Source organism: Pelomonas sp. Root405, from assembly GCF_001425165.1.
Classification (GTDB): domain Bacteria; phylum Pseudomonadota; class Gammaproteobacteria; order Burkholderiales; family Burkholderiaceae_C; genus Pelomonas.
This window is the reverse complement of the sequence record NZ_LMDU01000012.1, coordinates 56780-112762: the sequence shown is the minus strand read 5'-3', so window position 1 is coordinate 112762 and position 55983 is coordinate 56780. Positions and strand designations below refer to the sequence as shown.

The following is a 55983-nucleotide window of genomic DNA, read 5'->3' as shown; positions in this document are numbered from 1 at the left end:
TCGCGCCATTGAGCAATACGCGACGGCGTTGCAGTGTAGGCCGCAAAGATGACGGTGATGCTGGCGGCAGTCGCGGCAGTCGCGTCAGTCCAGCGGCCAGGGCATGGCCTTCGGCAGCTTCGCCAAGTCTTCCGGCTCGGCCGGCTTGCTGCGCCTGTGCGCGGGCGAGTCGGTCTGGCGCCACCATGGCGCCGCGGCCTCGCCGCGGGCCGGCTCCACCGTCTCGCCCAGACGCGGCATCAGCAACTGGGCGCCCTGCTTCGGCGCCAGCTCCAGCAGCGTCTCTGCCGGCTGGTCCCAATCATGCAAGGCGAGCGCGAAGGTGCCCCAGTGCACCGGCAGGAAGGCGCCGCCGCCAAGCAGCTGCAGCGCCTTCAGCGCGTTCTCAGGCCCGAGGTGTATATCGCCCCAGGAAGGGTGGAAGGCGCCCACCTCAAGCATGACGAGATCGAACGGCCCGAGGCGCTCGCGGATGGTGGCGTACTCGGTCGTCAGGCCGGTGTCGCCGCTGAAGAAGGCACGGTGCTTCGGTGTCTCGATGACGATGGACGACCACAACGTGGCGTTGCGGTCCGACAGCGAGCGGCCCGAGAAATGCTGCGACGGCACCGCGTGGATGCGCAGCTCGGCGTGCGGCGCCTGCCAGTGCTCCCACCAGTCGAGCTCGACGATGCGCTCGGCCGGCACGCCCCACCCCTGCAGATGCGCGCCGACGCCCAGCGACGTGATGAAGGGCACGCCCTGCAACTTGACCAGCTCCCGGATGGTCGGGTAGTCCAGGTGGTCGTAGTGGTCGTGCGAGATGACGACGGCATCCAGCTTGGGCAGGGCCTTCAGGGCCAGCGGCACGGGCTGGAAGCGCTTCGGGCCGGCCAGCTGCGACGGCGACGCCCGCTTGCCCCAGACCGGGTCGGTCAGCACCCGCAGACCGTCGATCTCGACCATCACTGTGGAATGGCCCAGCCAGGTCGCGCGCAGGCCGGTGTCGGCGGGTTTGGACCAGGCATCCAGCGGGTTGACCGATGACAGCGGGGCGGCCGGCTTGCGGCGTCCCTCGGCGCAGAGGAAATCGCCCAGCGCCGGCCGCTCCGTGCTGTCGCGCAGGCCCGGCTGGATGGGATGGACGTTGCGAAAGCCTTCGCCGGTGTCGGTCACCCGGTAGCGCGGCGAGGCCCGCATGCGTTCGAGGCGGAGGCCGGTGGCGCGTTTGCCGAGTGATTTCATCACCGTCAGATGGGCGCGTGCTGCCGGCTTTCAAGCCGGCTGGGGGTTACCGGCGATTGTGGCGAGGCAGGGTTTTGCAGCCTGTCACAGCTTGACTCTTGAAAGGCGCCGAGTGGCCGGCATGTGGGATGTCGAAGGACCACCATCATGTCCCAAGTCATCCGCCTCAACGTCCCGACCGAACTGTTGCCCCTCGTCCGCCTGTCGCAGCTGCTGCAGGCCCTCGATGGCGAAGGCGGTGCGGCCGACCCGCACCAATACCGGCTGCTGGTGCAGAAGATCAGTGCCGAGCTGCAGGCGCACCAAGGCCATCAGGCGCTGCCCGCCCTGCTCGACCACCTGCCCGCCAGCGCCGAGATCTACGAGAACCTGCAGTACGCCCACGCCGGCCTTTGCCGGGCGCCGCTGGAGCTGTCGCTGGGCTCGGAGCTTGCCGCGCGGCACTTGCTTGATCGGATGAAGCGCCCCTAACCCCGGCGCAGGCCGATCTCGAATATCACGCCGTCCTCGACATTGCGTGCTGCGATGCTGCCGCCCATCTTGGCCAGATAGGTCTTGGCGACAAACAGGCCCTGGCCGCGACGCTGGCCGTCCTCGGGTTCGGCGTCGCTGACGCCGTAGTCGAAGATGCGGGCCAGCAGCTCGTCGGCGATGCTGGGCCCCTGGTTGTGGATGGTGATGGTCGCCAGCTCATTCGCCGCCGCCAGCGCCAACGTGATGGGCGTGCCGGCCAGACGGTAACGGTCGGCGTTGGTCAGCACATGCGTGATGGCGTCTTCCAGCGGGTACTCGTCAGCCTGCACCCAGACCGGCTCGGCCGCGGGCGTGTAGCTCACGTCAGCAATGCCGGCATAGGCCGCGTTCCCGGCCACCTGGCGCAGGAAGGCGTCCAGGTCCAGCCGGCCCGGGGCCAGCGTCGCCGCTGCGAGCGCCTCGCTCGGTGAGGCCTGGCCGTAGAGCACCTTCACGGCCTGCTGCATGCGTTGCACATAGCGCCGGCTCGGATCGGTGTCCGCCGCGTGCAGCAGCATCAGCGACTGCAGCGGCGACATGATCTCGTGGCCCACCGCATGCCACTGGTCGTGCTCGCGCTCGGCGCGCAGCTGCTCGCGGCGCAGGCTGTCGCGGGCGTGCTGCAACAGGTCCGATAGGCTGCCGGCCAGGATGCCCAGCTCGTCGCGGCCGCGCAGGTCGGCCACGTCCAGCGTGCCCAGCTCGAAGCGCTCGGGCGCCAGCAGCCGGTGCGACAGCGCGGCGGCGCGCTTCGTCAACACGGCCACCCGGCGGATCAGTCCGACCTCAATGATCAGCCAGGCCAGAGCGATGGCGCCCAGCATGGCGCCGACCGGCCAGGCCAGCCGCGCGGCGCTGGCGCTGAGGGAGCGGTCCAGGCCCTGCAGGTCGCCGGTCAGCGTGATGTCGAAGCGGCCAGCCGGCGTCGTCACGCTGTCTTGCGCCGTCAGCTGGCGCGGCGTGGCCGGCGCGGGCAGGTGCTGGATCAGCGCCATCAGCCAGGGCGACGGCGGTGCGCCGGCCTCTTCGGCGCCCTGCAGCAGCGCAACGACGTTCGCGCCGCGCGTGATCCGCAGCGTCTCGCCCGGCGCCAGCGTGCCGGCCAGGCGCGGCAGTGTGAGCGGCGGCTGGGCACGCTGGCTGGCGCTGTCGAACAGCATGATGCCGCCGGGCCCGAGCAACGCCAGCCGCAGGCCCGTGCGCGCCAGGTCTGCGGGCGGCCACTGAGGCCCGCCGGGGCGGAACAGCGCCTCGCGAAAGGCCTCCACCGGCAGGCGGATGGAGACGGTCGTGCGGCGCACGCAAGGCTCGCTGCCCGTCAGGCAGGGCCCCTCGCGCCAGACCCAGCCACGGAAGTCGCGCTGCGGGCGGGCCTTGCGGGGCAGCGTTGCCGTGTCGGCCCCGTCGACGGTGAAGCCCGGCAGCTGACCGCGCCGCGTGTCCAGCGCCTCGACGGGCGCCAGCCAATGCTGCTCGGCGCCGCCCTGACGAAAGCTGATGCGCACGCGGTGCACGTCGGCCAGGTCCGTCGCACCACGCTCGCGGCCCACCAAGGGCGGCGCGTCCATGCTGGCGACAAGGTAGACGAAGCCGCCCGCATAGGCATTGCTGCCTACCGCCGCGCACAGGCTGGCGTCGCCGGGGTACTGCAGCGCGCAGCCGGCCATCTCGACGGCGCGCTGGGCCTTGGTCGCGTCGTCGAAATCAATGGCGGCGAAGGGCAGCACCAGCGGCGCCACCCAGCCCGGCTCGACCTGCGCAGGCTCGGGGTTCATCAACGCAAGCTGGCCCGACGGGTGGCGCAACTGGGCCACCACCTCGGCCAGCGACTTGGCGAAGGTCTGCTGGTAGCGCTGGGCATTGCGCTGGCGCTCCTCGTTGAGCAGCGCGACGGCCAGCGCCAGCGTCGCCAATGCAAGCGCGACGAAGACGAGGTGGAAGACGATGCGGTTGCGAAAGGCCGCGAGGCCCAGTCGCGGCATGTCGGGCAGCGGGACGTCGATGCGCCCGAGCTTCATCCGCCGGCCCAGCGGAAGCCCCGCATCGGGATGTTCTCAATGCCGTCGAACGCCGGGTCCACGTCCCGGAAGGCATCGCGGATGGTCGCCACGTGCTTGCGCACGTTGTCGCGGTTGCGGCCGCTCTTCACCACGTCGAACAGGTCTTCATAACTGACCACCTCGCCGGTGCGGGCATGCAGCGTGGCCAGGATGCGCTGGGCCGTCAGTGGCAGGTTGATGCGCTGGCCGCGCCACATCGGCGTGCGCTGCCACAGCGGGTCGAGCTGCAGGCTGTCATCGGTCGGCTTCGCTGCAGCCTTGCCGACCGGCTCGCGCAGCCGCGCGGTGCGCAGGATGTCCAGAAAAGTCTCGACGAACTCGGCCTCGTCGAAGGTGGTCTTCTGCAGGTAGTCCCAGGCGTCCAGCGCCTTCATGATGCTGCGATAGATGGCTGCCGGCATGGCCGACACCACCAGCACCGGCGTGCCCAGGCCCTGCTTGTTGATCTCGTTGATCAGCGCCACGCCGGCATTGCGCTCGCGGCCCAGTTCGATGTCCAGCACGACGAGGTCATAGCGTTCGCGCAGCAGCGCGGCTTCGGCCGCGTCGCGGTCGAACCATTGGTCGACCGCCAGCTCGGGACGGGCGGCGCGTATCCAGCCGGCGAGCTGCGCGCTGGTCGTGGGGTCGTCTTCGATGACGGCGATGCGGGGCATGGTGGGGTCAGACGTGGGTGATCCACTGGCGCAGCAGGGCTTGCAGCGCGGGCAGCTTGGCAGACAGGTCAGCGGCCGAGCCGAACTCGGCCTGCGCGCGGTCCTTGGCCAGCCATTTCAGCAGGCTGGCCGGGTCAGCGATCTGCAGCCGGCCATCCGGCAGCTCACGGGCCTTGGCGCCCAGGTGCAGGATCAGCCCGAGGCCGGCCTTGCTGCGCAGATGCGTGGTGGCGAAGTAGTCGGTGGTGCGCCAGCTCGGTGCATTCCACTTGATGCCCTCGGCGATGGACCGGTCCACCGCCAGGATGGCCCGGCGCAGCGCCTGGATCTCGGCCTTGAAGGGATGGTCGAGCGACGCCATGAACTGGTCCACGGCAGCGGTGGTGTCGGCGGCGGTCAGTTTCGGCATGGCCGGATTCTGGCGACAAAGCGGGTGCTTCCTTCGGCGCCGGAAGAAAGCTTCCGCCTGCCTGGCGCCTGTGCGAGGTCCGGCCTATGCTCGGGCCCCGGCCCGTTGACCGGCACGAGCGAAAGGACTGCATATGCTGAACAGCGCTCTCGTCACGACGATGCTGCCCGTCAGCGACATGGCCCGGGCGCGGGCCTTCTATGAGGGCTGCCTCGGGCTGGTGCCCGGTGGCTTGAAGCCGGACGGCAAGTTCGTCTACAGCGTCGGCGGCAGCACGCTGGCCTTGTTCCCCAAGCCGGGCGGCACCAAGGCGGATCACACGGCCATCAGCTTCCAGGTGGCCAACATCGCGGCGAGTATTGCCGAGTTGAAGCGGGCCGGGGTCGTCTTCGAGGACTACGACTTTCCCGACTTCAAGACGGTCGATCACGTCTGCGTGCTGGGCTCTGAAAAAGCGGCGTGGTTCAAGGACACCGAGGGCAACTACCTCTGCATCCACGAGGACCTCGTCCAGAGCCCCTGAGGACGACGGACGCTGGCCGCAAGATCAGCTCCCAATGACGCCGCAAGCCACCCGCGCACCGCCGCCGCCCAGCGGCATCGGGTGGTCTGAATGGTTGTCGCCGCCTGCGTGAACCATCAGCGCCCGGTTCTTCACGTCGGCCAGCTTGAGCCGTGGACCGAGCACGGGCGAGATTGCGCTGCCGTCTGCCGCCACGTGCAACGGCGGCAGGTCGCCCAAGTGCCCGTCTCCCCAGGGCTCGCCGTGCTTCTTGCTGCCCTTGGGGTCGAGGTGGCCACCGGCGGCCTCGGCCGGCGTCATCGCGCCATCCTTCATCGCCGGAGCGCATGAGGGCTTCTCGTGGACGTGGAAGCCGTGCAGGCCCGGTGGCAGGCCCTTGAGCGCGGGGTAGAACGCCAGGCCGTGCTGCGTTTCGACGATGCGGACGGTACCCAGCGCCGTGCCGGCGCCCTGCTTCTCCGCCAGGTTCAGCGTGACGTTGATCTCGGCGGAAATCGCCCAGGGGGTGGCCGCCAGGCAGGCGGCGGCAACGAGCAGTCGTTTCATCGGGAGTCCTTTGCGGTTGTGCAGTGATCACCGCCCATGCACGACGGGCGGTCAGCACCACCGGCAATCGACGCGCCCGTCGGCCGCGGAAGATTCCTTCCACCCACCCGGAAGACAACCACCCCACGCTCCCCTCGTCCCTTCCCGGAGCAATGGGAACCATGGCTGCCATGCATCAAGTCGATGCAGGCCTGCCCAGGAACACCATGCTGACCCGCCTCAAGACGCTCGCCGCCTCCGTTCGCAACGCCTTCAGCCGCAGTGCGAGCCGCGGTCTTGATGCCGCGCCCAACGCCGCCCGGTCGCTGCGCCGCGCACTGCCGCCGCTGCTGGCCGTCACCGCCGTCACCGCGGCCGGCTATGCCATCGTCACCCACCCGCCCTTGCAGGCCGTGCCCCACGGCCAGGCGGCGCTGCGCACCAACCAGTTCAGCGGCGGCGCGGCCGAGTTCCGCGCCGGCAGCCTGCTGCGCATCCCCGGCCTGCATGAGGTGCGGCTGTTTCCGCTGCGCGACCAGAGCTATCGCCCTGTCGCGATCGCCAAGGCCACGGGCCCGTCCCCGCTGCAGTCGGTCGAGGGCCTGTCGCTGGGCCTGGACATGACGGTGCGCTGGACGGTCGACGCGACCCGCCTGCCCGAGCTGTCGCGCCAACTGCCGGACGACATCGAGGCTGATGTCATCGCGCCGGCGGTGCAGGCCGTCGTCTACAAGCAGATCGCCAAGCGCACGGTGCGCGAGATCTTCTCCAGCCAGCGCGCCGAGATCGCCGCGGCGCTGGAGGCCGAGCTGCGCGCGCGGCTGGCCGGCGACGGCATCGTGCTCAAGGGCGTGCAGATCGGCTCGGTGGACCTGCCGCCCGACTACCGCCAGGGCATGGACCGCCTGCTGGCCGACAGTCTGGCCAGCGAGCGCATGCGCTACACGCTGGAGATCGCAGACAAGCGCGTCAAGGAGACCGAGCTGCAGGCGGCGGCCGACAAGGTACGCCGCGAGACCGCCGCCGAGGCCGCCGGGCGCGAGCAGATCATCGCGGCCAAGGCGCAGGAGGAGGCCATGAAGCATGTGCTGCCCTTCAAGCAGAAACTGATCGAGCAGCGCGCGCTGGAAGCGCAGGCCGACAGCGCTGCGCGCGTGAAGCAGGCCGAGGGCCAGGCGCAGGCCCGCCGCATCGAGATCGACGCCGAAGCGGCCGCGCGCCAGAAGCTGGCCGATGCCGAGGCCTACCGGATCATGCAGACCGGCAAGGCCAACGCGGGCCAGATGGCCACCGAGGGCGCGCTGCTGACCCGCCACCCGCTGCTGGTGCAGAAGGCCATGGCCGACAAGCTCTCGGACAAGGTGCAGGTCATCATTGCGCCGCCGGGCTCGGGCGGCTTCATCGGCAGCGCGCTGCTGGCTGGCGTGGCGCCAGCGCCCAAAGCCGCTGATGCGGAGCAGGAGTAAGCCACCATGCGTCGCATTGCCCTGATCGTCGTTGCGTCCGCGCTAGCGGCCGTGGTCATCACCCGGGCGGAAGCTGGCCCCGCCACTGAGCTGCCCGCCTTCCCGCGCGCTGGCCTGGTGTCGCAGGACTCGCCGCTGCGCGGCTCGCCCCGCGACAGTGCGTCGCTGCAGGCGCAGATGGCCCGCGGCGAGGCGCTGGAGATCCGCGGCGAGCGCGGTGACCATTGGCAGGTGTGGGACTACCGCCGCGAGCGCGGTGGCTGGATGCGCAAGGGCCAAGTCTTGCTGGTGCCGCGTGGCGAAGGGGCCAGCGCCGAACTCCTTGCTCAGCTTCGGCTGTCGCGCCAGCAGTTTGGTACCGAAGGTCTGGGGCTGGGCCTGGCTGCGGCCTATGTGCAGACCGCCACGCCGGCAGAGATGGCCGGTACCGGCGGCGCCGAGGCGCTGGACGCGATGGGCACGTTTGCCGAGCGCATCGCCGAGCGGGCCTCGCAGCGCGACGCCAAGCCCACCGAGGGACAGCTGGCCGCGCAGATGGACGTGGCGGCGCGCTACGCGCTGAAGTTCGAGCAGCACGAAGCGGAGGACGGCCGCGTGCAGGTCTGCTACGACGGCCAGGCGTTCCGCAGCCTGCTCGTGACCGCGGCCACGCCTGAGCAACGCGTGCGCGCGGCACTGGCCTTGACGCGGCCCGACTGCGTGAATCCGCGCGCCACCCCGCGCGAGCAGGAGGCGCGCGATGCCTGGCGCCAGCAAGTGCTGGCCCAGGTCGATGCGGCTGCGCTGTCTCCGCACTGGAGGAACCGCCTGCTGATGCGCCGTGCGGCCGTGGCCGCCAGCCTTGCCTTTGCGCAGGCGCGGCGCGGTACCGCGAGCGAGGCGTTGCCGGCCTTGAACGACTTCGCCGCCATCGCGCCGGCCGAGTTGACCGAGGACGACCAAGCCGCCTACAACGACGCCGCGATGCGCGTGAATGCGGCGCGCTGGCTGGGCACCAGCGCGGCGGCGCGGGACTTTGGCAGCCTCACGCTGGCCTTGCAGCCAGGCGTGGACGGCGAGCGCTGCGTGGAGCTGAGGGAAGGCGGCAAGCTGGCCGCGCGCCGCTGCAGCTTCGGCCAGGTCGCACTCGCATCGGCGTCGTTGAACCGCGACGGCCGCGCGCTGGCCCTGGCCGTGCAGCCGCTGGATGGCTGGCGCGAGTTGTGGGTTTTCCAGAAGGGACCGGGCCGGGAGGGCGGCTGGCGCGTCGACGTCATGCCGCCGGCACCGGCTCAGCCAGGCCTGGGCGTGGCCGAGTTTGCCGGCTGGGTGCCGGGCGGCTTGCAGATGCTGGTGGCGCGCGAGTTCCGCGCCGAGGGCAAGTACAGGCGCAGCTTCGAGGTCGTCACGCTTGCCAGCCTGGCCACCGAGCGCCAGTCGCCCGAGCCGGCCCTGCTGGGCGCCTTCCAGCGCTGGTCCGACCCGGCCTGGCGCGGCGCCTCGCCGATCCGCCGTTGATCCGGCCGCGCTCAGAGGCGGGTCAGGCTCTGCAACTCGTGGTTCTCGTCGGCGGCAATGCGGCCGCGTGCATAGACCACCGTCTCCTGCTTCAGCGGCACGGCGATGCCGGGGGCGAACCAGAACTTCTGCTTGAGCATGTCAGCCTCGCAGCCGTTGCGCACGCGGCCGTCGGCCTCGATGCGCAACGCGCGGAAGCTGCCAGCCGGCGTGCTGATGTCTTCCCAGGTGGCCGCCACCAGCGTGCGCCAGGCCAGGCCGGGCTTCACGACCGGGCGCTCCAGGCTGGCGGGGCCGGCCGCTAGCGCGGCTGTCAATGCCAGCAACAGGGCGTTGGCAAGGGCGGTATGCGTCAGGACCTTCATGGCAGTCTCCCGGGGGCAGGCTGCAGCGTAGGCGGGCAACGGCGTGCCGGCATCCGCAGTCTTGTCTACGCCGCCAGCTGTAGCGCTGGGTCGTGCTGCAGTGGCAGCGCCACGCGCACCACCGTGCCCTCGCCCGGCTGGCTGTCCAGCTTCAGGCTGCCTCCCAGCATGCCGCTGACGAAGCTGTGCGCCACGAACAGCCCCAGGCCGCAGCCACCCTGGCCGAACGCCGTCGTGAAGAAGGGCTCGAAAGCGCGCGCGACATCGGTCTGGGGCATGCCCACGCCGTTGTCGCGCAGCTCGAGCGTCAGCCGCTCACCGCCGGCATCGCCCGTGCGACGCGCAGTAACGCGAATCTGGCCGTCGCGGCCATTGGGGAAGGCATGCAGGCAGGCGTTCTCCAGCAGCTGCTCCAGCACCTGCTGCAGCACGTCGGGGTAGCCGTCGAGCGCGAAGTCGTCCGGCAGGTCGCAGCGGAGCTGCACGCGCTCGATGCCCAGCCGGCTCTGCACCCGCGCCCAGGCCTGCAGCACCGCTTGGCGCAGGTCGAAGCGCGAGCGCAACGCGCGGCCGCTGCCTTCGGTCAGCTGCTTGAAGCGGCTGATGAGGCGCAGCGCGCGCTCCACGTTCTGCTCGACCAGCTCGGTGCCCTCGCGCGCCTGCGCCACCCAGTTGGCCAGCTCCTGGCGCCGCAGCGGTGTGCCGGCAGCCATGCGCTCGGCAAAGCTGGCGCTGCCGGCGTGCAGCGCGCTGGCGCTGAGCAGGGCGTTGCCCAACGGGGTGTTCATCTCGTGGGCGATGCCTGCCAGCAGTTGGCCCAGCGCCGCCAGCTTGCGGCTGTTGACCAGTTCGTCCTGCGTGGCCAGCAGCTCCGCCGTGCGTTGCTGCACCTGCTCTTCCAGCCATTGGGCGGCGCGGCGGCGTTCCTCGTCGCGGCGCGCCTGGTCGATGGCGATGCCGGCCAGGTGGCTGGCCGCGCTCATCGCGCTGAGTTCCTCGGGGCGGGGGCGCCGCACCTCGCGGTAGTACATCGCGAAACTGCCGATGACGCCGCCGTTGGCCGCATGGATGGGCGCCGACCAGCAGGCCTTGAAGCCATAGGGCAGGACCAGGTTCTTGTAGGCGGCCCACAGCGGGTGCGTCGCGATGTCGTCCACCACGACGAGGCGGTTGTCGAACATGGCCGTGCCGCAGGAGCCGGCGGTGGGCCCGATCTCGGCGCCGTCCAGCGCTTGCATGTAGTCGGCGGGCATGCGCGGGCCGGCGCCCACGCGCACATGGCGGCCGTCCAGGTCCAGCAGCAGCACGGTGCAGTACAGGCCGTCGAACTGCGACTCGATGACGGCCGTCAGCCGGTTCAGCACCGGCGTCAGCGGCTGGCCTGTGGCCACCATCTCAAGCAGCTCGTTCTTGGCCTGGTTGAGCACCTCGGCGAATTGCAGGCGGCTGACGTCGACCATGCAGACGGCCACCTGCGGCTCGCCCTCGCGCTCGGTCAGCGTGAGGTGCAGCTCGTGGGGTCGGGTCTCGCCAGCGCGGGTCTGGAAGCGCCAGGGCAGGCTCAGGGAGCCGGCGTGCTGCAGCTGGTCCAGCACGCCGTCCAGCGCCGCTGCGGAGGCCTGGCCGTCGGGCTGGCGCACGGGGCACAGCAGGGACAAGGGCATGCCCTGCAGGGCCTGGGCGTCGTAGCCCAGCACCTTGGCCCGGCCAGACGCCGCACCGACGATGGGCAGGCCCGGCTCGGCCTTCACCAGCAATATCGCGACATGGCTCATGTCCTCCATCCCGGCCTCCGCTGAGTTGCGACCTTAGATGTGATTGATCGCTAAGTGCCCAACTGTGCCGCATCTCGGCGCCGGACCCAACTGCCATCTTCAGGAAGTCAGTGGCGCCAGAATGCCGCCTTGTTGCCACCGACCGCGGACCCGCCATGCCCCAGTTGCTGCTCATCATCGAACCGACCGGCCAGCGGGCCGAACGTGGCCGGCCAGCCGGCGAGCTCGTCTACCAGCGCATGCTGGACTTCGCCGCCGAGCTGCAGGCCGAAGGCTTGCTGCTGGGCGTCAACTCACTGGGCTCCGCCGCCAAGCGCCTGGCCAAGCGCGATGGCAACGCCCAGGTCTGGGATGGCCCCTTTGCCGAGGCCAAGGAGATGGTGGGCGGGTATTTCCTGCTCGACACCGACGACGCCGACGTCGCCATGGCGTGGGCCGAGCGCTGCCCCGCCGCGGAGTGGGCGACGGTGGAGGTGCGGGGGGTGGGGCCTTGCTATTTGTGAGGCCCCTCGTCCGGTCTCACCGCGCTAGACGCGGGTGAGCCCAGCCGGTCCCCAGAGGGGACGGCGATGCTCGCGGCATCGAGCCGCGAGCACATCGCCTGACGGGCCGGCTTGGGAGCGGCCCGGCGCTCGGCCCGGAGACCCCCTACGTTTCGCGAACTGAGTACTTTCCCGGACGCTGTCGAAACCGGGTCGCATGGATCGTCGAGGGTTTGAAGGCAGGGCATGAGCGCTGCCGCCAACCCACTGGAGACCCCGATGCGATTCATGATCCAAGTCCGAGCCAACGCGGTCAGCGAGCGTGGCGACCCGCCCGGGCCGGAGTACGCCAAGCTGTTCGAAGAGATGGGCGCTTTCCACGGCGAGATGGCGCGCGCCGGCGTGCTGCTGGACGGCGCCGGCCTGCGCCCTAGCCGCGACGGCTGGCGCCAGCGCTATCACGCCGACGGGCGCATCGAGCGCATCGACGGCCCCTTTGCCGAGAGCAAGGAGCTGATCGCCGGCTACACGCTGATCCAGGTCCGTTCGGCAGAAGAGGCCCAGGCCTGGGCCGCCCGCTTCCCGATGCCCTTCGTCGGCATCAGCTGCGAGATCGAGGTGCGCCGCCTGTACGAAGAGGCGGACTTCGCGCCCGGTGGCGACATGGCCATCCGCACCGAGTGAGGACGGCGACATGAGCACCCTGTCCTACATCCTCGTCGCGCTCGCCGCGGCCGTGCTCGCGCTGCTGGTCTACGCATCCACGCGACCTGACGAGTTCCGGGTCGAACGGCGTGCGCGCATCGCCGCGCCGGCCGACAAGGTCTGGCCACTGGTCAGCGAGCTGCGCGCCTTCAATCGCTGGAATCCGTATGAGCGCAAAGACCCGTTGCTGAAGAGCCAGTACGCTGGTGCGGCCAGCGGCGTGGGCTCACGTTACGCGTGGGAGAGCGACAAGGTCGGCACCGGCAGCCTCGAGATCACCGGCCAGCAGCCCGGCCGAGTCGTCCAGATGAAGCTGGACTTCGTCAAGCCCTTCGAGGCGCACAACGCCGCCGAGCTGGCCCTGCAGCCCACCGCCGACGGTGCCACCGAGGTGCGCTGGACCATGAGCGGCCCGGCCAACTTCCTGTCCAAGCTGATGGGCGTCTTCATCGACATGGACAAGATGGTTGGCAGCGACTTCGAGGACGGCCTGCACAACCTGCGGCAACTGGCGGAGGCCCGGACATGAAAGACTTGAGCTTCGACATCGACATTGCCGCGCCTGTCGCGCGCGTGTGGGATTGCATGCTCGACCCCATCGCCTACCGCGACTGGACCCGCGCCTTCTGCGAAGGGTCCTACTACGAAGGCTCGTGGGCCGAGGGGTCGCGGATGCGCTTTCGCGACCCGGACGGCAACGGCATGGATGCCATCGTCGAGCAGAACCGCCTGCACGAGCGCCTGTCGCTGCGGCTGGTGGACGACCTCAGCCAAGGCCGGCCCAACCCCGACAGCCCGCTGACCCGTTCGCCCGCGCACGAGATCTACGAGTTCAGCGCCACGGCCGGCGGCGGCACCCGCCTGGCCGTCCACCTCAAGGGCTGGGACGACGGCTTCGCCGACATGATGGCGGGCTTGTGGCCCAGTGCGCTGCAGCGCCTGAAGGCGCTTGCCGAATCGATCCACTGAAGGAGACACAGCATGCAGATCAAAGTCACTAGCGTCATGGTCGACGACCAGGACAAGGCCCTGGCCTTCTACACGGAGAAGCTGGGCTTCAAGAAGATGGCCGACATCCAGATGGGGCCGACCTACCGTTGGCTGACGGTGGTGTCGCCCGAAGGCATCGAAGGCGTCGAGCTGTCGCTGGACCCGATGAACATGGAGGCCTCCAAGGTTTACCAGAAGGCCCTCTACGACGCCGGCGTGCCCATCAACGCCTTCGTCACGACCGACGTCGAAGCCGAGGCGCAACAGCTGCGCGACCGTGGCGTCACCGTGCGCGGCGAGCCGGTCGACATGGGGCCCATCAAGGCCGTCATGTTTGAAGACGGCTGTGGCAACCTCATCCACCTCGTTCAACCGCTCTAAGGACCCCCATGCACAAGCAGATCTTCGTCAACCTGCCCTGCAAGAACCTGGCCGCCAGCAAGGCCTTCTTCGAGGCGCTCGGCTACAGCTTCAACCCCCAGTTCACCAACGACCAGGGCGCCAGCCTCGTGCTGGGCGACAACCTCTACGCCATGCTGCTGGCCGAGGACTTCGCCAAGGGCTTCACCAGCAAGCCGCTGGTGGATGCCAAGGCCGCGACCGAGGTGCTGGTGTGCCTGAGCTGCGAGAGCCGCGAGGAGGTCGACCAGCTCGTCGCCAAGGCCCGCGCCGCCGGCGGCAGCGTGCCGCGCGAGCCGCAGGACCATGGCTTCATGTACGGCCACGGCTTCGAGGACCTGGACGGCCACATCTGGGAGCTGGTCTATATGACCGGTACACCCCCGCAGGGTTGAGCACTGACCATGCACATCCAACAAAAGCTCACGCCCTTCATCTGGTACCAGCGCGGCGCCGAGGATGCGGTGGCGCACTACCTGAAGGTGCTCGGCAAGGGCCTGGTCTTGCACACGCAGCGCTGGGGCGAGAACGCGCCGGGCGAGGCCGGGACGGTCATGGTCGTGCAGTTCGAACTGCTGGGCCTGGAGATGACCGCCTTCAACGGCGGCCCGCACTTCAAGCTCAACGAGGCCTTCTCGCTGACCGTCGCCTGCGAGGACCAGGCCGAGATCGACCACCTGTGGGAGCAGCTGCCTGCAGGTGGCGGCAAGCTCAAGTCCTGCGGATGGGTGGAAGATGCCTGGGGCCTGTCCTGGCAGCTCATCCCCCGGGCATGGTTCGAGATGATCCGCGACCCCGATGCGTCCCGCGTGCAGCGCGTGTTCCAGGCCGTCTGGGGCATGGAGAAGATCGACATTGCGGCGCTGCGCCGTGCTTACGACGGCCACTGAAGCCGTGAGCCATGCCGACATCGCCGCTGGCGTTTGGCTCATCGAGCGCAGCCGCCTCGTGGGCGCTGCGGCCAAGCTGCTGCGCGACCTGGACGAGGCCGAGGACTGTGCCCAGGACGCCCTCATCAGCGCCATCGAGAGCTGGCCGCGCGACGGCCAGCCCACCAATCCGGCAGCCTGGCTGATGACCGCCACCCGCAACAAGGCCCTGGACCGGCTGCGCCGCCGGGTGATGCTGGCGCGCGAGCACGAGCACCTGGCGGCCGACGACGAAGCCTTCGGCACCCATGTCGTGCCCGACTTCGTCGACAACCTCGACGCCGCGCGCGACCAGGCCGAGATCGGCGACGAGCAGTTGCGCCTGATCTTCATCGCCTGCCACCCGGTGCTGCCGCGCGATGCCCAGGTGGCGCTGACGCTGCGGCTGCTGGGCGGCCTGGAGACGGCCGAGATTGCGCGCGCCTTCCTGCAGCCCGAGGCGACGGTGGCCCAACGCATCGTGCGCGCCAAAAAGGCGTTGCACGGCCAGGCCTTTGAACTGCCGACGGCGGCGGAGCGCGCCCAGCGCCTCTCGGCGGTCCTGGCTGTCGTCTACCTGATCTTCAACGAGGGCCACAGCGCCGGCAGCGGCGCCAGCCTGCTGCGCCCGGCGCTGTGCGATGAGGCCTTGCGTCTGGCTCGGCAGCTGCAGCACCTGCTGCCCGAGGACTCGGAAGTGCACGGCCTGGCCGCGTTGCTGGAGATCCAGGCCTCGCGCCTGCCCGCTCGGCTGGATGCCGAGGGCCGACCGGTGCTGCTGCCCGATCAGGACCGCCAGCGCTGGGATCGCCTGTTGATCCGCCGCGGCCTGGCGGCATTGACGCGCGCGATGTCGTCGGGCGACCCCGGGCCCTACACGCTGCAGGCCGGCATCGCAGCCTGCCACGCCCGCGCCGCCAGCGCGGAGGACACCGACTGGAAAGCCATCGTTGCTGGCTACGACCGGCTGCTGGCACTGAACCCATCGCCCGTCATCGCGCTGAACCGTGCCGTCGCGGTCAGCTTTGCCAGCGGGCCGGCCGCGGCCCTGCCACTGCTGGATGCGCTCGCGGCCGAGCCCCAATTGCAGCGGTATCCCTTCCTGGCCGGTGCGCGGGCCGATGTGCTGGAGCGTCTGGGCCGGGTGGGCGAGGCGCGCGACGCCTATCTGCATGCCGCCGAGCTGACCGGCAACGAGGTGCAGCGGGCGCTGCTGATGGCGCGGGCGAAGCGGCTGGCGAGCTGAGCGAACGCCGCTTCACGGCGGACACAAACACAATGGCGGCATGGATGCTCCACGCATGACAACGCCGCGCCTGTACCTCGTCTGTGGCCTGCCCGGCGCCGGCAAGACGACGCGCTCCAGGGCCATCGCCGCCCGCGACACCCGGGCCATCCGGCTGTGCACCGACGACTGGCTCGAAGCCCTCGGCATCAGCCTCGTCGACTACCCGCCGCGGTTTCGATTCGAGCCCCACCTGCTGCAGCACGCCGAGCAGCTGCTTCGAGCGGGCGTCTCGGTCATCGCCGAGTTCGCGACCTGGTCGAGGAGTGAACGCGACGCCATCCGCGCCGTGGCAAGGCGCAGCGGTGCGGCCGTGGAGCTCCATTTCGTCGACGCCGCCACGGACGTGCTGGCGCGCCGCATCCGCGAGCGTGGCGGGCCCCACGCGGAAGTCCTGGAGCGGGACATCCTCTTGAAGCTCGGTCATCGGTTCGAACGACCCACCGCCGACGAGGCGGCCACCTACGACCGGTACCTGGGTCCGCAGGACTCTCAGTCCGAGTGAGCCGATCGGTGGCGCGCACGGGCGCGTCCGAACCGGCGCCGGCATCAGAATCCATCGTCGCTTCGTTCACGCAAGGAGTTGCCATGCCCACCATTGCCCGGTCAGAAATGCTGATCCGAGCGCCCGCGGCGGCCGTCTTCGCGGCCTTTGTCGAGCCCGCCTGGTTGAAGAAGTTCTGGCTCAAGAAGGCCAGCGGCCCGCTGGCGGTGGGCCAGGCAGTGCAATGGGAGTTCCTGGTGCCGGGCGCGCGCGAGCAGGTCAAGGCCGTGCGCCTGGAGCCTGGCAGGCACATCACGTTCAACTGGTCGGACGGCACGACCGTGGACATCCGGCTCGCCCGCTTTGGCCGTGCCACGCGCGTGACGGTCGAGATGACGGGATTCCGCGGCAAGTCGGCCGCCGACGAGGCTGTCGGTGCGACGGAAGGATTCGCGATCGTGCTGTGCGACCTGAAGGCGCTGCTCGAACAGGGCACCTCCGGCGGGATGGTCCGGGACAAGGCCCGGCTGATCGCCGCTCAGCCCTGATCGGCGCCGGCCCGCGCCACCCGCGTATCTCGCAGGTGGGCCGCCAGCCAGAACCACAGCGCCGCCCAACCGGCGCCGAAGGCCCAGCCTGCGAGCACATCGCTGGCCCAGTGCACGCCCAGCATCACGCGGGTCACACCGACCAGCACTGCCATGAAGGCGCCGATGCCGACGAGAAACGCCCGCACCCGCAGCCCTTTGTGCCGCTGGGCGACCAGTACGCTGGCGGTCAGGTAGAACACCGCGGACATGCTGGCGTGGCCGCTCGGAAAGCTCAGGCCGTCGGCCACCAGCGCAGCGAACTCAGGATCTGGGCGGGCGCGCCCGAAGCCGAGCTTCAGCGCCGTGACGGCGAGCGAGGCGGTGATCATCGCCAAGCTCACCGCCGCCGCACGCGCTGGACGGCCGACGATGAGCAGGTAGCCGGCAGTGAGCACCGTGAACAGCGTCATCACCGGCGTGCTGCCCAGGCTGCTCAACTCCCGCATGACGGCTTCCACGAGCGGGTGCGTGGCTCGCCACTGTTGCGCCAAATGCAGCGCGGCCGTGTCCCAGCGGGCGGTGTCGGACTCGCGCATCTCGCCGGCCAGCGCGGCGAAGCCGCTCAGCGTCAGCATGGCGAAGGCGAACACCAGCCAGCGGCGGTGGGCGCGGGACTGCAGGTTCAGCATGGGCAGCAATGCCAGCTCCTCTTCGGCTGCGCGCTCAACCGACGGCGCAGCAGCGCCTCGGCTGCCTCTACGCGCAGCGCCAGCACCAGGGCCTGCAATTCGCGCTGGAGCCGGTTCATCGCAAGGCCACCCGTCAGCGCTCCGTGCTCGTGTTCTCCCGCAACATCCGCTGCATCAGCGTGAAGAAGCGGTCATAGAACTCGCCGGCGGGAATCGTCTCGGAGGCGACCTTGACGAGCGAGTCCTCGCTGGAGGACAGCGGCACCGAGATCGAGCCGAGCGCGCTGACCCCGAGGCTGGCCGCCTGGTTGCTCTTCTTCAACGCATAGCGATCTTGCTGGGCGCTGACATAGGCCGTCGCGACCTCCTGCTTGGGGCCATCGCCGACGCAGACGACGTTGAAGGCGATCTCCATGTGCACCTCGCCGGCCGGCTGGAAGTGCTTGGACCCGCGCACCAGCCCGCTGTCGGCCTTGCTGATGACATAGCCCTGGCTCAGCAGCGCGCGCCGCGCCGCCTCGCAGGTGCTGTCGACATTGGCGTCGAACAGGCGCGAGAAAGTCTCTTCAGCCGCGAAGCTCTCGCCCTGGTAGACCGACTTGGGCTTGGCGCTCATCGAGGGCAGGTTGCTGCAGCCGGCCAGCAGGGTGCTCAGCAGCAGAGGCAGGATCGGGAAGCGAAGACGATGCATGGGGGGATTATTCCGTCGTCCGATGCCACGGTGGATGGGATGCCCTTGGTGGGCCGCGCTGCTTGCCACGGCCGGTTGCCCTTCGCAACGCGGCGCGCTGGCCGTGCGCTGACAGGGCTGCCACGGGCGCGCCATTTGCCGCGAGTGGCTTCCTCCATCCCGACAGCGAGGCACCCACGATGAACCACGACGACCCGACCCATCGTTCCCCACCGCGCGCCGAGCCGCTGCAGCCCGACCGCCCGACGCGCGGCGACGACAAGCAGAAGGAGCGCAGCCCTGAGGCGTCGCGCCGCCACGCCAAGGAGCAGGCCGAGCAGCTGAAGGAGCAAACCGAGACCGCGCTGGAGAACACCCGCGAGGGCTACGGCGGCAGCTGACGCCGGCTGGGGAGCGCGGCTTGCCCGAGTCCGGCCAGTGTCCACAGACCGAAGGGTGCACCCCATGAGCAAGACGGTAGGCGATCAATTGCTGCAGCGTTTGCACGATTGGGGCGTGCGGCGGGTCTACGGCTATCCGGGTGACGGCATCAACGGCCTGATGGGCGCCTTCAGCCGCATCGGTGAGCGCATGCAGTTCGTGCAGGCGCGTCACGAGGAGCTGGCGGCCTTCATGGCCACGGCGCATGCCAAGTTCACCGGGGAGGTGGGCGTGTGCCTTGCCACCTCGGGGCCGGGCGCCATCCACCTGCTCAATGGCTTGTACGACGCCAAGGCCGACCACCAGCCGGTGGTCGCCATCGTCGGTCAGCAGGCGCGCGCCGCGCTCGGCGGCGACTACCAGCAGGAGGTCGACCTGGTGAGCCTGTTCAAGGATGTGGCCCACGAGTTCGTGCACATGGCCACCGTGCCCGAGCAGGTCCGCCACCTGGTGGACCGCGCGATGCGCATCGCGCGCGACCGACGCTGCGTGACCTGCGTCATCCTGCCCAACGACCTGCAGGAGATGGATGCGGTGGAAGAGCCCCCGCGCGAGCACGGTACCGTGCATTCAGGCATTGGCACAACCAGCGAACCGCTGGTGCCCGACGAGGCCAGCCTGCGCGCTGCGGCCGACCTGCTCAACGCCGGCGAGCGCGTCGCCATCCTTGCCGGCGCGGGTGCGCTGCACGCCACCGACGAGCTGATCGCCACCGCCGACCTGCTCGGCGCCGGCATCGCCAAGGCCTTGCTCGGCAAGTTCGCGGTGCCGGACGACCTGCCCTGCGTCACCGGTGCCATCGGCCTGCTGGCACCGTGCCGAGCTGGGAGCTGATGAAGGGCTGCGACACGCTGCTGATGGTGGGGTCGAGCTTCCCGTACTCTGAGTTCCTGCCCAAGGAGGGCCAGGCGCGCGGCGTTCAGATCGACCGGGACGGCCGCAAGCTCTCCATCCGCTATCCGATGGCGCTCAACCTGGTGGGCGACAGCCGCCGCACGCTGCAGGCGCTGCTGCCTTTGCTCAAGCGCAAGGAGGACAGGCGCTGGCAGGCCAAGATCGAGGCCGACGTGCGCGAGTGGTGGCGCGTTCTCGAAGCGCGCGCGATGAACGACGCCAGGCCGATCAACCCGCAGCGCGTGTTCTGGGAGCTGTCGCCGCAGCTGCCCGACAACGCCATCCTGACGGTGGATTCGGGCACCAGCGCCGCCTGGTATGCGCGCGACATCAAGGCACGGCGCGGCATGATGGGCTCGCTGTCCGGCGGCCTGGCCACCATGGGCAACGCCGTGCCCTACGCCTTCGCCGCCAAGCTGTGCCACCCCGACCGCCCGGTCGTCGCGCTGGTGGGCGACGGCGCGATGCAGATGCTCGGCCTCAACGGCCTGATCACCATCGCCCACCACTGGCGGCAATGGCGTGACCCGCGCCTGGTGGTGATGGTGCTGAACAACGGCGACCTCAACATGGTCACGTGGGAGCAGCGGGCCAGCGAGGGCGACCCCAAGTTCAGCGGCTCGCAGGACCTGCCGGCCTTCCCCTTCGCCGAGTACGCGCGGCTGCTCGGCCTGCACGGTCGCCGCGTGGACCGGCCAGAGCAGGTGGCCGGCGCCTGGGCCGAGGCGCTGGCGGCCGACCGGCCGGTGCTGCTGGAGATGATGACCGACGCCAACGTGCCGCCCCTGCCGCCGCACCTGAGCCTGCAGCAGGTCGGCCACTACATGAAGGCGCTGCTGCAGGGCGACCCCGATGCCAGGCAGGTCGTGCTCGCGACCATGCGCGAGGCCTGGGACGGGCTGGTCGGCGGCCGGGGATAGCGCAGGTTCGACGCCTGCGGCGGCAGGAAGTCACAACCTCATCGCTTCAATGTATGTATGATGATCATCATGCAAAAAGCCAAGCGCGACAGCCGAACCGCCGCCAAGGAAGCCACGCACGAGCGCATCGTGTCGGTTGCAGCACGGGCGATCCGCCGTACCGGCTTCGACGGCACCGGCGTGGCGGACATCATGAAGGAGGCCGGCCTGACCCATGGCGGCTTCTACGCCCACTTCCCGTCGCGGGAAGCCATGCTGGCCGAGGCCACCCAACGGGCATGCGCCGAGTCGGCCACGTTGGCCGCCGGCGTCGTCGCGAGCGCCCCGCCCGGACAGGCGCTGGCCGCGATGCTGCAGGCCTATTTGTCGCCGCAGCACCTGGCACAGATCGAGTTGGGCTGCCCTCTGGCGGCTCTGGGTTCGGAGGCGGTGCGCCAGGCGCCCGACGTGCGGCGGGCCACCACGCGCCATATCAAGGAGACGGTCGACCTCATCGCACGCCAAGCGTCCGACTGGGGGCAGCCCGGCGCCCATGAGCGGGCGCTGGTGACCGTCGCGACCATGGTGGGCACCTTGCTGCTGGCGCGCGCCGTGGACGAACCGGCCCTGGCCGACGCCTGGTGCGCCGCCTCGCTCAAGCACCTCACGGCGACCTGAGCCAGGCAGATCCTGCAGTCTCATCCACCATTTTTGCCGCTCTTTTATATGACGATCATCAGCTAAAATAGCGTTCGGCGGGCCGTCAACCGCTCTACCTACCCCGTTGCGCACTCCGTCGGGTACGCCGGCCACCAAGGAAACCCATGAAAGCGCTCACCTTCCAACGCTATGGCAAGACGCCCGACATCGCGCTTGCCGAGGTGCCACGCCCGACGCTGCAGCCCGACGAGATGCTGGTGCAGGTTCACGCCGCCAGCGTCAACCCGATCGACAACATGATCCCGACCGGCATCTTCAAGGCCGTCGTGCGCCTGCAGCTGCCGGCCACGCTGGGCAGCGACCTGGCCGGCGTGGTGACCGAAGTGGGCAGCGGCGTGACGCGCTTCAAGCCAGGTGATGCCGTGTTCGCCAACATCTTCGACCTCGGCAAAGGCGCTATCGCCGAGTTCGCCGTAGTGCCGGAGAGTGCCGCCGCAGCCAAGCCGGCCAACCTCGACTTCGTGCAGGCCGCGTCCATCCCGATGGTCGGGCTCACGTCGTGGCAGGCGTTGCGCGAGCGCGCGCAACTGCGGGCCGGCCAGAAGGTCTTCATCCCGGCCGGCTCTGGCGGCATCGGCACGTTCGCCATCCAGCTGGCCAAGCTGCTGGGCGCAAAGGTGGGCACGACCACCAGCACGGGCAACGTCGAGCTGGTGCGCAGCCTCGGCGCGGACGAGGTCGTCGACTATAAGAAGCAGGCGTTCGAAACCGTGCTGCGCGACTACGACGCGGTGCTGGGCACCGTCAGGGGCGACGCGCTGGAGCAGGCCGTGGGCATCCTCAAGCCGGGCGGCACGCTGGTCTCGCTGGTCGGGCCGCTGGACGCCGCATTCGCCCGCGCCCGCCACCTTAATTTCATGCTGACCTTCGTCTTCAGCATGATGAGCCGCAGCATCCGTCGCCTGGCGAGCCGGCGCCAGGTCGCCTACTCCTTCCTGTTCGCGCGGCCCGACGGCGAACAGCTCGCGCAGATCGGCGCGCTGCTTGAACAGCAGCACATCCGGCCGGTCATCGACAAGGTGTTCCCGTTCGAGAAGGCCCCCGAGGCGCTGGCCTATCTGGCCACCGGCCGCGCCAAGGGCAAGGTCGTCGTGCAGATGCGCTAATGGCAGGTCGCCGCACCTCAACCCTGCTTCCACGCATCCACCTGAGCTGACGCGGGCCGGCCGTCAGCGGCTCGACAACGCACCATCGCGCAGCTGGATCACCAGCGTGCGGCCACCTGTGGCCACTTCTACGGCGTCACCCTGCACGCCCAGTACCGGTGGGGCCTGAATCCAAACGCCATGACGTGCCTTTGCAGCCAGGCTGCCGATAGGCAGATCCAGCGCCATCCGCACGGCCTCCAGGTCGTGGACGGCCAAGGTGCGGTTGTTCTTGTCGATCACCGTCACGGCCAGAGCGCTGCGAACATTCAGCCACTCGTCGAGCAGCACCACCTGGCACTTGTCACTGACAAACGCAAACCGCGGACGCGGCCTGTGCGGCAGGTCGCGCGTCCACACCACCTTGCGCGACGCGGCGCTCACTTCCAGCAGCGTGGCGGTGGTGCGAGCGACATGCGGGTTGGCGGCGGGCCGCAGTTTCAATTCGAGAACGCAGCGGGCTGATGGCGAACTGCGGGCTTCGTACTCTGGCGGCAGGGTGATCCGGTCGCTGGCCATCACAGGGCCGGACCAGGGCACCAAGCCCAACCCGACCGCGAGCCCCGCACCCAACCGGACACCAAATTTGCGGCGGGCCCTGACCCTCATCACCTTGCCCGCCGCAGCTTCATGCCGTCACGAGGCGGCAGCCTTGCGACGGGCCAGACCTGCAACCGTCAGCGCCAGCGCGGCCAGGGCCAGCGAGCCGGGCTCGGGCAAGACGTTCGTGGTGAAGCCGCTGGAGCGTGCCTCGGCAATCTGTGCGGCTGTGAGCTTTTCCAGACCCAGGCCATCGGGATTCACGTCACCCAGTGCCTGCGCGATGGAACGGCTGCCCCCGGACGTCATCAGGTTGTCGGCGGCACCGGCGCCAAAATCGTCATGGCCGAGGCCAAGCACGTGGCCGAGTTCGTGGGACAGCGTGTCAACGCGGCCGATGGCCGAGAAGTCGAACACCGCCTGTGTCATCGCGAACCAACCCCCGGAAGTGCCGCAGCCGAACAGGCTGCCAAAGCCGAAATTGCCGCCGCAGTCGCTCAGGTCGTTGAGAAACCAGAGGTCGATGACCGAGGCGTCACCCACGTTGCCGAGGTCGCTGAAATCGGTCTCGTTCAAACGGGCGCTGCTGTTGACCTGCTGCATGGCGAGGAAGTTCACCTTGATGTCGGCCTGCGCCCAGATCTTCTCGGTGAAGGCGTCGAAGAAGCTGGTGGTTGCGCAGTTGTTGCCGGCGTCGTCGCAGACCTGCCACGCCTGGATCGTGACCTGCCGGGTGGGTGCAGCTTGAGCGGGTGCGCCCAGCAACGAGGCAGCGGCAGCAGCGAGAGCAATAGCCATCCCAACGCGTCGCTTTGCCCAGCCCTTCGGCGTTTTGGTGTGAGCAGACGTGGAGTCGAGTCGCGAGCAGGTTGACATGGTTGTCTCTAAGGAGTTGATTCCAACCTGCCTTCACGCAATTTCCGTGCTTGCGTCCAGGGCATGCTGTGGAGAACTACAAAAATCCTTAGCAATCAATCACCTACAGATCTGAGGGACCGATCTGCAGCGCCATTCACCCGCCCCGCCGCCTGAGTACTGTCAAAGGCATCGACGCACAGCGGTTCGCCTACATCGGTGCATCCCGACTGGCGCCAGGGTGGCGCGAGGGCAGGCCAGCGGGATCCTCAGCTAGCCGGCTTCTGCCTCGGGTTTCGGTACATTGCCCCCTGTTCGCGTCGGCGTCAGGCTAAAAAAGTGGCTCAGTTTTTGGTCGGCGGGACCACTTGCCTGCTCGTTGCCGCGTGTTGGTCCCGCTGCTGAGACGAGTGGGCAAGGCGCTCAGCTAACGATAGTTTGTTGGCTCCGTTCACCGACCCACTAATTCAAGACTCTGCACTACGTGCCGCGACGATCAATGGTCCCATGTAAATCGCGAATGAACATTGAAAGCCTAGAGTCGATGTGAGTCAACATCGGCGCCCCGCTGCTAGTCAAAGTCGACAATCGGTTTGGTTTATCCCAGCCGGTTGTAGTGTGGTAAACGGCATAGTAGACGTAGTAATCGCCAAGGACATCATTCACGCCGACAGCAACCAGTACCGGTCCTGACGGCGTCTTGATTTCCCCGAGCGCGAAGGCGGTGACGTCCATTTTAAGAGGGGCGTGAGTATCGCGCACCCAAACCCCGAAGTCGCCCGCGCGAGTTGTATCTGTGTAGGTCAGAAGATTTAGAAACCCCATGCCCAGGTATCCGCACCTCAGTATGTTGTCGAAGATGACAAGTGCCGGTGTTAAGACAGTTGCCGGCAATTTCAAGGCAGCAGGAAAGGGGACTTCTTGCCAAATCGCGTCTTTCCAATCAAGCTTGGCGACGCAAGTTAGCGACTTTTTATCGTTCACATAAACGCAATATAGTCCCGCCGGCTTGAAGACAATTGGGACACGGTATGCAAGAAAACTTACAGCCGGGTTATTGTTTGACTTTTCGTCAATTAGTGGCGGGGCAAAAGCGCCAACCTCGAGATTCTTCCAGGTGAATATGTACTGGATATTTCCCACGACGCTGCGCAAAGTTGATTCCAGTACCGTGACGCGCCGACTGTTTTTGTCTACATACGCGCAATAGAAGTACAAGCTATGGGCGGAGAGGGATGGGCGTGTAATGCTGAGTACTTCTTCAGGCTGCAAATCATGCTTTTCCTCTCGAACAATAACGGGTTCGCGAAGCATGGGGTGACCATTTACCAACTCTGCCAAGCGATAGTACAAACGGCCCGCCGCCTTCGGTGATCTATCGTCGCGATATATAAACATCACGATAGTATTGTCGTATTTTATGGAAGCTACGGCGCCGTCCGTCGACATGGTGCCCCATTTCTCGTCCGGTGCATGGTGGTTCCAGAATCCGTAATCGTGCTGCTCCTCGGGCGGCTTCTCTCGCCGATTCCAGTAACTACCCATAACGTAGTAGGCGTAATTATTCGCGTTGGAGATGGCAGCGCCAGGATCGAAATGCGCCAATGCTCTGCAATACGCGCGTAGATACGCTTTATCGGACTTTCCATCTCCACCGTTTGTGTCAATTGCCACATGATACATTTCATGGACAACGACAAACGCCCGCATGTACTCCATTGAATCCCAATAAACTGCGTGAATCGCGTGTTCGTTAAATATGAGCGGGCAGAGGTCTATTTGCTTTGTTGCTGTGTTTGTGAATGCAAGCCGAGAATCTAGACCGGACTTACATTCAACTATGTCGGTCGATTTGTTATAAACGACTGCTTTGGTCTCAAGGTAGTGCATGATACTATTCATGCGCTGGACGACGATCTTCTTGCGAGATAGAACATCGCTGACTTTTATCCAAGGCCATACATGTTCGAACCAGGACTCATACATGTCAGATTCATAAGCAGTTTCTGACTGGTGGCTTGAATGGCCGATACGATACTTGTATACGCCCAATTGTGCGCCGCAAGCCACTGCTCTTCCTCAACGGCCGTCAAACCAATGAACTTTGGAGGGACAGGTAACATTTGCTGATCCTTGGTTGACGACGATCCCGGATACGGACGCCTAGTTTGCTTGTATCAAAACATCTCGTCATGCAGCTGATCGTGTTAATAAACAACGATTTTCTTTGTCAGGATTAACTAGTCGGACCTGCAAATTTCCGAATCGCGAGTTCAAGCGACTGCGACGAGGTCGTTGGACCACCGGCGCAGTGGCGTCGGGAGCGCGATTGCGCTGCGTGGACCGTGCGGTGGCGTAGCCGGGTGCGCAAGCTGGCCGCAAGCCGGTGAGCTGTTTAGCGCATAGGGCCATCAGGCCCAAAAGAACATGCTTCAGCCCGCTGGCGCGGAGCTGGCGCAGCAGCGCCCGCATCAGCCAGCTGATGTAGAACCCGACCGCGCACAGCACCGCGTGCAGCGCGTCGCCCTCGCTGCCCTTGAGCCAGCAGCGCTACATGCCGTGGTCCTGCTTGGTGTGCCCGATCAGCGGCTCGATGGCCTGGCGCCGCTTGAACCAGCGCTTTTGATCCTGACTCAGGGGACTTGTACTTGCCGCAGTGGGATATCGGCGTGGTGCCGAAGGTCGCAGTGGTCGATCTGGACTATCGCGGCGTGGACCAGGACGAGCGCCGCTGTTTCGTTGCCAATAGTGCCAACGGCCGCTTCGGCTGTGGTCCGAGGGTACGCCACTCGCGCAAAGCGGCAACTCGGGCTGTCGCATGTTCCGAAGCTGCGATCGTCGACCCGACATCTCGCTATCGAGCAGCGCCTGCTCACGCCTGAATGGGGATCTTCCGAGGCAGCGCAACTGCGAACTTGGTTTGTCGATTGGCTGACGTCAGCGTCACCGTGCCCCCGTGCGCCTTAACGACATGACGGACGATGAACAATCCGAGGCCCAGGCTCGTCCGCTCAGTCTCCTCATCGCCGTGCGCATCCCGCTGCAACGGCTGAAATAGCTTTTCCATGCTTGCCGGCGAGATCGTCGGGCCGGCGTTTTCCACTGAAAGGAGGACCCCGCTGTGGCTTCCGATGAGGCGCAGCGTGATCGGCGCATCTTGATCGCCGTATTTCGCGGCATTGGAGATGAGGTTGCCGATGACCTGTTTAAGCCGATATGCATCCCACACGCCGTCCGTCGCACCCTCTTTGACCACGGCGATCGCGTGCGTAGGCCAGGCTGCGCGTTGCAGTTCGACCTCTTCTTCACAGACCTGAGCCAGGTCGATGCTGCTGGGTGAGATCGGAATACCGAGGTCCAGTGAGGCGCGGCTGAAGTCCAGTAGATCGTCCAGCAACCGCCTCATCCGCTCCCCGCCGTTGATCAGCCGGGCAGTGAGCTTGTCACCTGGAGATCCGTCGTTGAGCCTCGAGAGCAGCTCGGAAGTCAGCAGGATGGCGTTGAGTGGGCCGCGTAGGTCATGGCCCAGAGCTCCCAGGAAGACGTTGCGCCAACGCTCCGTCTCCTGCGCGAAGAACTCCACTGACTCCGCCACAGCTTGGTCAATCGCCTCATTGAACCGGGTCATGTCAGCCAAGCTGTCGGCTCCGGGCACGTGCGCATCTGCCCACAGTCTCAGCACGGTCGCGCGAAGCGCCCGATATTCCGCCACCAGCTGTTTTAAGGTAAAGCCGCCCGTGGCACGCAGCAGCCCATGCGTTTCCGCCGCCGTCTCTGGATCTTGATCCGGACGTGCGGCTTCGCCTCGCGATTTGGCCGTTTGCTCGCCTGGACTTTGGCTGGTTCCGAGATCGATCACTATCGTCTGCAGAATCTGCGCCGCATGATCTCGCAGCGCGGCGATGTCCAACCCGCCGGATGCGGGCAATAGGGTTCTGGCAAAGACCTCCCACTCGGAGAGGATTGCCTCCGTGTTCGTCTCGATGAACTCTGCTAAGCGCATGGTTGGGTCGATGGGTTGCTAGCGGCTGAGGCTCGCGTCAAGCTCACGTGTGGCCCAGAGGGTCAACATCTGGGCAAGGGACCGGTCGCATCGGCACGACCCGATGCAACTCTTCGGCGAGAACGGCGAGGTCAATCGGCTTGGCCAAGAAGCCGTCCATGCCGGCGTCGAAGCATTCTTGCTGCGCGGCAGCTTCCTGCGCGCTGGTGGAGGCCACGATCGGAAAAGGCGCGAGCAAGCCGAGCCGTTGCAGGTCACGAAGGCGGCGAGTGGCGTCGCACCCGCCGAGTACCGGCATGTCGAGATCCATCAGCACGGCGTCGGGCGGTGATTCCAGGCAAACCTTGATGGCTTCCTCGCCGTCACTTGCCACCGTCACGTCGTATCCAAGCACTTCCAACTGCGCCCGTGACAACAGCTGATTCACGCTGTTGTCGTCCACGACCAGGACCTGCTTGACGACTTGTGCATAAAACGGGCTTGGCGACGTTTGTCGCGCTTCATCATTGGACAGAACGCGATCAACGCGCAAGGTGAAGCGCTCCAGTTCACCGGGGCTGAGCGGCAGCACACGGATGTCGACAGGGGTGCGCTCCCTTGCTTTGAGAGTGACCGATCCGGCGAGCACGGCAAGAACGACGCTGACGCCAGGCAGCGCTGCGGCAACCTTCTCCATGAGCGTCAGTTCCGCGCCGTCGATTTCTGCTGCGACAAGCATCATCGGCATGACGTCGCTGGATAGCGCGCCGCTCAATAGCAGGGCAGATGCCTTTTCAAGCGAAGGGAACCGCCTTGTTTGCCAGCCGAGTCGCCGCAGTCGACGGTCGACTGAATCGAGGCGGCCTGGCCGCGGACTGACCAACCAAGCGGCTGCATCGCTGGCGCGAGCATGATGCTCGGCGCCGTCGGGCAGCTGGGCCACGGCCACATGCGTGTGGACTGAAAGTGCCAGTCCATCTCGTCTAGCATCGGTGAAAAGCACTCGTCCGCCAGTGGCCGGGCAGACTCCCCGCGCTTTAACGGTGCGCTGCCTGCCGTCGACTGTGGCGATGGACAGAGGTTGGAGTTGCAGACGCTGGAGCACCTCATCGAGCCCACTCGATACTGTGCCAGTACCGGCTGCGCGAATCACCAACAGGCTCTTGCCGCCCATCGGGATGGCCGCTTCGGCCGTGAACATTAGGAAGCCAGCCTCAAAGCAATCTGTCATGCCCAACAGGATGCGGTGGATGGCAGCCCGCAAACTGGCATCGGGCACCAGCAACTCGACACTTGGGCCTGAGTAGTCAAAGTATGAGGTCAGTCCTTTTGCCCACGCCAGCGGCAGGACGAGCCTGGCGCCTTGGGCGAACAGCTCAGCAAATTCCATTCGGATCTCCCTGGCCGCTTTGGCTGTTGGCGTGGACGAAATCAGCCAAGACGTAGCGATTAAGGCGTCCTTTGCCCGATATCTGCAATCCCTCTGTGCGCCTACCGTTTTCCCCTAGACCAAGCGCAGACTTGTGTGGCAGACGACAGGTCACACCAACGGAACCAGGGCGGCGAGCGCATCCGGCACTGCCGACTCAACCCATTGCTACAGCTGGGAGTTGAAATGCGGACCCGCACCAGCGCGCTGGCGGACAACATCCTGCTGGGCATCAAAGTGGAAGGGCGAAGTGCCCTCCGCACGCTGCGGGTCATCAAGGCGCGGGGCGACATCCGGCGCCTGGTCTCCATCCGCCGCTGCCGAGACTTCGGCTTCTCCATCGATCAGGTGCGGGAGCTTGTCGGGCTCGTCGATGAGCCCGACCGCTCGTGCGCCGACGTTCGCGACATCCCTGCCGCCCACCTCGCGCAGGTGCGGCAGAAGCTTGAAGAACTGAAGGCGCTCGAAGGCAGCTTAAGCACGTTCGTCTGCAGCTGCGACACCGCCTGTTCGGGCGGTCCGGCCGTCGACTACACCATTCTGGAGGACCGGGCCTTGCCGGCAGACAAGGCCCAGGTTGTGCGCGCAGCAAGTTGCTGCGGATAGCAGCCCGCGAGTGACCGCTCCTGGGCCGTCTCTTGCGGCCGAGCCCGACATTCCGCTTTGGGCACTTTGCTGCCGCGGCTAGGCCGGGCGCGACCGACGGCACCCGCTGCCTATGCGCAGGTCGCAACTATGCGCGGGTGACGGGCGGGGAGATCTTGACGTCCAGGAGATTCGCGGCCTCGAAGGAGGCACGGCCGGCCAGACCTCGACATAGTTTTCGCGAGCATGCGGCGTTGCGGAGCAGCGTGTGATGCCGATGGCAGGTTGTCGCGCCGCGCGTCGGCCCTCGACCTGGCGACGATGCATCGTCGAGCCAAATCGCGCGAGTGCCCGCATTCAACGGCCTAACCGACCGGTCCCAGGCCCATGATCCACTTCGAGGCGAGGTAAGCCATCGAACTCGCCAAGACCGCAGTCGCGGCGGGAGCTGTGCAGTTCCCGGACTTGTCTCGCCAAAAATATGCGCAGAAGCTGGGGCGCGTCTCGTGCGGTTCGCATAGGGGAATTTGTGCTGTCACGGCTTGGTCGTGCGCATAGTTGCGACCTGCGCATAGGCAGCGTTATGGAGAGCTTTCCATAACGCTGCAGAGCAGTCGGTCGAGGGGCAGGCCACCTCGCGCCAGTTCGAAACTTTGGCCTCGAAGGTCGAGGCCTTCCGATGTGTCGTTTCGACCCTTTGTCAGCGAGCGATACATTGTTATCAGCCGCAACCTCCAACCAGCGACCGCCATGGACAACCCAAGCGTCACCCTGACCCAGCGCCAGGGCTACCAGTTTGAGCATCATTACGCGCCGGGCATCGCCGTGCTGCTGTCCGACGAGCCAGTGCCCATGGGCACTGGCCTCGGGCCCGACCCGGTCGAGCTGCTGGCCTCGGCGGTCGGCAACTGCCTGTCCGCATCGCTCTGGTTCGCCTGCCAAAAGTACAAGGATGATCCGTCGCCACTGCGCACCGAGGTGAAGGCGACCGTGGGGCGCAACGAGCGCAACCGCAACCGCGTGCTGGGCCTCGCCGTCGACCTGCACCTGGGCAAGCCAGCCGGCGAGCTGGGCCACATCCAACGCGTGCTGGACACCTTTGAGGATTTCTGCACCGTCACGCAGAGCGTGGCGGCGGCCATCCCCGTCACGCTGCGCGTGCTCGACAGCACGGGCGCGGTGCTCAAGGGCTAGGCCGGCATCTCCAGCCCCAGCTCCTTCAGGATGGCCTCGCGCAGCTGATCCATCTCGGGGCTGATCAGGCGCCGCGGGTGCGGCATGTCCAGCTCGAAGCGGGCCTGGATGCGCGTGGGTCGCGGTGACAACACCAAGATGCGGTCGGCCATGTAGAGAGCCTCGTCGACGTCGTGGGTGATGAGCAGCACGGTGTGCTTTTCTTCGGCCAGGATGCGCAGCAACTCGTTGCGCATGCGCAGGTTCATCAGCGCGTCGAGTGCCGAGAAGGGCTCGTCGAGGTAGAGGATTTCAGGCTTGACGATGAAGGCGCGTGCCAGCTCCACGCGCTTGAGCATGCCGCCCGACAGCTCGTGCGGATAGGCGCCCTCGAAGCCCTTGAGGCCGACCATGGCGGCGTAGTGGTCGGCGAGCTTGACCCGCTCAGCATCGACGCCGTGCTCCTGTCCGGTCAGGCCGAACATCAGGTTCTGCTGCACGGTCAGCCAGGGGAAGACCGAGCCGTACTGCGAGATGACGATGCCTTGAGGGCTGGGGCCAGGATGAGGTTTGCCGTCGATGAGCAGGGTGCCGCTGTCGGGCTGCTCGAAGCCGGCCAGGATATTCATCAGCGTGGACTTGCCGCAGCCCGAGGGACCGACGATGGCGACGAACTCGCCTTCGGCAACGTCGAACTCGACGCCCTGGATCACGGGCAGCTGGCCGCCCTTGGCGGCCTTGAAGCTCTTGGTCAGGCCGCGGACGGAAATCTTTTTGCTATCGGACATAGCGCCACCGCACGGTTTTGAGTTTTTCGAGGAGGCGGGTGACGCCGTCCAACATCAGGCCGATGACGCCGATGAGGATCATGCTGGCGATGACGAGGTCATAGCGGTTGCCCGCGTTGCGCGAGTCCATGATGAGATAGCCCAGGCCCGAACGCAGCGCAATCATTTCGGCGGCCACGACGACCAGCCAGGCCACGCCGATGCCGATGCGCATGCCGATGATGATTTCCGGCAGCACGGCGGGAATGACGACGCGGCGGAACATGACCACGCGCGACACGCCGAAGTTGGCCGCGGCGCGCAGGTAGCGCCGGTCGATGGTGTGCACCCCCGATGTCGTCTGCACGATGAGCGGGAACACCGAGGAGATGAAGATCAGGAAGATGGGCGAGACGTCGCCGACGCCGAACCACAGGATGGCCAGCGGGATCCAGGCGATGGGCGAGATCGGCCGCAGCATCTGGAAGATCGGGTTGAAGGTGCGGTAAGCCGCATCCACCCAGCCCATCCACAGGCCGAGCGGAATGCCGATCAGCATCGCGAAGCCGAAGCCGATGCCCACACGCATGAGGGACGCGGTGATGTGCTCCCACAGCGTGCCGTCCTCGGCCAGCTCCAGCGTGCCGGTGACAACCGCCCACGGCGTCGGGAAGATGGGACTCTCGGTGTAGACGACGATGGCCCACCACGCCGCGATGATCACGGTGATGACCGCCAGCGGCGGCAGGATTCGATTCAGGCGCAGGTTCACCGCCCCTCCTTGTCATTCCAGCGTTTCATGAGTTGTTGCCAGCGCCACTGCAGCGCCGGCCAGCCCCGCTCCGGCGTGGCAGCGACGACGACGGCCATCTGGCCGCTGGCGTGCGCGCTGCAGGCAAAGCTGTAGGTCGACGCGACCTCGAAGGGCAGCCTGAAGCTCTGCCCCGGCATGATGAGCACGGGGCCGAACTGCTGCGGCACCTCGTCACGGTTGCGCAGCAGCAGCACGTCGTTGAGACCCAGCGTCAGGTCGATGCGGTCGGGCAGGATCTCGACCTTGTCGCCGGCCATGCGGCGCGCATAGGTACCGGCGGGGATCTCGAACAGCTCGTCGCGTGAGGCAAGTTCAAGGGGAGCGAAAGCGGCCCATGCCAGCGGGACCAGCACGACGACCGGCAGGAGCCACAGCCAGCGCTTCACTTGGCCGCCAGGAGCAGCTTGAGGTCATGGACGAAGTCCTTGGCCTCGTGGCCGTACGGCATCATGGCGCGCAGCTTGCCGGCGCGGTCGATCAGGAAGACCGAGGTGGAGTGGTTCATGCCGTAGGCGTTGCCTTGCTTGGCGGCGATCTTCTCGGCGACGACGCCGTAGCGCTTGCGCATCGCGGCCAGCTTCTCGGGCGTCTCGGTGCCGCCGACAAAGCTGGTGTCGAAGGCGCCTAGGTATTGGCGGATGCGCGCGACGTCGTCGCGCTCCGGGTCGACGGTCACATAGACCACCTGCACGTCCGCCGCGTCCGCGCCGAGCGACTTGCGCGCCTGGGCCAGCGTGGCCAGCGTCGTTGGGCAGACCTCGGGACACTGGGTGAAGCCGAACATCAGCAGCACCAGCTTGCCCTTGAAACGCGCCAGCTTCAGCTCGGCGCCGTCGCTGCCCTTGAGCGAGAACTCCGGCGCGGCTTGTGCGGGTTCGAAGACACCGGCCTTCAGCCGAGGCGGCGTGCTGGCAATCGCAGACGCCGGCAGCGCGGCCAGCAACAACGTTCGGCGTTTCATATCGGGATGGGCGCGGCCTTGGCTGCTTTCACAAAGCTCTCGTCCACGTACTTCTCGTAGGCCACCGGCTGCTTCAAGGTGCCGGCCTCCATGGACAACTTCATCAGCTCGTCGAACTCGGCGCGGATCATGCGCAGGTCGCCATAAGTCACGCGGTCGGTCGGGTTCTCCATCACGAAGCGCAGGATGTTCGGGTCCTGGTTGAAGAACTTGCGACCGGCGGCGATCTGGATGGCTTTCTCGCGGTTGGCGGCCTGCTGGTCGAGCCAGTTGCCGGCGCCCTGCACATGGTCCACCAGGTTCTGCACCAGAGGTCGGTTTTCCTTGATCAGCTCTTCGCGCACGGTCAGCACGCAGCAGATGTAGTTGCGCCATTCATCGCGCGTCATGCGCAGCGGCCTGGCGTAGCCGGCACGCTGGGCCGACGCACCGAAGGGCTCGCCGGTGCAATAGCCGTCGACGGCCTTGGCATAAAGAGCCGCCGGCATGTCGGGCGGCGGCATCTCGATGATCTGGATGTCCTTCGGGCTCATGCCCTCTGCGGCAAGCATCTTGCGCAGGAACAGGAAGTCCACCGCGAAGCGGCTGGGAATGGCGATGCGCTTGCCCGTGAGGTCCTTGAACTTCTTGTAGGGCGAATCGGTGCGCACCATGATGACGGCGCCCGAGCGGTGGCCCAGCGAGACGATCTTGACGGGGATGCGCTTGTCCGCCAGGTCCATGACCAGGGGTGCCAGCATGTAGCCCGCCTGGATGCGGCCCGTCATCAGCGATTCCTTGATCTCGGGCCAGCCGTTGTACTTGCTGTACTCGAACTCGAAGGTCTTGCTGCCGGCGGTCTTGTTGCTGTTGGCGCGCGCCATGCAGGCGACCGGCAGCGTCAGGTTGCAGGTGACCGGCAGGCCGCCAACGATCAGCGGGCCTGATGCGGCCGCCGCGGGCAGGCCGAGCACCGGCAATGCCGACGCGAGCGTGCCGCGCAACAGCTGCCGGCGGTCGACGCTGGGAAATGTGGATTCGCTCAATGCGGTCGCCATACGTAGGTCGACGGACTTTGCCCGCTTCTTACGGGCTGTCCATGCGTGGAGACCGAATTGTGCCTACGTACCTACCGCGGGATTGGTGCGGTATTCGGGCCGAGCGCCGGGCCGCTCCCAAGCCGGCCCGCGATGGCGATGTGCTTGCGGCTCAATGCCGCAAGCATCGCCGTCCCCTTGGGGGACCGACCAGGCAGGCCCGCGTACAGCATGGCCTGACTGGGCGAGGGGCTCACGGATACAGCCCGCGCTCCTCGCGCGCCTGCAACACCCGTGTGCAGGCGACCGTGAAGGCGGCCGTGCGCAGCGGGATCTTGTGGTCCTCGCCCGTTTCCCAGATGTGCTTGAACGCGCCGATCATGATCTTGTCCAGGCGGACATTGATCTCGTCCTCGGTCCAGAAGAAGGACGAGAAGTCCTGCACCCACTCGAAATAGGACACCGTCACACCGCCCGCGTTGGCGATGACGTCGGGCACGACGACGATGCCGCGGTCGGCCAGCACGGCCTCGCCGTCGGGCGTGGTCGGGCCGTTGGCGCCTTCGAGCACCAGGCGGGTCTGGATGCGCTGGGCACGCTCGGCGGTGATCTGCCCTTCAAGCGCCGCGGGGATCAGGATGTCCGTCTTGACGTCCCAGAAGTCTTCGTTGGCGATCGCGTCGGCGCCCTTGAAGCCGGCCACGCCCTTGGTCTGCGCCAAATGGTCCAGCAGGCTCTGCATGTCGAAGCCGTTCTGGTTGAGGATGGTGCCGGTGTGGTCCTGCACGCAGACGATCTTGGCGCCGTTGGCCGCGAACAGCTTGGCGGCGATGGAGCCGACATTGCCGAAGCCCTGCACGGCGACGCGGGCATGGTCCATGTCGATGTTGAGGCGGCGCATGGCCTCCCGCCCGACGACGAAGACACCGCGGCCGGTGGCGGCCACGCGGCCCAGCGAGCCGCCCAGCTCGATGGGCTTGCCGGTAACGACGCCGGTCGCCGTGGCGCCGGTATTCATCGAATACGTGTCCATCATCCAGGCCATGATCTTGCCGTTCGTGTTCACGTCCGGCGCGGGGATGTCCTGGTTGGGGCCGATGATGATGCCGATCTCGCTGGTGTACCGGCGCGTAACCTTTTCCAGCTCCTTCATCGACAGCCCGGTCGGGTCGAGCCGGATGCCGCCCTTGGCGCCGCCGTAGGGCAGGTTGACGGCGGCGTTCTTGATCGTCATCCAGCCGGCCAGCGCCATCACTTCTTCAAGCGTCACGTCGGGGTGGTAGCGCACGCCGCCCTTGCCCGGGCCGCGCGTCAGACTGTGCTGCACGCGGTAGCCCTCGTAGTGGGCAATGGTGCCGTTGTCCATCTCGATGGGGATGTCCACGATCAGCGCGCGCTTGGGCCGGCGCAGCGTCTCGACCCAGCGGCTGAGGTGGCCGAGATAGGGTTCCACGGCATCGATCTGCGACAGATACGTCCCCCACGGGCTGTTGCGCGTGGGCGAAACAAAGGACAGGTTGGGCATGAAATGCTCCGTAACTTTTAGTGGGGCGAACGGTAGCGCGAAGCTTGGCTGTGCCGCCACGGCTTGTCTAGCCAAGTGCGTATGCGCTCATGCAAGCCGTGCATGGAGACGGTTTCGAGAGAGGGATTTCACATCGGGTAGGCCAGGACCGGAAGGCCCTGGCACCGCGAATACCATCCTCGGGTGACCTCTCTCGACCTCGCCCTCCTCTATCTTGTTGCCGCGGTGCTCGGCGTGGTCGTCTGCCGCAGCCTGAAGCTGCCGCCCATGCTGGGCTATCTGGCCGTCGGCGTGCTGATCGGCCCGAATGCGCTCGCTTTCGCCCAGGATTCGGCCAGCATTTCCTATCTGGCGGAGTTCGGCGTGGTCTTCCTGATGTTCGCCATCGGGTTGGAGTTCAACCTGCCCAAGCTGCGCTCGATGCGCACGGCGGTGTTCGGGCTCGGCATGGCGCAGGTGGGGCTGACCGTTGCCGGCGCCATCATCGGCAACGCGATGCTGATGGGCGGGCTGATGCTGCTGGGCCAGCCCTGGGACCTGCGGTGGGAGGGCGCGCTGGTGCTGGGCGCGGCCATGGCGATGAGCTCGACGGCCATCGTCGTCAAGTTGATGGCGGAACGGCTGGAACTGGAAAGCCCACACGGCAAGCTCGTCATGGGCGTGCTGCTGTTCCAGGACTTGGCCGTGGTGCTGCTGCTGGTGCTGATCCCCGCGCTCAACAGCAGCGGCAGCGAGATGGCCGAGGCGCTGGCCTGGGCCGCGCTGAAGGCGGCCGTGCTGCTGGGTCTGCTGTTCTATGGCGGCCAAAAGCTGATGCGCTGGTGGCTGACGCTGGTCGCGCGGCGCAAGAGCGACGAGCTCTTCATGCTCAACCTGCTGCTGGTCACGCTGGGGCTGGCCTGGCTGACGGAGCACGCCGGCCTGAGCCTCGCGCTTGGCGCGTTCGTCGCCGGCATGCTGATCGCCGAGACCGAATACAAGCATCAGGTGGAGACCGACATCCGGCCCTTCCACGACGTGCTGCTGGGGCTGTTCTTCATCACCATCGGCATGAAACTGGACTGGCGGCCGCTGGTGGATCACTGGTGGCTGGTCATCTTGCTGACCGCTCTGCCGGTGCTCGCCAAGTTCGCGCTCATCGCGGGCCTGGCGTGGCTGTTCAAGTCACCGGCCGGCGTGGCACTGCGCACGGGCCTTTATCTCGCCCAGGCCGGCGAATTCGGCTTCGTGCTGCTGACCCTGGGTGAGCAGCACAGCCTTGTGGCGCCCGAGTGGGTCAGCCCGGTGCTGGCGAGCATGGTGCTGTCCATGCTGGCGACGCCCTTCATCATCATGTACAGCAACCGCATCGTCATGAAGCTGTCCAGCAGCGACTGGCTGATGCAGTCGGTGCAGCTGACCAGCATCGCCAAGAAGAGTATCAAGGCCGAGGCCCACGTCATCATCTGCGGCTATGGCCGCTCGGGCCAGAACCTCGCGCGGCTGCTCGACGGCGAAGCGATTCCCTACATCGCGCTCGACCTGGACCCCGACCGCGTTCGCCAGGCCGCCGCCGCAGGCCAGAGCGTGGTCTTCGGCGACGCGGCCAAGGTGCAGAGCCTGATGGCGGCCGGGCTGGCACGAGCCAGTGCCGTCGTCGTCACCTATCACGACACGCCGTCGGCGCTGAAGATCCTCAACCTCGTGCAGACGCATGCACCGCGCGTGCCGGTCGTCGTGCGCACCATCGACGACAGCGACCTCGAAAAACTCAAGGCCGCAGGCGCCACCGAGGTCGTGCCCGAGGCCATCGAGGGCTCGCTGATGCTGGCCTCGCATGCCCTGGCGCTGGTGGGCGTGCCGATGCGCCGCGTCATCCGCATCACGCGCGATGCGCGCGACAAGCGCTACGGTCTGCTGCGAGGCTATTTCCATGGCGCCGACGACGACACCGTCGACGAGCTCGACCAGGCGCGCCTCGCGTCCGTCACCCTGCCCGCGGCCAGTGCGTTGGCCGGCCACCTGCTGGAGGACCTGGCCCTGCATGCCATGGGTGTCGCCGTCGTGTCACTACGCCGCGCCAGCGGCAAGGCCGTCCCGGTGGACACCGGCGCGACGCTGGCGGGTGGCGACACGCTGGTCATCAGCGGCATGCCGGCGGCGCTGGCGCTGGCCGAGGCCCGGCTGCTCACTTGATGCCGCCTGCGTGACAAGCCGGGGCAAGGCGCTGCGCCACACTGGCGCCACCCCGCACTCCAAAGCCGCGCCATGAACTTCGATTACAGCCCCAAGGTTGCGCAAATGCGCGAGCGCCTGCTCGCCTTCTTCGACGAGCACATCTACCCCAACGAGCGCCGCTATCTCGAGGAGGTCGAAGCCAACCGCCGCGCCGGCAATCCCTGGGTGCCGACCCGGGTCATCGAAGAGCTCAAGCCCAAGGCGCGCGCGGCCGGGCTGTGGAACCTCTTCCTGCCCAAGTCCACGCGTGCGCCCGAGGGTCTGTCCAACCTCGAGTACGCGCCCATGTGCGAGATCATGGGCCGCGTGTTCTGGGCGCCCGAGGTCTTCAACTGCTCGGCTCCCGATACTGGCAACATGGAGACGCTGGAGCGCTACGCCTCCGAGTCGCTGAAGGACAAGTGGCTGGAGCCGCTGCTGCGCGGCGAGATCCGCTCCGCCTTCCTGATGACCGAGCCGGCCGTGGCGTCCAGCGACGCGACCAACATCGAGTGCCGCATCGAGCGCGATGGTGACGACTACGTCATCAACGGCCGCAAGTGGTGGAGCAGCGGCGCCGGCGATCCGCGCTGCGCCGTCTACATCGTCATGGGCAAGACCAACGCCGAGGCCGGTCGCCACGAGCAGCAGTCCATGATCGTCGTGCCCGCCGACGCGCCTGGCATCACCGTGCTGCGCCCGCTGTCGGTGTTCGGCTATGACGACGCGCCCCACGGTCACATGGAGGTCGAGCTGAAGAACGTGCGCGTGCCGGCCGCCAACATCCTGCTCGGTGAAGGCCGCGGCTTCGAGATCGCGCAGGGTCGCCTCGGCCCGGGCCGCATCCACCACTGCATGCGCTCCATTGGCGCGGCCGAGCGTGCGCTGCAGCTGATGTGCGAACGCGCCATTGCCCGCACCGCCTTCGGCAAGACCATCGCCCAGCAGACCGTCACGCAGGAGCGCATCGCCGAGTCACGATGCATGATCGAGCAGGCGCGCCTGCTGACGCTGCGGGCCGCCTACATGATGGACACGGTCGGCAACAAGGTCGCCAAGGCCGACATCGCGATGATCAAGATCGTCGCGCCCAACATGGCCCTGCAGGTCATCGACTGGGCCATCCAGGTGTTCGGCGGCGCGGGCGTCTCGCAGGACACGCCGCTGGCCATGATGTTTGCCCACCAGCGCACGCTGCGTCTGGCCGATGGTCCGGACGAGGTGCACCGCAACTCGCTGGCCAAGCTGGAGCTGGCCAGCCACATGAAGCTGCCGACTGGCGACGTCCAAATGCCGGTCACGCGCGGCGGATGACCCGCTGGCGGGTCATCCCCGCTCTACTTCCTGGCTGTGGCCAGAACGAAGTCCGGATGGATGTCCCGCTGCCCATGTCGCGGGAAATCGATGCGCACCACCTCGGCCGTGCAGGCCCGCACCTCGCCCCAGCCGAAGCGGCGCACGCGCACCCGCTGACCGGGCGCAAAGGCGGCTGCTGCGACCGGCGGCGCCTTTGCTTCGGCGGCGGGCTCGTTGCGCTCGGCCGCCAGCAGGCGCTCGAAGCGTGCGCAGCTGTCGCAATGGCCGCAACGGCCCGTTGAACCGGCATTGGCGTCCAGCGTCTCGCCGAAGTGCGCCAGCACGCCGGCCCAGCGGCAGCCGCCGGCCTTGGCATACAGCACCATAGCCGCCAGGCCGTCGCGGTCGTTCTGCTGGCGCTGCTGCGCCGCGGCCTCCGCGGCGTCCACGACGGTCTGCGGGTCGCGGCGCGTGGCCGGCTTCAGCCCCGTGGCTTCGTTGCCGCGCAAGGCGCGCACGGCGCGCAGGCCGGCCAGCACCCTGTCCAGGCGGCGCTGCGGCAGCCTGACCATTTCGGCCAGCGCGGCCGGCAGCCAGCCACCCTGCGGCGTCTGGCTGGCCAGGGCGCGCCAGACCGTGCTCAGCTCCTCGCGCGACGGCGCCTGGCCGCCGGCGAAGAACTGCTGCAGCGCCCGGTCGCCCTCGCGGAACAGCAGCACGCCGTCGGCCGGCTCGCCGTCGCGGCCGGCGCGGCCGAACTCCTGCACATAGGCCTCGATGGAGGCCGGCATCTGCGCATGCAGCACAAGGCGGATGTCGGGCTTGTCGATGCCCATGCCGAAGGCATTGGTCGCCACCATGACGCGGGTCGTGTCGTTCATGAATGCTTCCTGCGCGGCCGTGCGCTCGGCGGCAGGCAGCTTGCCGTGATAGAGGCCGGCTGCCACGTCGGCGTCGCGCAACTGGCGGTGCAAGGCCGTGGCCTCGCGCACGGTGGCGCAGTAGACGATGGCGCTGCCGGCGTTCGGGACCAGCGCCTTGACCCGGCGCAGGATGAACTCACGCCGTTCCTGCTCGGTCTGCGGCAGCTCGACGGCCAGGCGCAGGTTGGGACGGTAGACGCCGTGGCAGAGCACGCCGTCGCGGGGGATGTCGAAGGCCTCGGCAATCTCGCGCTGCACCGGTGCCGAGGCCGTGGCAGTCAGTGCCAGCACGGGCGGGCGGCCCAGGGCGCGGCGGGCGTCGCGCAGCGCGCTGAAGGCCGGCCTGAAGTCGTGGCCCCATTGCGAGATGCAGTGCGCCTCGTCCACCACGAGCAAGCCCACGCGCTGGCCCTGCAGCAGCGTCAGCGTGCGGCCGTCGGCCAGGCGTTCGGGTGTCGTGAACAGCACTCGAACGGCGCCGCGCGTCAGCAGCGCCTCGGCCTCCAGGCGGGTGTTGGCGTCCAGCGCCGAGTGAAGCTGGCGCGCAACGACGCCGCGCGCTTCGAGCGTGTCGCACTGGTCCTTCATCAAGGCGATCAGCGGCGAGATGACGATGGTCAGCGCTTCGCTGAGCACGGCGGGCAACTGGTAGCACAGCGACTTGCCTGCGCCCGTCGGCATGACGGCCAAGGTGTTCTTGCCCGCCAGCACGCGCGCGATGACTTCGCCCTGGCCAGGGCGCAGCGAGTGCATGCCGAACACCCGCCTGAGCGTCGTGCGCAGCTTGACCGGCACCACCGGCTCGCGCGGCGGCAGCTTCTCGGGCACGGGTGCCGGGCCGGGCCGCGGCGAGTCGTCGTCCGGCGCCGGCGCCGGGCCCGGCGTCTGCAGGGTGGCGACGGCGCTCACGCTGCGGCTTTCCGGTCGCGTCGTGGGGCCAGCAGGCCGCTCACCTGGTCCAACACCTCGGGCGCCCAGCCCATGCCCATGTGGCTGGCCTGCACTTCGATGTCCCTGACATGCCTGAAGCGGCGCGCGTGGGTGCACGCCTCCCATGCCACGACACCGTCGCGGCGGCTGTAGAGCGAGGTCGTCGGCACGGGCGGCGGTTCGGCCAGGCGCTTGCGCAGTTCGGCCTCGTTCGGCGGCGGCTTGCCATTGAGCAGGCGGAACAGCCAGCCGACGTTGGTGTCGTCGGCGCTGCCGTTGAACGGCGTGCCGATGGTGATGACATGGTTGACGCGGTCGGGCCAGCGCTTGGCCAGCTCGCGGGCATAGAAGCCGCCAAGGCTCCAGCCCACAAGGCTGACTTCGCGGGCCGGCAGGATGCGCTGCTGTACCGACCCGGCGAGCTGGTCCAGCCATTCATCCGCATCGCCGCTGGGGCCGGTGTTCAAACCCTGTCCCCAGTCCATCGCGCGGAAGCCGGCGCGCTCCAGGTGGCGGCGCAGCGGCCACAGCGTGCGGCCGTCGGTCGCCAGGCCGGGAAAGAGCACGACGGTGTGGCCGTCGCCGACCTGCTCGGGCGCGTTGCGCCAATGACCGAGGGCCTGCAGCGCTTCCAGCGTGGCCCGTGCAGGCTCCGACGCCAGCAGCGACAGGGCGGGGCGCCGGCTCGGGGCGCTGGCTTCGGCGCCGCCGGGCTTGCGAGACAGGGGGAAAGCGGGGGAGGTCATGGCGGTGGGGCCTCGAAATGAGTTGGACACATGCTGCGGTGCGGCAGAGCGCCGCGGTGCCAGCCCGCCGCCACAGCCGCTGTAGGACAGGCGGCGACGCGGCGCCTTCCTACGCAGGGCGCGGTGCGCCGCCCGGCACACTCCCGCCCACCATGAGCAGCTTCCTCAAACCCTATCTCGCCGCCCTGCTCGTCATGGGCGTGCTGGACGCGCTGTGGCTGGGCTGGCTTGCGAAGGACTTCTACCGCCAGGAGATGGGCGCGCAGATGGCCGAGCAGATTCGCTGGGCACCAGCGCTGATCTTCTATTTCGCCTATCCCGCCGCGCTGGTGGCGCTGGCCATCTTCCCGGCCGGCCAACCTATGGGCATGCAGATCGCGCGCGCCGCCCTGGTCGGCCTGGTCGCCTATGGTGTCTACGACCTGACCAACATGGCCACGCTGCGGCATTGGCCGTTGAAGCTCGCGCTGGTGGACACGGCATGGGGCACTTTTGCCAGCACGCTCGCCGGTGCGGCTGCGGCATGGGCGGCACATCGCTGGGACTGACAGAATCGCGGGATGGCCAAGCCCGCACCCAAACTCAGTCCCGACGACGTCAAGCGCGTCATCGCCACCGCTTTCGAAGACGCGCCGCCCTACACCAAGGTGCTGCTCACGCATGGCATCGGCCATGGTGAGCTGGTCGCCCTGCTCAAGCGCGAGCTGACCCCGGCGGCCTACAAGCTCTGGGCCGCGCGCGGCCGGGCGAGCAAGGGGCCGACGAAAAAGGCGACCTGGCCCCATGGCCGCTGATCTGGCGCTCGGGCGCCGCCCGGTGCTGGCCTTGCTGGCCGCGCTGGCCGCGTGCACCGACCCGGACGACCGATTTCGCAACCGAATCGACAAGGGCTGGCACCGCGACGATCTTGAAGCGCTGCTGCTGCATTGGCACAAGCATGCGCCGCGGCCTGACGGCAGTTTCCAGACGCGTTTCGACCGGGCCTGGAAGGCCTTGCCGCAGCCGGAGCTGGAGCTGACCGCCCAGGCCCGCCTCGTCTACACCTTTGCGGCCGCGCACGAGTTCATCCAGGACGCGGGTTATCTGGCGGTGGCACGGCGCGGCGCCGACTATTTGCTGGAGCGCTTCCGCGACCCGGTGCATGGCGGCTTCTTCCACACCGTGGCGGTCGACGGCAGCCCGCGCGCAGCGGTCAAGCGCGCCTACGGTCATGCCTTCGCGCTGCTGGCGCTGGCCGAGGTCTATCGTGTCAGCAGCAACGAACGCTACCGCGACGCGGCCCAGCAGGCGTGGCGCGAGATCGAGCTCGGTTTCGGCGACCCGGCCGGCGGCCTGTTCAATGAATGCGACCGCGAGTTCAAGCCCATCCCCGGCAGCCGCACGCAGAACCCTGTCATGCACATGTTCGAGGCCCTGCTCTGCCTGCGTGGGGCCAGCGGCGACAAGCTGGCCGAGGCCGGTGCGCGGCGGCTGGGCGACTTCGTGGCCTACAAGCTGCTGCAGGGCCAGGGCGAATCCGAGGGCGGCGGCGCCTTCGTTGCCGAGTGGTACGACGAGGCCTGGAAGCCCCTTCCCACCAAAGCGGCCGGTGGCTACATCGACATCGGCCATCAGTTCGAATGGAGCCATCTGCTGACGACCGGCGCGCCCGTCTCGCCGGTCTACCCGCAGGTCGCCGAACGCCTGCTGGCCTATGCCGTGTCGGCGGGCTATGACGACATCGACGGTGGCTGCGGCGTTCGCGCCTTCCCGGACGGCGGCAAGGCCGACATGCGCAAGGGCTGGTGGCAGCAGGCCGAGTGCATGCATGCGCTGCTCGTGGCCGCCCAGGCGACGGGCCGCACCGACCTTTGGCGGCGCTACGAGCAGACGCAAGCGCTGGTCAAGGACCAGCTCGTCGACGCCGAGCATGGCGGCTGGCGCATGGCCGACGCCCTGCCTTGCAAGAGCGGCGGCTGCAAGGACGAGCAGCCCGACCCGTACCACATGGTTCGCCTGCACCAGGCGGCGCTCAAGGTCGCGAGCTGAGGCGGGTTCGGCGCGCAGCACGGTTGGCGCTGTGAACCCGGCCGCGGCGCGGTGTTGTTCAAGCTCTACATCGGCCGTGCGCTGATGTTGTTCTTCGCTCGGCCGGGCCACGGAAGGCGCCGGCCCGTCTCCTGGGAACGCTAGTGGCTTACCCGGATTCGCGATGCCAAAGCCAGCATCGAGAAGTCCAAAAATGTGATTAGTCGCGAATCGGTCGGCCCCCTAGCATGAATTCAGACCCCAGCCACAGGCGCCTTCAGAGCGACTCAGGACGGCTGAAGGGTTGGTCGATTCCCAATAACGATTCCGGAGACACAAGATGAACAAGCCAGCCCTGGCGCCGCGGCATGCGCGCGCTGACTCGCAGCGCTTCGCTCTCAGCCTGACCGCGGCCGCCGCGCTCGCCGCCCTGTCCACCACCGCCCTGGCGCAGGAAGCCGCCAAGGGTGAGGCGCTGGAAACGGTGGTCGTCACCGGCGTCAGGGCTTCCCTGACCAAAAGCCTGGCGAACAAGCGCACGAATGACCAGGTTGTGGAATCGGTCGTCGCTGAAGACATCGGCAAGCTGCCGGACAACAACGTCGTCGAAGCGCTGCAGCGCGTGACCGGCATCCAGGTCACCAACCGCGCGGGCGGCGAAGTCGGCGCCATTTCCATCCGCGGCCTGCCCGACGTGGCAACCACCTGGAATGGCCGCAACATCTTCACCGCGTCCGGCACGCAGGTGGCACTGCAGGACATCCCGTCGACCCTGGTGCGCCAGATCGACGTCTACAAGACGCGCGACGCCGGCCAACTGGAGAACGGCATCGCCGGCCAGATCGACGTCAAGTCGCTGCGCCCGTTCGATTTTAAGGGCTCCAAGTTTTCGCTGCTGGCGCGTGAGACCTATCTCGACCCGGCGAAGAAGTGGAACCCGCAGCTGAGCGGTATGGCCAGCAACCGCTGGAAGACCGACGCTGGTGAATTCGGTGCGCTGGTCAATCTGTCGATGGTCAAGACGGACTATCGCAACGAAAGCGTGACGCCCGGCGCAATGGTGCCCTTCACCAGCCCCAATGCTGCTGAGGTGCCGGCGGGCTATACCCCGTTGCAGCGCATCTTCGACAACAACGTCTGGACGCCTGGGACTTATACCGGCCTGCCGCAGAAGGCCGGTTCGACACTGAACTTCGGCGGCACCCAACACCCCTATTACCTGGCGCGTGACGCGGTTTTCCAAAGCGACGTCGAGGGCCAGCGCGAGCGCCCGGCCGCGAACCTCGCATTGCAGTGGCAACCGAACGAGGATGCCGTCTACACGTTCGAGGCGATGTACAACGGTTATCGCGACAAGGCCTTCAACAAGCTGCTGTTCAGCTTCGTCGACTGGTGGGGCAGCCTCGGCCCTAACCCCGCGAGCACCATCACCACCTTCCCGGGAACAAACGTCATCAAGACGCGGACCGTGAATGATGTCTACGGCTTCAACAGCGGCGACTACCTCACCTCGGCCACCGATTCCTACGTCTACGCGCTGAACGGCAAGTGGAACCTCGGCGACCGTCTGCGGCTGGACGGCGATGTGTCGTACCAGACCAGCAAGTTCCATTCGGAATTCACGGCCACCCGCCTTGATCGCGTGGCGCCTTCGATCACCGTCGACTTCAATTCAGGTGGCGGCAACACGGCCTTCAAGTTCAACAACAACGCCGAGCTGGTGGACCCTGCCAAGTGGAACGTGGCGCAGTTCTACGACAACGCCAACCGAAACGAGGGCAGCGCCGCGACCGCCAGCCTGAACGGTGCCTACGACGCCGAGTGGGGTCCGCTCAAGACGCTGCATTTCGGCGTGCGCTTCGACAGCCGCAAGGCGTCTGAAGCCAACCGGACGCAGTCGGGCTTCCTGGGTAAAAACCTCGCCACGCTGGGCGCGAATTACTACCACGTCAATTCGAACTTCGGCACCGACATCTCGGACGTCCCGCGCGCCTGGATCGAGCCGAATGCCTACTACATCCGGGACAACCTCGACCAGTGGCGCCAGATGTACAGCGCGGCCGATCCCAACTTCCAGACGACCGACAAGCTGAGCCTGCAAAAGACCTTCCAGGTCAAGGAAGACACCACGAATCTCTTCCTGATGGCGGACAGCGAACACCGTGTGTTCGGCCGCCCGCTGCGCGCCAATTTCGGCGTGCGCTATGTGCAGGTCAATACCGGCATGACCGCTTACGAGGTCAATGCCACCACCAAGGTCGTGACGCCTAAGAGCGCCGAGAAGACGGCCAGGAAGTTCCTGCCCAGCCTGACGCTTCGCTACGAGCCGGTCAAGGACGTGCTGGTGCGCTTGAACTACGGTGAAACGCTGCGTCGTCCGGGCTTCGGCGATCTGAACCCGGTCTTGCAACTCAGCGACGACGTTTCGCGGGTCGGCTACGGCGGCGGCAGCGGCGGCAACCCCGGCCTGGAGCCGACGCGCTCCAAGAACCTCGACCTCACGGGCGAGTGGTATTTCCAGAAGGACAGCGCCCTCTACGGCACCGTCTTCCAGCGCAAGATCGAGGGCCTGGTCGTACCGCTGCGTCGCCGCATCCGCGTCGGTCCGGCCGACGACCCGTTCCGCAACTCGACCTCCGGCGGCGACCACAGCAACGGCTATGACTACGTCATCAGCTCGCCGGTCAATGCGTCCGACGGCGAGATCAGCGGCGTCGAGCTCGGTGCGATCTACTTCCCGAAGGGCCTGCCGGGCTTGCTCGACGGCCTGGGCTTCCAGGGCAGCGTGACCCGTTTGACATCGTCGCAGAACGTGCCGACGGCCAACAACGCCGGCCAGATCGTCTCGCAGTTGGAGTCGCCGTTCTTCGGCGTGTCCAAGCTGTCGTGGAATGCCACGCTGGCCTACGAGAAGGGCCCCGTCGGCGCGCGTCTGTCCTATGTCAAACGCTCCAGCTTCCTGGCCGCCAACGAAGCCGCGCTGTTCGCCAACCCGATCGGCATCTGGCGCCAGCCGGAAAAGAGCGTGGACGTCCAGCTGACGTACAACCTCAACGACCGTATGGCGTTCGATATCAGCGGCGTCAACCTGACCAACGAGATGCAGCAGCAGTACTACAAGTTCGGCGACGCGGGCAGCCCCGAGTTGACCAACTTCGGTACGGTCCAGATCGGACGCTCGGTGTCGGTCGGTTTCCGCTGGAAGCTGTAAGTCGGCCTCTGGGGTAAGCAGGGCGTTGCCGCGGTCCTGGGCAGCGCCCATTCTCTTGATCGCTGATCGAGCCGCCTGGGCGCCCTGCTCCGCTCGTGTCTTTCGGCCCGCTGCGCGGGCCTCCGCCTTGACCTCGCCACGCAGGGCGCCCAGCCGTCTCGATCCGGCACGCGCTTTACTCGTTGAGTCAAGCCACTGGTGTCTGCACAGCGCAGTGGCAAAGGGGTGCAGCGAGGTAAAGGAGGAGGGTCACGTAGCGGCCCGGGGGACACGAGCGGAACCACTCCGCCGCTGATCCCTGCCTCACCGTAACTGCCATGTCCGACCTGATCCAGCCCCTGATCCGCCAGCGCGCCGACCCCCACATCAGCCGCCACGGCGACGGCTTCTATTACTTCACCGCGTCGGTGCCGGAGTACGACCGCATCGAGGTGCGCCGCGCCACCAGCATCGAAGGCCTGGCCGATGCGCCGGTGTTCGACGTCTGGCACAAGCCCGAGACCGGCGCGTACTCCGAGCTGATCTGGGCGCCCGAACTGCATTTCAACGACGGCGCCTGGTATGTCTACTTCGCTGCCGCGCACACGCGGGCGCTGGACCACCTCGGCATGTTCCAGCACCGCATGTATGCGATCCGCAACCAGGCGACGGATCCGCTCGGTGGCACGTGGGAATTCCTGGGCCAGGTCGATTCGGGCATCGACAGCTTCTGCCTCGATGCGACCACCTTCACCCATCGCGGCCAGCTCTATTACCTGTGGGCCCAGAAGGATCCGGCCATCCCGGGCAACTCCAATCTGTACATCGCCCACATGAAGACGCCCTGGCAGCTGGCTGGCAAGCCGGTGCTGCTCAGCCGTCCCGAGTACGACTGGGAGTGCCGCGGCTTCCTCGTCAATGAAGGGCCGTCCGTATTGCAACGCCCCGGCCGAGTCTTCATCAGCTACTCGGCCAGCGCGACGGACGAGAACTACGCCATGGGCCTGCTGTGGGCCGACGAGGGCGCCGACCTGCTGGACCCGGCGAGCTGGCACAAGTCCGCCCAACCGGTCATGCGCAGCGCGGGGGAGGACAGCGTGTTCGGCCCCGGCCACAACAGCTTCACAGCGACGGGCAACCCGGACGAGGTGCTGCTGGTCTATCACGCCCGCACCTATACAGAGATCGTCGGCGACCCGCTTTGGAACCCCGACCGCCACACCTTCGTGAAGCCATTGCGGTGGTCGGCCGACGGCATGCCGGTCTTTGGCCGGCCTTCCCGCCTCGACTGATATCCAAAACAACATCGGTACACCTTGGAAATTGATTGGATTGCAATTCCCTCGGCTCCTAGCATCGTTCCGAACCGGCACATCTGCCTGCCGCCAGAACGACACCGAGACAAGACATGACGACTGAGGACAAGAAAAGCAAGGTCAAGCTGCGCTCTGCGGAGTGGTTTGGTACCCAGGACAAGAACGGTTTCATGTACCGCTCCTGGATGAAGAACCAGGGCATCCCCGACCACGAGTTCAACGGCAAGCCGATCATCGGCATCTGCAATACGTGGAGCGAGCTGACGCCCTGCAATGCTCACTTCCGCAAGCTGGCCGAGCACGTCAAGCGCGGCATCATCGAAGCCGGCGGCTGGCCGGTCGAGTTCCCGGTGTTCTCCAGCGGCGAGTCCAACCTGCGCCCCACGGCGATGCTGACGCGCAACCTGGCCAGCATGGACGTCGAGGAAAGCATCCGCGGCAACCCGATGGACGCCGTCGTGCTGCTGGTGGGCTGCGACAAGACCACGCCCGCCCTGCTGATGGGCGCGGCCAGCGTCGACGTGCCGGCCATCGTCGTCACCGGCGGGCCGATGCTCAACGGCAAGCTCAATGGCAAGAACATCGGCTCAGGCACGGCCGTGTGGCAGCTGCACGAGCAGGTCAAGGCTGGTGAGCTGAGCATGCACGACTTCATGGCCGCCGAGGCGGGCCATTCGCGCTCGGCCGGCACCTGCAACACCATGGGCACGGCCTCGACGATGGCCTGCATGGCCGAGGCGCTCGGCACCTCGCTGCCGCACAACGCCGCCATTCCTGCCGTCGATGCACGCCGTTATGTGCTGGCCCACCTGTCGGGCATGCGCATCGTCGAGATGGTGTGGGAAGAGCTGACCCTCTCCAAGGTACTGACCAAGCAAGCCTTCGAGAACGCCATCCGCGTCAACGCGGCCATCGGTGGTTCGACGAATGCCGTCATCCACCTGAAGGCGATTGCCGGCCGCATCGGCGTGGACCTGGAGCTGGAAGACTGGACGCGCATTGGCCGCGGCACGCCCACTGTCGTGGACCTGCTGCCCTCGGGACGCTTCCTGATGGAAGAGTTCTATTACGCCGGTGGCCTGCCCGCCGTGCTGCGCCGCCTGGGCGAGGCCGACCTGCTCCCGCACAAGGACGCACTGACCGTCAACGGCAAGACGCTGTGGGCCAATGTCGTCGACGCGCCCATCTATGACGACGAAGTCATCCGCCAGATCGACAACCCGCTCATCAAGGATGGCGGCATCTGCATCCTGCGCGGCAACCTGGCACCGCGCGGCGCCGTGCTCAAGCCCTCGGCGGCCACGCCCGAGCTGATGAAGCACCGCGGCCGCGCCGTCGTCTTCGAGCACTTCGAGGACTACAAGGCACGCATTGTCGACCCGGACCTGGAGGTCGACGCCAGCTCCATCCTCGTCATGAAGAACTGCGGCCCCAAGGGCTACCCCGGCATGGCCGAGGTCGGCAACATGGGCCTGCCGCCCAAGCTGCTGGCCGCGGGCGTGAAGGACATGGTGCGCATCTCCGACGCCCGCATGAGCGGCACCGCCTACGGCACCGTCGTGCTTCACGTGGCGCCCGAGGCGCGCGCCGGCGGCCCGCTCGCCGTCGTCAAGGAAGGCGACTACATCGAGCTGGACTGCGCTGCCGGCCGCCTGCACCTGGACATCACCGAAGCCGAGCTGGACGCTCGCCTGACCGCCTGGGCCGCCGCCCAAACCGTGGACCCGCAGGACGCCAGCGGCTACCGCCAGCTCTATGTGCAGCATGTGCTGCAGGCCGACGAAGGTTGCGACTTCGACTTCCTGCGCGGCAAGCGCGGCTCGGCCGTGCCGCGCCACTCTCACTGATTCCGAGGTTCTCCATGAGCAACACCATCCAGGGCCTGGCCTTGATCGGCGGCGAGCCGGTGCGCGGCAACGGCGCTGCCTTCCAGGCGTTCGACCCCAGCAAGGGCGAAGCGCTCGGCCCCGACTTCCACGCGGTTGACGCCGCCCAGGTGGCCGAAGCCTGCGCCCTCGCTGGCGCCGCCTTCGACACCTACCGTGCCACGACGGACCAGGAGCGTGCCGACTTCCTCGAGCAGATCGCCGCGCAGATCCTGGCGCTGGGCGACGATCTCATCAATCGCGCGATGGCCGAGACCGGCCTGCCGCGCGCCCGCCTGGAGGGCGAGCGTGGCCGCACGATGAACCAGCTCAAGCTGTTCGCCGAGCTGCTGCGCGAAGGCAGCTGGCAGGACGCCCGCATCGACACCGCCCTGCCCACACGCACGCCCCCCCGGCCCGACTTGCGCCTGCGCTTCGTCGGCGTGGGTCCGGTGGCCGTGTTCGGCGCCAGCAACTTCCCGCTGGCCTTCTCGGTCGCCGGTGGCGATACCGCTGCCGCGCTGGCGGCCGGCTGCCCGGTCGTCGTGAAGGCGCATTCGGCCCACCCCGGCACGTCGGAACTCGTCGGCCGCGCGGTCGTCGAGGCCGTGCGCCTGAGCAAGCTGCCCGCCGGTGTCTTCGCGCTGCTGACCGGCAGCGGGCACGGCATCGGCGACACGCTGGTGCGCCATCCGGCCATCCAGGCCGTCGGCTTCACCGGCTCGCGCAGCGGCGGCACGGCGCTGATGGCCGCAGCGGCAGCCCGCCCGCAGCCCATTCCCGTCTACGCCGAGATGAGCAGCATCAACCCGGTCGTTGTGCTGCCCGGCGCGTTGGCGGCACGCGGTGCCGAGATCGCGACCGGCTTTGCGGGTTCGCTGACGATGGGCGTCGGCCAGTTCTGCACCAACCCCGGCCTCGTGCTGGGTCTGGCCAGCGCGGATTTCGACCGCTTCGCGGCCGCCGCCGCGGAGGCCCTCAAGCCCGTGCCGGCCGCCACCATGCTGACCCCTGGTATCGCCGGCGCCTACCAGCGCGGTGAGGACCAGCTCGCCGGCCAGCCCGCCGTCGACACGCTGCTGCGCAGCACATCGAGCGGCTGCCAAGGCGCGCCCAGCCTGTTCAAGACCACGGGCGCGGCCTTCCTGGCCAACCACGCGATGCAGTCCGAGATCTTCGGCCCGGCCTCGCTGCTGGTCGCCTGCTGGGACCTGGACGAACTGCTCGCCGTCATCGAGGGTCTGGAAGGCCAGCTGACCGCCACGCTGCAACTGCAGGACGACGACGAGGCCGACCTGGCCGCCGCCCGTCGCCTGCTGCCGGCGCTGGAACGCAAGGTTGGCCGCATCCTGGCCAACGGCTATCCCACCGGCGTGGAGGTGTCGACGGCCATGGTGCACGGCGGCCCCTTCCCAGCGACGAGCGACGGCCGCAGCAGCTCCGTCGGCACCGCGGCCATCCAGCGCTTCCTGCGCCCCGTCTGCTACCAGAACATGCCGCGTGCGCTGCTGCCGGCGGTACTCAGAGAACCGAACGAGCGTGGCGTCTGGCGGCGCCGTGATGGTGCCCTTACGCGGAACTAAGACGCGTCAGCCCTGACAGAACAACGAAGGAGACAAAGACGATGAAGAAGCAACTGTTCGCCCTTGTGGCGACCCTGGCCGTAGGCGCAAGCGCCGTGGCCGCCGACATCAAGCTGGTCGTCAACCCCGACCAGCCCGGCCCGGTCATCCACCGCAACATCTACGGCCAGTTCGCCGAGCACCTCGGCACCGGCATCTACGAAGGCATGTGGGTCGGACCCGAGTCCAAGATCCCGAATGTGCGCGGCTGGCGCAAGGACGTGGTCGCGGCGCTCAAGGAGCTGAAGGTGCCGCTGGTGCGCTGGCCCGGCGGCTGCTTCGCCGACGAATACCACTGGCGCGACGGCATCGGCCCGCGCAACAAGCGCCCGGTCAAGGTCAACACCCACTGGGGCGGCGTGCCCGAGAACAATGCCGTCGGCACGCACGAGTTCTTCGACCTCGTCGAACAGCTCGGCGCCGAGGCCTACGTCAACGCCAACGTCGGCACCGGCACCCCGCAGGAAGCGGCCGAGTGGCTGGAGTACATGACCGGCGAGGGCAACGCCACCATCGTCGAGCAACGCCGCAAGAACGGCCGCGACAAGCCCTTCCGCGTGCACTACTACGCGCTGGGCAACGAGGCCTGGGGCTGCGGCGGCAACATGCGCCCCGAGTACTACGCCGACATCTACCGGCACTGGGCCACCTTTCTGAAGACGCCCGAGCACAACCGCCCGAAGTTGATCGCCAGCGGCGGCAACGGCATGCAGACGGAGTGGACGGAAGCGCTGAGCAAGGGCGTGCCCAACGTCACCGCCATTTCCCACCACGCCTACACGCTGCCCACCGGCAACTGGGAGAAGAAGGGCTCGGCCGTCGGCTTCCCCGAAAGCGAATGGGTCTCGACACTGGGCAACGTCCAGCAGATCGAGAACATGATCAAGGTCAACAAGGCCGTCCTTGAAAAGAACGACCCGAGCAAGAAGATCGGTTTCTACTTCGACGAGTGGGGCAGCTGGTACGACCCCGATGCCGGCAGCAACCCCGGCTTCCTGGTCCAGCGCAACACCCTGCGCGACGCGCTGCTCGCGGCCCTGCACTTCAACGTCTTCCACGACCACGCCGACCGCGTGCACATGACCAACATCGCCCAGATGGTCAACGTGCTGCAGGCCATGATCCTCACCAGCAAGGACAAGCTGGTGCTGACCCCGACCTACCATGCGTTCGCGATGTACACGCCATTCCAGGACGCCACCTCGGTGCCCGCGAAGATCGAGAACAACCCGGTCTACAAGGTCGACAAGTTCTCCATGCCGACGCTCTCCGCCACCGCCGCGCGCGGCAAGGACGGCAAGCTCTACATCGGCCTGGTCAACTCGAACGCGAACCAGCCCGCCGAGCTGACACTGCAGGTCGGCTCGGGCGCGCCCAAGGCCGTCAAGGGCAAGCTGCTGACCGGGGCCGCGATGGATGCGCAGAACGAGCTGGGCAAGCCGGCGCAGGTCGTGCCCCAGGCCTTCGAGGCCCGGGCCGCTGACGGCAAGCTGCTGATCAAGCTGCCGGCCAAGTCCTTCATCGTCGTCGCCGTCGAAGGCTGACGCCTCCCTCCCCTTTGCCCGGGCCGTCCTCGCGGACGACCCGGGCTTTGCCGTGCCCGTCTGCCGCGGGGGGCGGCATACCGAAACCTGCATCGGCAGCGTCCGCAATGTGATTGGCGCGGCGGTGCACAGCGCCATAGGCTGTGCCGCAAAACCAAGCCAACAGGAGACAAGACACCATGGCCCTGCACAAGCGCCGCGACCTTCTCGCGGGTTCTGCCGCCGCATTCGTACTGACCGCCTGCGGCGGTGGCGGCGGTGGCGGCGACAGCCCCGCACCCTCGCCCAGCCCGGCGCCCGCGCCCGCCCCGACACCAGCGCCAGCGCCCACGCCGGCACCGGCACCGGCACCCACGCCCGCCCCGGCGCCCGCGCCTTCGCAGTCGCCCATCGCCTTCGCCAACGCCGGCGTGCATGACCCCTCGGTGATCCGTGCCGACGGTGCCTTCTACGTCTTCGGCTCACACCTGGCCGCCGCCAAGTCGACCGACCTGATGAACTGGAGCAAGCTGGCCGATGGCGTCAACAACGCCAATCCGCTGTTCGGCAACAAGGTGACCACCGAGCTGGCCGAGACCCTGGCCTGGGCGCAGACGACCACGTTGTGGGCGCCCGACGTCACGCGCCTGCCTGGTGGCCAGTACGCCATGTACTACAACGCCTGCAAGGGCGATTCGCCGCGCTCGGCGCTGGGCATTGCCGTGGCCGACAAGGTCGACGGCCCCTATGTCAACAAGCAGCTGCTGCTGAAGTCCGGCCAATGGGGCCTGCCCAGTGAGGACGGCACGGTCTACGACGCGACCAAGCATCCCACCGTCGTCGACCCGTCGGTGTTTGCCGACGCGACGGGCAAGCTGTGGATGGTCTACGGCTCCTACTCCGGCGGCATCTTCATCATGCAGCTGGATGCGGCCACCGGTGTGCCGCTGCCTGGCCAGGGCTATGGCAAGCACCTGATGGGCGGCAACCATGCGCGCATCGAGGGCCCCTACATCCTCTACAGCCCCGAGAGCCAGTACTACTACTTGTTCGTCTCCTTCGGCGGCCTGGACGCGGTGGGCGGCTACAACGTGCGCATCGCCCGCTCGCGCAACCCGGACGGCCCCTTCGTCGACGGCACCGGCACCGACATGGCGACCGTCAAGGGCGCCGCGGGCACCATCTTCGACGACGCCAGCATCACGCCCCACGGCATGAAGCTGATGGGCGGCCACCAGTTCGTGCTCGCCAGTGGTGAGACCGGCACGGCCCTGGGCTACGTCTCGCCCGGCCACAACTCGGCCTACCGTGACGCGGCGACGGGCCAGTACTTCATCGTCTTCCACACGCGCTTCCCCGGCACCGGAGAGGCGCACGAGATCCGCGTGCACGAGATGCACCTGAGCGAAGACGGCTGGCTGGTCATCGCACCGCTGCGCTACGCGCCGCTGAGCCTGGCCACGCCGGCGCAGACGGCCGACGTCAGCGCAGCGCAGGCGGCCGGCGGCTACAAGCTTGTCAATCACGGCAAGGACATCACCGCCACGACCAAGGCGTCCATCAACGTGACGCTGAACGCCGACGGCACGGTCACCGGCGGCATGACGGGCACCTGGACGCACAAGGGCAGCAACAAGCTCAGCATCGTGAGCGGCGGCGTGACCTATGCGGGCGTACTGTCCCGTCAATGGAATACCAACGCCAGTGCGTTCGTCGTCGGCTTCAGCGCACTCTCAGTCGGTGGAGTCTCGCTCTGGGCCATCCGCACAGGGAGCTGATGTGAAGAAGCTGCTCGTCGCTCTGACTCTCGCGCTGTGCGCCCATGGCGCCCATGCGGCGACGCAGCTCTTCCCGCTTGACCGCGTGCGGCTGCAGGATGGCCCCTTCTTTGCCGCGCAGGCCACCAACCTGCAGTACCTGATGGCGCTGGACGCCGACCGGCTGCTGGCGCCTTTCCTGCGCGAGGCCGGGCTGGTGCCCAAGTCGCCCAGCTATGCCAACTGGGAGTCCAGCGGCCTGGACGGCCACATGGGCGGCCACTACGTGTCGGCGCTGGCGCTGATGTGGGCGTCCACGGGCGACGCCGAGGTGAAGAAGCGTCTGGACTACGTCATCGCCGAGCTCAAGCGCTGCCAGGACGCGCTGGGCAATGGCTACATCGGCGGCATCCCCGACGGCGCCAAGGCCTGGAGCGAGGTGGCCAAAGGCGACCTCAAGGTCGACAGCTTCGCGGTCAACGGCCGCTGGGTGCCCTGGTACAACATCCACAAGGTGTTTGCGGGCCTGCGCGATGCCTGGGTGCATGCGGGCAGCGCAGACGCCAAGGTCATGCTCGTCAGGCTGTCCGACTGGGCGCTGCGTCTGACCACGCCGCTGACCGACGCGCAGATGCAGGACATGCTGCGCGCCGAGCATGGCGGCATGAACGAGGTGCTGGCCGACGTGGCCGACATGACCGGTGACCTGCG

At 67.4% G+C, this 55983-nt stretch carries 53 protein-coding genes and 2 pseudogenes (1 of these 55 running past the window's edge); 32 read left to right on the top strand and 23 right to left on the bottom strand.

Annotated elements, in window-relative coordinates:
* Positions 1-84 precede the first annotated feature (84 nt).
* The gene (locus tag ASC81_RS13345) at positions 85-1224 is read right to left on the bottom strand and encodes an MBL fold metallo-hydrolase (protein ID WP_056267834.1); all 1140 of its coding nucleotides are present in this window, start codon (positions 1222-1224) and stop codon (positions 85-87) included.
* Positions 1225-1371: 147 nt separating this feature from the next.
* On the opposite strand from ASC81_RS13345, the gene ASC81_RS13340 reads away from it, so the two are divergent.
* Positions 1372-1695: a hypothetical protein gene (locus tag ASC81_RS13340; protein WP_082536503.1), complete on the top strand. Its 324-nt coding sequence runs from the start codon at positions 1372-1374 to the stop codon at positions 1693-1695.
* Here ASC81_RS13340 and ASC81_RS13335 read toward each other — a convergent pair.
* From ASC81_RS13335 to ASC81_RS13325, 3 genes are read right to left on the bottom strand one after another with little or no spacing between them, the layout of a single operon-like run.
* A complete protein-coding gene (locus ASC81_RS13335) occupies positions 1692-3755 on the bottom strand; it encodes a HAMP domain-containing sensor histidine kinase (protein ID WP_056267833.1) in 2064 nt (687 codons plus the stop codon). The two genes, ASC81_RS13340 and ASC81_RS13335, sit on opposite strands and share 4 nt — an antisense overlap.
* Positions 3752-4453, bottom strand: coding sequence for a response regulator transcription factor (locus ASC81_RS13330; RefSeq protein ID WP_056267830.1), 702 nt, complete (start codon positions 4451-4453; stop codon positions 3752-3754). Before ASC81_RS13330 ends, ASC81_RS13335 begins: the two co-directional genes overlap by 4 nt.
* Positions 4454-4460: 7 nt before the next feature.
* On the bottom strand, positions 4461-4862 hold the full coding sequence (locus ASC81_RS13325; RefSeq protein WP_056267827.1) for a DUF1801 domain-containing protein: 402 nt from the start codon (positions 4860-4862) through the stop codon (positions 4461-4463).
* A 133-nt stretch (positions 4863-4995) separates the two neighbouring features.
* Between ASC81_RS13325 and ASC81_RS13320 the strand changes: the two genes are divergently transcribed.
* Positions 4996-5385: a VOC family protein gene (locus ASC81_RS13320; protein ID WP_056267824.1), complete on the top strand. Its 390-nt coding sequence runs from the start codon at positions 4996-4998 to the stop codon at positions 5383-5385.
* A gap of 24 nt (positions 5386-5409) precedes the next feature.
* On the opposite strand, the gene sodC is transcribed toward ASC81_RS13320, so the two are convergent.
* The gene (sodC, locus tag ASC81_RS13315; RefSeq protein WP_056267821.1) at positions 5410-5931 is read right to left on the bottom strand and encodes a superoxide dismutase family protein; all 522 of its coding nucleotides are present in this window, start codon (positions 5929-5931) and stop codon (positions 5410-5412) included.
* A 170-nt stretch (positions 5932-6101) separates the two neighbouring features.
* Between sodC and ASC81_RS13310 the strand changes: the two genes are divergently transcribed.
* Both ASC81_RS13310 and ASC81_RS13305 read left to right on the top strand, forming a co-directional pair.
* Positions 6102-7376: an SPFH domain-containing protein gene (locus ASC81_RS13310; RefSeq protein WP_235533657.1), complete on the top strand. Its 1275-nt coding sequence runs from the start codon at positions 6102-6104 to the stop codon at positions 7374-7376.
* Between the two features lie 6 nt (positions 7377-7382).
* Complete coding sequence (locus tag ASC81_RS13305) at positions 7383-8873, top strand: hypothetical protein (protein WP_235533656.1); 1491 nt, start codon at positions 7383-7385, stop codon at positions 8871-8873.
* An 11-nt stretch (positions 8874-8884) separates the two neighbouring features.
* Here the strand turns inward: ASC81_RS13305 and ASC81_RS13300 are convergent, their stop codons facing one another.
* Both ASC81_RS13300 and ASC81_RS13295 read right to left on the bottom strand, forming a co-directional pair.
* Positions 8885-9238, bottom strand: coding sequence for a hypothetical protein (locus tag ASC81_RS13300; protein WP_056267818.1), 354 nt, complete (start codon positions 9236-9238; stop codon positions 8885-8887).
* A 65-nt stretch (positions 9239-9303) separates the two neighbouring features.
* Positions 9304-11013: a GAF domain-containing sensor histidine kinase gene (locus ASC81_RS13295; protein WP_162245899.1), complete on the bottom strand. Its 1710-nt coding sequence runs from the start codon at positions 11011-11013 to the stop codon at positions 9304-9306.
* Between the two features lie 155 nt (positions 11014-11168).
* Here ASC81_RS13295 and ASC81_RS13290 point away from each other — a divergent pair, with 155 nt between their 5' ends.
* From ASC81_RS13290 to ASC81_RS13245, 10 genes are all read left to right on the top strand, one after another.
* Positions 11169-11516 (top strand): YciI family protein, encoded by a 348-nt coding sequence (locus tag ASC81_RS13290; RefSeq protein ID WP_056267814.1) that lies wholly within the window; start codon positions 11169-11171, stop codon positions 11514-11516.
* Between the two features lie 258 nt (positions 11517-11774).
* Complete coding sequence (locus ASC81_RS13285; RefSeq protein WP_056268998.1) at positions 11775-12179, top strand: YciI family protein; 405 nt, start codon at positions 11775-11777, stop codon at positions 12177-12179.
* 10 nt (positions 12180-12189) lie between these two features.
* Positions 12190-12729 (top strand): SRPBCC family protein, encoded by a 540-nt coding sequence (locus ASC81_RS13280; protein WP_056267811.1) that lies wholly within the window; start codon positions 12190-12192, stop codon positions 12727-12729.
* Complete coding sequence (locus tag ASC81_RS13275; RefSeq protein ID WP_056267809.1) at positions 12726-13169, top strand: SRPBCC domain-containing protein; 444 nt, start codon at positions 12726-12728, stop codon at positions 13167-13169. Before ASC81_RS13280 ends, ASC81_RS13275 begins: the two co-directional genes overlap by 4 nt.
* 12 nt (positions 13170-13181) lie before the next feature.
* The gene (locus tag ASC81_RS13270; RefSeq protein WP_056267806.1) at positions 13182-13571 is read left to right on the top strand and encodes a VOC family protein; all 390 of its coding nucleotides are present in this window, start codon (positions 13182-13184) and stop codon (positions 13569-13571) included.
* An 8-nt stretch (positions 13572-13579) separates the two neighbouring features.
* Positions 13580-13984 carry a VOC family protein gene (locus ASC81_RS13265; RefSeq protein ID WP_056267803.1) on the top strand — a complete coding sequence of 135 codons (405 nt, stop codon included), beginning with the start codon at positions 13580-13582 and terminating at the stop codon, positions 13982-13984.
* Positions 13985-13993: 9 nt separating this feature from the next.
* Entirely contained in the window at positions 13994-14479 is a 486-nt protein-coding gene (locus ASC81_RS13260; protein WP_056267800.1) for a VOC family protein, read from the top strand.
* 4 nt (positions 14480-14483) lie between these two features.
* Positions 14484-15743, top strand: a complete 1260-nt coding sequence (locus ASC81_RS13255) for an RNA polymerase sigma factor (RefSeq protein ID WP_369820855.1) — start codon at positions 14484-14486, stop codon at positions 15741-15743.
* A 40-nt stretch (positions 15744-15783) separates the two neighbouring features.
* Positions 15784-16287, top strand: coding sequence for an ATP-binding protein (locus tag ASC81_RS13250; RefSeq protein ID WP_056914138.1), 504 nt, complete (start codon positions 15784-15786; stop codon positions 16285-16287).
* Between the two features lie 83 nt (positions 16288-16370).
* Positions 16371-16814 carry an SRPBCC domain-containing protein gene (locus ASC81_RS13245; protein ID WP_082536500.1) on the top strand — a complete coding sequence of 148 codons (444 nt, stop codon included), beginning with the start codon at positions 16371-16373 and terminating at the stop codon, positions 16812-16814.
* Here the strand turns inward: ASC81_RS13245 and ASC81_RS13240 are convergent.
* The gene (locus tag ASC81_RS13240) at positions 16805-17485 is read right to left on the bottom strand and encodes a phosphatase PAP2 family protein (protein ID WP_056267792.1); all 681 of its coding nucleotides are present in this window, start codon (positions 17483-17485) and stop codon (positions 16805-16807) included. The two genes, ASC81_RS13245 and ASC81_RS13240, sit on opposite strands and share 10 nt — an antisense overlap.
* Before the next feature lie 133 nt (positions 17486-17618).
* Positions 17619-18176 carry a DUF2242 domain-containing protein gene (locus ASC81_RS13235; protein ID WP_056267790.1) on the bottom strand — a complete coding sequence of 186 codons (558 nt, stop codon included), beginning with the start codon at positions 18174-18176 and terminating at the stop codon, positions 17619-17621.
* Between the two features lie 179 nt (positions 18177-18355).
* Here ASC81_RS13235 and ASC81_RS13230 point away from each other — a divergent pair, with 179 nt between their 5' ends.
* The 4 genes and pseudogenes from ASC81_RS13230 (at position 18356) to ASC81_RS13215 (ending at position 22215) form a co-directional block, all read left to right on the top strand.
* Positions 18356-18556, top strand: a complete 201-nt coding sequence (locus tag ASC81_RS13230; protein WP_056267787.1) for a hypothetical protein — start codon at positions 18356-18358, stop codon at positions 18554-18556.
* Between the two features lie 64 nt (positions 18557-18620).
* A pseudogene (locus tag ASC81_RS13225) lies at positions 18621-20410 on the top strand (thiamine pyrophosphate-requiring protein).
* 57 nt (positions 20411-20467) lie between these two features.
* A complete protein-coding gene (locus tag ASC81_RS13220; protein WP_056267785.1) occupies positions 20468-21067 on the top strand; it encodes a TetR/AcrR family transcriptional regulator in 600 nt (199 codons plus the stop codon).
* Positions 21068-21213: 146 nt separating this feature from the next.
* The gene (locus tag ASC81_RS13215) at positions 21214-22215 is read left to right on the top strand and encodes an NADP-dependent oxidoreductase (RefSeq protein WP_056267782.1); all 1002 of its coding nucleotides are present in this window, start codon (positions 21214-21216) and stop codon (positions 22213-22215) included.
* A 63-nt stretch (positions 22216-22278) separates the two neighbouring features.
* Here ASC81_RS13215 and ASC81_RS13210 read toward each other — a convergent pair whose 3' ends face one another.
* From ASC81_RS13210 to ASC81_RS26585, 6 genes and pseudogenes are all read right to left on the bottom strand, one after another.
* Positions 22279-22773: a hypothetical protein gene (locus ASC81_RS13210; protein WP_056267780.1), complete on the bottom strand. Its 495-nt coding sequence runs from the start codon at positions 22771-22773 to the stop codon at positions 22279-22281.
* A gap of 117 nt (positions 22774-22890) precedes the next feature.
* Entirely contained in the window at positions 22891-23592 is a 702-nt protein-coding gene (locus ASC81_RS13205) for a M12 family metallo-peptidase (protein WP_162245898.1), read from the bottom strand.
* Positions 23593-24129: 537 nt separating this feature from the next.
* The gene (locus ASC81_RS26590; RefSeq protein WP_255354424.1) at positions 24130-25719 is read right to left on the bottom strand and encodes a M35 family metallo-endopeptidase; all 1590 of its coding nucleotides are present in this window, start codon (positions 25717-25719) and stop codon (positions 24130-24132) included.
* Positions 25720-26052: 333 nt separating this feature from the next.
* Positions 26053-26314, bottom strand: a pseudogene (locus tag ASC81_RS27900) (IS5/IS1182 family transposase); the annotation flags it as partial.
* 207 nt (positions 26315-26521) lie between these two features.
* Complete coding sequence (locus ASC81_RS13200) at positions 26522-27652, bottom strand: sensor histidine kinase (RefSeq protein ID WP_056267775.1); 1131 nt, start codon at positions 27650-27652, stop codon at positions 26522-26524.
* 43 nt (positions 27653-27695) lie between these two features.
* Complete coding sequence (locus tag ASC81_RS26585; protein ID WP_082536498.1) at positions 27696-29021, bottom strand: response regulator; 1326 nt, start codon at positions 29019-29021, stop codon at positions 27696-27698.
* A gap of 225 nt (positions 29022-29246) precedes the next feature.
* Here ASC81_RS26585 and ASC81_RS13185 point away from each other — a divergent pair, with 225 nt between their 5' ends.
* Both ASC81_RS13185 and ASC81_RS13180 read left to right on the top strand, forming a co-directional pair.
* On the top strand, positions 29247-29666 hold the full coding sequence (locus ASC81_RS13185; RefSeq protein ID WP_056267766.1) for a MerR family DNA-binding protein: 420 nt from the start codon (positions 29247-29249) through the stop codon (positions 29664-29666).
* Between the two features lie 729 nt (positions 29667-30395).
* Positions 30396-30839: an OsmC family protein gene (locus ASC81_RS13180; protein WP_056267764.1), complete on the top strand. Its 444-nt coding sequence runs from the start codon at positions 30396-30398 to the stop codon at positions 30837-30839.
* On the opposite strand, the gene ASC81_RS13175 is transcribed toward ASC81_RS13180, so the two are convergent.
* The 6 genes from ASC81_RS13175 to ASC81_RS13150 all read right to left on the bottom strand — a co-directional run bounded on the left by ASC81_RS13175 (position 30836) and on the right by ASC81_RS13150 (position 35901).
* Entirely contained in the window at positions 30836-31606 is a 771-nt protein-coding gene (locus ASC81_RS13175) for an ABC transporter ATP-binding protein (RefSeq protein ID WP_056267762.1), read from the bottom strand. The two genes, ASC81_RS13180 and ASC81_RS13175, sit on opposite strands and share 4 nt — an antisense overlap.
* Positions 31596-32357 carry an ABC transporter permease gene (locus tag ASC81_RS13170; protein ID WP_235533655.1) on the bottom strand — a complete coding sequence of 254 codons (762 nt, stop codon included), beginning with the start codon at positions 32355-32357 and terminating at the stop codon, positions 31596-31598. Before ASC81_RS13170 ends, ASC81_RS13175 begins: the two co-directional genes overlap by 11 nt.
* Entirely contained in the window at positions 32354-32785 is a 432-nt protein-coding gene (locus tag ASC81_RS13165) for a hypothetical protein (protein WP_056267759.1), read from the bottom strand. Before ASC81_RS13165 ends, ASC81_RS13170 begins: the two co-directional genes overlap by 4 nt.
* Positions 32782-33360, bottom strand: coding sequence for an SCO family protein (locus tag ASC81_RS13160; RefSeq protein WP_056267757.1), 579 nt, complete (start codon positions 33358-33360; stop codon positions 32782-32784). The genes ASC81_RS13165 and ASC81_RS13160 overlap by 4 nt, the downstream gene beginning before the upstream one ends.
* The gene (locus tag ASC81_RS13155; RefSeq protein WP_235533654.1) at positions 33357-34385 is read right to left on the bottom strand and encodes an ABC transporter substrate-binding protein; all 1029 of its coding nucleotides are present in this window, start codon (positions 34383-34385) and stop codon (positions 33357-33359) included. The genes ASC81_RS13160 and ASC81_RS13155 overlap by 4 nt, the downstream gene beginning before the upstream one ends.
* A 244-nt stretch (positions 34386-34629) precedes the next feature.
* A complete protein-coding gene (locus ASC81_RS13150; RefSeq protein ID WP_056267748.1) occupies positions 34630-35901 on the bottom strand; it encodes a Glu/Leu/Phe/Val dehydrogenase in 1272 nt (423 codons plus the stop codon).
* Between the two features lie 183 nt (positions 35902-36084).
* Here ASC81_RS13150 and ASC81_RS13145 point away from each other — a divergent pair, with 183 nt between their 5' ends.
* Entirely contained in the window at positions 36085-38076 is a 1992-nt protein-coding gene (locus tag ASC81_RS13145; RefSeq protein ID WP_056267746.1) for a cation:proton antiporter, read from the top strand.
* A gap of 72 nt (positions 38077-38148) precedes the next feature.
* Positions 38149-39411 carry an acyl-CoA dehydrogenase family protein gene (locus ASC81_RS13140; RefSeq protein ID WP_056267743.1) on the top strand — a complete coding sequence of 421 codons (1263 nt, stop codon included), beginning with the start codon at positions 38149-38151 and terminating at the stop codon, positions 39409-39411.
* A gap of 23 nt (positions 39412-39434) precedes the next feature.
* On the opposite strand, the gene ASC81_RS13135 is transcribed toward ASC81_RS13140, so the two are convergent.
* Positions 39435-41225 carry an ATP-dependent DNA helicase RecQ gene (locus ASC81_RS13135; RefSeq protein ID WP_235533653.1) on the bottom strand — a complete coding sequence of 597 codons (1791 nt, stop codon included), beginning with the start codon at positions 41223-41225 and terminating at the stop codon, positions 39435-39437.
* Positions 41222-41992: an alpha/beta fold hydrolase gene (locus ASC81_RS27895; RefSeq protein ID WP_056267741.1), complete on the bottom strand. Its 771-nt coding sequence runs from the start codon at positions 41990-41992 to the stop codon at positions 41222-41224. Before ASC81_RS27895 ends, ASC81_RS13135 begins: the two co-directional genes overlap by 4 nt.
* Before the next feature lie 152 nt (positions 41993-42144).
* Here ASC81_RS27895 and ASC81_RS13125 point away from each other — a divergent pair, with 152 nt between their 5' ends.
* From ASC81_RS13125 to ASC81_RS13080, 10 genes are all read left to right on the top strand, one after another.
* The gene (locus ASC81_RS13125) at positions 42145-42540 is read left to right on the top strand and encodes a DUF2177 family protein (RefSeq protein ID WP_056267738.1); all 396 of its coding nucleotides are present in this window, start codon (positions 42145-42147) and stop codon (positions 42538-42540) included.
* A 12-nt stretch (positions 42541-42552) separates the two neighbouring features.
* Positions 42553-42786, top strand: a complete 234-nt coding sequence (locus ASC81_RS13120; RefSeq protein WP_056267735.1) for a DUF2805 domain-containing protein — start codon at positions 42553-42555, stop codon at positions 42784-42786.
* Positions 42776-44020 (top strand): AGE family epimerase/isomerase, encoded by a 1245-nt coding sequence (locus tag ASC81_RS13115; RefSeq protein WP_056267732.1) that lies wholly within the window; start codon positions 42776-42778, stop codon positions 44018-44020. The genes ASC81_RS13120 and ASC81_RS13115 overlap by 11 nt, the downstream gene beginning before the upstream one ends.
* Before the next feature lie 319 nt (positions 44021-44339).
* Complete coding sequence (locus ASC81_RS13110; protein ID WP_056267730.1) at positions 44340-47210, top strand: TonB-dependent receptor; 2871 nt, start codon at positions 44340-44342, stop codon at positions 47208-47210.
* Between the two features lie 317 nt (positions 47211-47527).
* On the top strand, positions 47528-48481 hold the full coding sequence (locus ASC81_RS13105; RefSeq protein ID WP_056267728.1) for a family 43 glycosylhydrolase: 954 nt from the start codon (positions 47528-47530) through the stop codon (positions 48479-48481).
* A 116-nt stretch (positions 48482-48597) separates the two neighbouring features.
* On the top strand, positions 48598-50352 hold the full coding sequence (locus tag ASC81_RS13100) for an IlvD/Edd family dehydratase (protein WP_056267725.1): 1755 nt from the start codon (positions 48598-48600) through the stop codon (positions 50350-50352).
* Positions 50353-50366: 14 nt separating this feature from the next.
* Entirely contained in the window at positions 50367-51953 is a 1587-nt protein-coding gene (locus tag ASC81_RS13095; protein WP_056267720.1) for an aldehyde dehydrogenase (NADP(+)), read from the top strand.
* 41 nt (positions 51954-51994) lie between these two features.
* Entirely contained in the window at positions 51995-53536 is a 1542-nt protein-coding gene (locus ASC81_RS13090) for an alpha-N-arabinofuranosidase (protein WP_056267717.1), read from the top strand.
* A 179-nt stretch (positions 53537-53715) separates the two neighbouring features.
* Complete coding sequence (locus ASC81_RS13085) at positions 53716-55293, top strand: glycoside hydrolase family 43 protein (protein WP_056267713.1); 1578 nt, start codon at positions 53716-53718, stop codon at positions 55291-55293.
* 1 nt (position 55294) lies between these two features.
* Positions 55295-55983, top strand: partial view of a glycoside hydrolase family 127 protein gene (locus ASC81_RS13080; protein ID WP_056267710.1) — the beginning only. It continues 1660 nt past the right edge of the window; 689 of the gene's 2349 nt are visible here — the first part of the coding sequence; the start codon lies at positions 55295-55297; its stop codon lies beyond the right edge, outside the window.

Bases quoted from the DNA above. Each gene is read 5' to 3' on its own strand.
- ASC81_RS13345 (WP_056267834.1), bottom strand. From the start codon at position 1,224: ATGAAATCACTCGGCAAACGCGCCACCGGCCTCCGCCTCGAACGCATG.
- ASC81_RS13340 (WP_082536503.1), top strand. From the start codon at position 1,372: ATGTCCCAAGTCATCCGCCTCAACGTCCCGACCGAACTGTTGCCCCTC.
- ASC81_RS13335 (WP_056267833.1), bottom strand. From the start codon at position 3,755: ATGAAGCTCGGGCGCATCGACGTCCCGCTGCCCGACATGCCGCGACTG.
- ASC81_RS13330 (WP_056267830.1), bottom strand. From the start codon at position 4,453: ATGCCCCGCATCGCCGTCATCGAAGACGACCCCACGACCAGCGCGCAG.
- ASC81_RS13325 (WP_056267827.1), bottom strand. From the start codon at position 4,862: ATGCCGAAACTGACCGCCGCCGACACCACCGCTGCCGTGGACCAGTTC.
- ASC81_RS13320 (WP_056267824.1), top strand. From the start codon at position 4,996: ATGCTGAACAGCGCTCTCGTCACGACGATGCTGCCCGTCAGCGACATG.
- sodC (WP_056267821.1), bottom strand. From the start codon at position 5,931: ATGAAACGACTGCTCGTTGCCGCCGCCTGCCTGGCGGCCACCCCCTGG.
- ASC81_RS13310 (WP_235533657.1), top strand. From the start codon at position 6,102: ATGCATCAAGTCGATGCAGGCCTGCCCAGGAACACCATGCTGACCCGC.
- ASC81_RS13305 (WP_235533656.1), top strand. From the start codon at position 7,383: ATGCGTCGCATTGCCCTGATCGTCGTTGCGTCCGCGCTAGCGGCCGTG.
- ASC81_RS13300 (WP_056267818.1), bottom strand. From the start codon at position 9,238: ATGAAGGTCCTGACGCATACCGCCCTTGCCAACGCCCTGTTGCTGGCA.
- ASC81_RS13295 (WP_162245899.1), bottom strand. From the start codon at position 11,013: ATGAGCCATGTCGCGATATTGCTGGTGAAGGCCGAGCCGGGCCTGCCC.
- ASC81_RS13290 (WP_056267814.1), top strand. From the start codon at position 11,169: ATGCCCCAGTTGCTGCTCATCATCGAACCGACCGGCCAGCGGGCCGAA.
- ASC81_RS13285 (WP_056268998.1), top strand. From the start codon at position 11,775: ATGCGATTCATGATCCAAGTCCGAGCCAACGCGGTCAGCGAGCGTGGC.
- ASC81_RS13280 (WP_056267811.1), top strand. From the start codon at position 12,190: ATGAGCACCCTGTCCTACATCCTCGTCGCGCTCGCCGCGGCCGTGCTC.
- ASC81_RS13275 (WP_056267809.1), top strand. From the start codon at position 12,726: ATGAAAGACTTGAGCTTCGACATCGACATTGCCGCGCCTGTCGCGCGC.
- ASC81_RS13270 (WP_056267806.1), top strand. From the start codon at position 13,182: ATGCAGATCAAAGTCACTAGCGTCATGGTCGACGACCAGGACAAGGCC.
- ASC81_RS13265 (WP_056267803.1), top strand. From the start codon at position 13,580: ATGCACAAGCAGATCTTCGTCAACCTGCCCTGCAAGAACCTGGCCGCC.
- ASC81_RS13260 (WP_056267800.1), top strand. From the start codon at position 13,994: ATGCACATCCAACAAAAGCTCACGCCCTTCATCTGGTACCAGCGCGGC.
- ASC81_RS13250 (WP_056914138.1), top strand. From the start codon at position 15,784: ATGGATGCTCCACGCATGACAACGCCGCGCCTGTACCTCGTCTGTGGC.
- ASC81_RS13245 (WP_082536500.1), top strand. From the start codon at position 16,371: ATGCCCACCATTGCCCGGTCAGAAATGCTGATCCGAGCGCCCGCGGCG.
- ASC81_RS13240 (WP_056267792.1), bottom strand. From the start codon at position 17,485: ATGCTGAACCTGCAGTCCCGCGCCCACCGCCGCTGGCTGGTGTTCGCC.
- ASC81_RS13235 (WP_056267790.1), bottom strand. From the start codon at position 18,176: ATGCATCGTCTTCGCTTCCCGATCCTGCCTCTGCTGCTGAGCACCCTG.
- ASC81_RS13230 (WP_056267787.1), top strand. From the start codon at position 18,356: ATGAACCACGACGACCCGACCCATCGTTCCCCACCGCGCGCCGAGCCG.
- ASC81_RS13220 (WP_056267785.1), top strand. From the start codon at position 20,468: ATGATGATCATCATGCAAAAAGCCAAGCGCGACAGCCGAACCGCCGCC.
- ASC81_RS13215 (WP_056267782.1), top strand. From the start codon at position 21,214: ATGAAAGCGCTCACCTTCCAACGCTATGGCAAGACGCCCGACATCGCG.
- ASC81_RS13210 (WP_056267780.1), bottom strand. From the start codon at position 22,773: ATGGCCAGCGACCGGATCACCCTGCCGCCAGAGTACGAAGCCCGCAGT.
- ASC81_RS13205 (WP_162245898.1), bottom strand. From the start codon at position 23,592: ATGGCTATTGCTCTCGCTGCTGCCGCTGCCTCGTTGCTGGGCGCACCC.
- ASC81_RS13200 (WP_056267775.1), bottom strand. From the start codon at position 27,652: ATGCGCTTAGCAGAGTTCATCGAGACGAACACGGAGGCAATCCTCTCC.
- ASC81_RS26585 (WP_082536498.1), bottom strand. From the start codon at position 29,021: ATGGAATTTGCTGAGCTGTTCGCCCAAGGCGCCAGGCTCGTCCTGCCG.
- ASC81_RS13185 (WP_056267766.1), top strand. From the start codon at position 29,247: ATGCGGACCCGCACCAGCGCGCTGGCGGACAACATCCTGCTGGGCATC.
- ASC81_RS13180 (WP_056267764.1), top strand. From the start codon at position 30,396: ATGGACAACCCAAGCGTCACCCTGACCCAGCGCCAGGGCTACCAGTTT.
- ASC81_RS13175 (WP_056267762.1), bottom strand. From the start codon at position 31,606: ATGTCCGATAGCAAAAAGATTTCCGTCCGCGGCCTGACCAAGAGCTTC.
- ASC81_RS13160 (WP_056267757.1), bottom strand. From the start codon at position 33,360: ATGAAACGCCGAACGTTGTTGCTGGCCGCGCTGCCGGCGTCTGCGATT.
- ASC81_RS13150 (WP_056267748.1), bottom strand. From the start codon at position 35,901: ATGCCCAACCTGTCCTTTGTTTCGCCCACGCGCAACAGCCCGTGGGGG.
- ASC81_RS13140 (WP_056267743.1), top strand. From the start codon at position 38,149: ATGAACTTCGATTACAGCCCCAAGGTTGCGCAAATGCGCGAGCGCCTG.
- ASC81_RS27895 (WP_056267741.1), bottom strand. From the start codon at position 41,992: ATGACCTCCCCCGCTTTCCCCCTGTCTCGCAAGCCCGGCGGCGCCGAA.
- ASC81_RS13125 (WP_056267738.1), top strand. From the start codon at position 42,145: ATGAGCAGCTTCCTCAAACCCTATCTCGCCGCCCTGCTCGTCATGGGC.
- ASC81_RS13120 (WP_056267735.1), top strand. From the start codon at position 42,553: ATGGCCAAGCCCGCACCCAAACTCAGTCCCGACGACGTCAAGCGCGTC.
- ASC81_RS13115 (WP_056267732.1), top strand. From the start codon at position 42,776: ATGGCCGCTGATCTGGCGCTCGGGCGCCGCCCGGTGCTGGCCTTGCTG.
- ASC81_RS13110 (WP_056267730.1), top strand. From the start codon at position 44,340: ATGAACAAGCCAGCCCTGGCGCCGCGGCATGCGCGCGCTGACTCGCAG.
- ASC81_RS13105 (WP_056267728.1), top strand. From the start codon at position 47,528: ATGTCCGACCTGATCCAGCCCCTGATCCGCCAGCGCGCCGACCCCCAC.
- ASC81_RS13100 (WP_056267725.1), top strand. From the start codon at position 48,598: ATGACGACTGAGGACAAGAAAAGCAAGGTCAAGCTGCGCTCTGCGGAG.
- ASC81_RS13095 (WP_056267720.1), top strand. From the start codon at position 50,367: ATGAGCAACACCATCCAGGGCCTGGCCTTGATCGGCGGCGAGCCGGTG.
- ASC81_RS13090 (WP_056267717.1), top strand. From the start codon at position 51,995: ATGAAGAAGCAACTGTTCGCCCTTGTGGCGACCCTGGCCGTAGGCGCA.
- ASC81_RS13085 (WP_056267713.1), top strand. From the start codon at position 53,716: ATGGCCCTGCACAAGCGCCGCGACCTTCTCGCGGGTTCTGCCGCCGCA.